The sequence below is a fragment of the Segatella sp. genome (genome assembly GCF_977051555.1).
Genome location: NZ_CDRSSE010000010.1, coordinates 1 through 57,671 on the forward strand (window position 1 = coordinate 1; position 57,671 = coordinate 57,671).

A 57,671-nucleotide genomic window follows, 5' to 3' on the forward strand; every position below is an offset into this window, starting at 1 on the left:
TCCATTAGCTTGTGCTGATGGAGGGCTAAATTGCGTATTCTTGTCTCAAAATTAGAAAAATGATGCCGCCGTGCAAAGGTACAACATTTTTTTGAGATATGCAATACGGCGTTGAGCGGATACTTACATTGTATAAACAGTAGCTAAAGATGCAATATTATAAGTACCAAAAGAAGACAATACCCCTAAGACTTTCAAGCGATCATCTATCACGTTCTTTGAAGCTTTTGATAGGGACAAAGATTCTGCATAGATAGCAGATAAAACTACAGGCAAAGATATTCTGAGAGCTGGCGAAGTCGTAAATCTAACTTCCAACTCTTCCACAACATCCTTAGCAGAGCTTGCTGCCAAATTATAATTATTTTTAAAAAAAACAGGTTTCTTTAATGCCAGTTGCCTTAAGCAAGCAAGAAGTATAGCATCCTCATAATCCACGAAACTATTGCTATGCATATTACTGATTTTCAGTATATCTGCAACATGCTTCAAATAGACATAATAATCTATATTCTTACCATCCACCGATAAAGCTTTTATTATTTCTGCCTTACCGACTTTTCTTTCCATTCGCTTCCATTCTCCATCAGTCAAATCGATAGAGATTCTCTTTTTGTCATCGATAAAAAGAACTTCCTTTAAAAGGTTCAACTGTTCAGAAGTACATGCGTCGAGGAAATCCCAGCCTTTATTACTTTTTTGCTTTTTCATAATCATTCTTTTTTTTGTTCTAAATTGCACATTACCTAAAAGATAAAGCTAAACTCAAAGTTTATTCCACCTTAGAATGCACTTTCGAGTGCAAAGATATGACTATTTTCCATAATGAACAAACATTTTTTCTATTATACTAGTGCCGCACTAATAAACTTACTATTTCGTCCATTTATGTTGAGTATCGCTGTCGCAAAGCCTCTATTCACTTTTTAACTTGCTCTCTCACATCAGAAGGAGAAACAACCTCTATGTCATCCCCATACAGCAACATACGACCATAAAATTCTTTATTTGGTACAATATCTATAGATAGCATTCCATATTCTTCGCCATCATGATTTCCAAAAGCTAAAACTTCATGTTGCGATTCATGAAAACGCTTGCTGACAAACAATCCATGCTTATAAAGAGAATGCGTTTTAAGCGTTATATGTACCACATCAGTCCATTCTTGATGAGAAACTCCTATTATTTGATTCCAATACTTATATTCACCTTCCTTTATTGGAACATAATCCACCCCATCAACTATACAATAACTATAGATTCTGTCTACGGAATACTTTCCATAATTACCATCTTCATTCACTCCCAAGATGAACCATCTACCATTATACTCTTTCAAGAGATGAGGATGGAATATCAACTCTGTTCTATCACCATAGCGTTCCGCATAAGAAATTTTTAAAACTTGCCTTTTCTTTATTGCTTCATATAAATTTGGTAAATATTCTAAATGTGTTAAAGAACGATCTAAACCTACACAAACCAGAGGTTTTCTTTTACGTTCCTTCAATTTTTGTAAGTTCAACGTATCTTTAAAAAAATAATCTAGCCAAGCTTCAGGGAAAAAACCACCTGAATCTTGACAAAACTCCCAATAACGCTTTACATCCTTTATCATTCGATAATTGGTGTTGCCTAGAGGATCAGGCCCTTCTCCTACATAATGAAAAACACGATTTCGAGTTCCTCCTTCCATAACAACACAATCATTTCCTTCTACCAACTTTAGCAAATCTATAACTACAATAAAAGCCTTCTTCAACACATTATAATCAGAGTAAGCAGAGACTGTACAATTTTTCTGCCTATCAGATAAAGCTTCAAGTGTTTCACTTTTAGCCAGCACTCTATCGTAATTCACTAATTCATGAGTCATTAACTCATTATAAACTAGCTTTTCATAATATGCTTGTTTGGATTCATTCATACTCATTCTAGATTAATTTGTCAGTTTCTCTGCATCATAGCGACTTCAAGCGAGGACTTTCACCTGCCCTGTCACTAATACAATGGCAAATTTAGTAAAAATCTGATGAACCACCAAACTTTTAACAAGAAATCTTATGGATTCCTCTTATATTTCACATTTCAGAGCCCCCACTCCCTCCTTCTTCCTGCATCCATACCTTATTAAATATAGAGTTATTGTCTATTCTGCGGCAAAAGTACAATCCGGTTGCGACAAAAACTGACATAGGAGAAGAAAAGATGAAGAAGGAAGATCAATCCCTTAAAAAAGACTAAAATATTCGCAAAAATAGCGAATACTTATAATTCAGTATTACCTTTGCATAAAATAAGCTGCACCTCAGCATAACAATCAAGCAAGCTTGTTGTTCTGCGTTCGGTTTGCATTATTTTTGCATAAGAAAAGCTGCACTCGGCAGTTTGAAAGCAAGCTTTCATTGCGCTCGTTTGCATTATTTTTGCAACCAACAAAACATATAGGATTATGAAAACGACATTGGATGGTTTTTACCCAACTCACCCTGGTGAGGTCTTGAAAGATGAATTAGAAGAGCGTGGCATTTCGCAGAGAAAATTTGCGGAAAGCATTGGTATGGGATATTCCGTACTTAACGAAATTCTGAATGGCAAACGTCCTGTTACCACAACTTCAGCTCTGATGTTTGAGGCTGCATTGGATATTCCTGCCGATTCTCTCCTGAAACTGCAGATGAAATACAATATGCATACTGCCCGGAAAGATAATGCTTTGGTTGAAAAGCTCAAACAGATTCGCAGAGTTGCAGCCATACTATAATATATATATTCAATATGGCTATTATAAAAACTGTAGAGGGAAAGACTCCCCGATGGGGAAAGAATTGTTTTATCGCTGAGAATGCCGTGCTGACCGGCGATTGTATTCTTGGCGATGACTGCAGCATCTGGTATAGTGCGGTTTTGCGCTCTGATGTGGATGCAATCAGATGTGGAAACAGAGTGAATGTGCAGGATTGCGCATGCATTCATCAAACAGGTACGATGCCTTGCATTCTGGAGGATGATGTATCGGTGGGACATGGTGCCATCGTTCACGGAGCCACAGTTAGAAAAGGCGCCCTCATCGGTATGAATGCCACCGTACTGGATAAGGCTGATATCGGCGAAGGGGCCATCATTGCTGCAGGTGCTGTAGTTACCCATGGTACCAAGGTTCCTGCACATGAGATTTGGGCGGGTATTCCTGCCAGGAAGGTGAAGGCTTGCGCCCCCGGACAAGCCGAGGAGTTTGCCAAGCATTATTCCGGATATATCAAGGACTGGTATCTGAAGGAAGATTGATAGTTATCACGAGCCTTACCAAACAGAAGAGGAACTGTTGGAACAGAAATAATTGTATAACGATATTAAAATACACTCTATGCCGACTGCGTAACAACCAACTGGACACCTTCCTCCTGACCATGGCAATGGCAGTTCTGGGAGCCGAGACTAGCTTTGACAAGTTAAAAAAAGCAGGCTTCAAACCTTTCCTTCTGGCAGCCATTTTTTATTGCAGACTCATCGGAGATGGATATTGTCTAGTGAAGTTTTCTATTCCTTATTTATAGGATAGCTGATTGATGAAAATATTATAAATTATAATTGCATAAAAAGGCATAAAGGGTTGCAATCCATCTTTCCGAGGATTGCAACCCTTTTTTCTGAAAACTTTAGAACAACCTATGCTTTCCCGTTAAAGCATTTACTATCCATGATTTTATAACTCCTTCACCCATTTCTGTCCTGCTTTGGTCTTCATCATCCACAGCAAAAACAAGGCTGCACAAACTGCGACACCGCCCAAAATTATAATTAATCCTTCCATATTATTTATGTTTTAAAATATAGTACCCAATAACAGCCAATAAAACTGTCGAAATAACACCAACACCTAACAAGATAGCATAAGGCAAAGCCTCCTCCATTCCTGTTATTAAGGCAACAGAGCCACCTATCACCATTGCGGTGAAAGTAGTTTTTGCCAAATCAAAGAAAAACTTACCAACAGTTTCTCTTATCGATTTTTCCCTTTCCCGATCGTCTCTAGCTGTCATAATCAAAAACTAATTTTTATGAATGCAAATGTAGTAAAAATCTAGCTCTTTTCCAAACTTTTTGCAGAAAATCATTCCGTTTACCAAAAAATTCTTCTGTTTTACGATAATTGAAAGAATAGACTTGGCTACTTGACTACCTTTATACGTCCAAAACGATGTCAGAAAAATCATCATGATAGTAACTTGAAATATGGTCTGATACTACTCAGCACTCCATAAGCATGAGTAGTTATGCTCCTAGAACCGGAATCCGAAGAACATTCTTACTCGCCATTTGTTTCTCTTCACCTGCAGGTGATCCTCATCTCCTGCTACAGAGAAATTATAAACCGCAGTGGCACCGGCAAACTTGTTGCGCCAAGAATAGACGGCTGCACCTCTACCGGTAATGATAGCAGACGGGTAATGATATTTCATGCTGTTACGAACGGTTGGAACCTCTGTATCACTACTCTCCTCCTCTACTTCTGCCCTCATCTTGGTATAGTCATGCGAATACACCGTAATGGTTGGCAAGGCCGACAGATGGAACAGCAGATGAGAGGATGGAACGAGGTTATATCCATAGCCTGCACCGAGTGCAAAATCGTTAAGGCGGATGGTCATACCCTTCACCTTCGTCTTGGAACCATCAAAACTGGCGCCTATCATCCAACTTCCGGCGCTTCGCTTCTGTATGTAGCTCTGGCTGAAGGCTGCCGGAAAAGAGAACTTGCGGTAGTTGAAGGCATAATAGAAATTGAGATTCAGAGCCTTCTGCGAGATTTCTCCCTTATGGACATCTATCTCGTTGGAACCCACTTTCTGATGACCATGGAATGTCTTGGACGAGAGATAGACCACATCAAAGCCATAGCGGTTGCTGTAGGAGTTGAGGTTGAACTCAAAGTCCTGGTTCTTGCCAGCCAGCTTGGCTGGGTTCACAGCCAAACCAAGCCCCAAGCCACGATAAGCCACAGCCACGGAGAGGGTTCCACGGCAGTCGGCCATCACCTTGGTATGGGTTTCCGTTCCATCCATCTTCGCCGTAGTTTCCAAATCGGCTCCCGAAAGATTACCTCTCAGTTTGATGGTCCATCGGGCATGAGGACGGGAGATGTAGGTGGTATCATACTTTATCTTGTAATAATTGGCAGCCAACAGGGAATCTCCTCTGAACAATTGGCGGTCGTATAGGCTCAATCGTCTTTGAATCTTAGCATAATGCTTCATGAACCTTTGCTTTTTCTTCTCACTCATCTTGCTTTTACCCAATTCTGCCATGAGAAGAGAGTCGCCCCATTGGAGCATACGTCCCCTATCGGCAGACTGTCGCAACTGGAGTCGGAGGCTATCTGCCATCATCAGCAGTTCCTTCAGCTTCTTTCGAGATTTCCTGTTCTGTCCGTTCTGGGCGATGGCAGGAGCATGCACTCCCATAGAAAATACCACCACAAGAAATGATGCTTTCAACATCACCATTGACCCAGTTTTCATTTTTCGTCTATTCATCTTATTTATCTTTCTTTCCTATTCCGATACAAAAGTACTGCAAAACTTCGAAACAGAAAAGGAAAAAGTAAAAAAAATAAGAAATGAGGAAAGAAAAGATCAAAAGAATTGATTTTTCTTAGAACTTTAAAAGAAGATAAAAATCAGCATCCGAAACCGCGGTTTCGGAAATACACAAAACATCAAAACAAATAAAAAAACTTAAATCAGCAAACAAACAAGCTGATATTCAAGCATTTTTATTATCTTTGCATTCGAAACCGCCATTTCCCGAAACAGCGGTTTCGAAATATTCACCCCAAAAAGAGGCTCCAAAAATATATCAATATGAAGTTCATTGGAAGACCAAAAAATCGCTACATAAAACAAAAAATGCAGACGCATTTCTGTATATAAACTTACCGCACAACAGGTGGATGACGAGCGCACAACAGCTGATGGACATTCGCACAACAGCTGATATGCAAGCGCACAACAGCTGTTGTGCGGTTCACGATAGTATATTTCCCAACGACAGATGTTATATCTTCCAACAACTTATCCTATATCTTCCAACAACTTATGCCGGTTCTTCCAGCACCCCTTCCCATATCTATCAACACCCCAATCCACTTTCGAGAACAAACGGAAGCACATCTATATAGAACAGCAAAGGCTTGAGAATGGAAAACATGTATATAGAAAGGATGAAGGCGCCTATATTTACCGGCACACAAAACGTACTGAAATAGTGCCCGCGAACATGAGCACGGATGACCATGAACATGGGTACGGATGACCATGAACATGGGTATGAATGACCAAAACGATGGGTACGGATAACCGAGAGCATGGGTACTTATGCCCAACTACCTTGGGCATAAGTACCCAAGGCGTTGGGCAAAGTTGGGCAAAACGTTGCGTTGACTTTTCCTGTGTGGTTTAACGATTTTAGTTGACCACTTTTAGTTTTATTTGTAAGACGAGTTGACTCAGTTAATACTTATTTATAATTCACGTTGACTTTCCTGAAACTTTTTATCTTTATGAACTGGAAAGGTAGACACACTCTGTTATTTTATGCTGAAAAACTAGACTTTTTTATCTCTTTTTGCTGATTTTCTCTCCTTTTTTATATTTTTCCTCCGATAATCTCTTACTTTTTCTCCAATAATCTCATGTTTTGCTTTAAAAATCCAGCGTTTTTCGCTGAAAAATCCCGGTTTTTAGCCCTAGCGTGGCAATAAGTGACAATAGGTGACAATAAAAAAAGCCCTTATTGTCAAACTTAAATCAATAGTTATCAGATGGTTATCTTGAAGTGTGGCAATAGTGACATTAAATCAGAGAAAAAAATGCCCCACACATTCTGTTAATCTTTACTATATTCCTGCGAGAAAACTTGCAGGATAAAGGGAATATGAGTAACTTTGCACACAGATTTCTGAAACTATTGTCTCACAAAGACATAATATGAGAGAGAAACTATTTTTTTAGGATAATATTGACATCAATAAGAACAAATGAAAAAAGGACTATTTGCACTCGCTTTGGGTACATTCACCCTTGGCATGACTGAGTTTATCATCGAGGGCATCATTACCGATGTTGCCCACAACATGAACGTATCCATTCCTGAGGCAGGACACCTCATTTCCATCTATGCGCTGGGCGTCTGCGCCGGAGCCTTCTCACTGATACTCATGCACAAGTATCGTCCCAAGAAGATATTGATGTTTCTGGCTTCCATCATCACCATAGGAGCCATCATCGCATCCGTAGCCCCAACTTACTGGCTGTTGCTCTGCGCCCGATTCATTCAGGGTTTGCCTCATGGTGCCTACTTCGGAACGGCTACCATCGTGGCTGTGAAGATGGCAAAGGAGGGAAAGGGAACCAAGGCGGTGGCAATGATGTGCGCAGGAATGCCGGTAGCCAATCTGGTGGGCGTACCTATCGGCACCTTCCTGAGTCATGCGTTCAGCTGGCGAGTACCTTTTGTCAGCTGCATATTGCTCGGTATCATGACGATGTATATGATTCACAGATGGGTTCCGGACGTGGCAGCGTTGCCGAATAAGGGAATGAAGGCACAGTTCCACTTTCTCCGCAACAAGGCTCCCTGGCTCATCATCGCAGCCACCTTCCTGGGCAATGGCGGCATTCTCTGCTGGTTCAGCTATATCTCTCCTCTGCTTCAGATGGAAGGCGGATTCAGCGCAGCCAGCATCTCCCTGCTGATGATTCTTGCAGGCGGCGGAATGGTAGTAGGCAACCAGGTGAGTGCCTTACTTGCCGACCGTTTCAAGCCGGGCCGCTTTACCTGTTATCTCCAATTTCTGGCGGCTGCATCGTTATTGCTCACCTTCTTCCTCGCTTCTTTCGGCTGGATATCAGTAGTGCTGATGTTCATCTGCTGCGTCTGTCTTTTCGGCATCGGTTCGCCAGAGCAGTTCCTCATCGTGAAGCACGCCAAGGGTGGCGAAATGCTGGGCGGATGCTGCATTCAGGGTGCCTTCAACCTGGGCAATGCCGTGGGTGCTTTCCTGGGTGGCATTCCTGTTGCGATGGGATTGGGATACAACTTTCCTGCCCTTATCGGTGTGCCGATGGCATTGGCAGGAGCCATCTGCTTGCTGGTTTTCCATAAGAAATATGAATAAAAATGCGATAATCCGAAATAAATGATTATCTTTGCAGAAGATTTCAAAACAAAACAAAGAAACATGATGAAACTTAACAAGACTTTCCTTACCCTGGGTCTGGCAGCAACACTCCTGCAGATGCCAGCCTCATCGTTCGCACAGACTGCGGGCGGTAACCGTCAGAATCCTCTTTTAACAAAGAGCAGTCTTCCATTCGGTGCTCCTGACTTCAGCAAGATTCAGGAGAGCGACTACCTGCCAGCCATCGAAGCGGCTATCAGGGAGCAGCGTGCCAACATCCAGAAGATAGTAAACAATAAGAAGAAGCCTAACTTCCAGAACACCATCCTCGCTTATGAGGAGAGCGGTGCGCTGCTCGAGAAAGTGACTAACATCTTCTTTGGTCTCACCAGCGCCCACAAGACTCCGGGCATCGCCGAAACCGAGAAGAAGGCTACCCCATTGCTGACCGAGCTCGATAATGAGATTTCGTTCAACAAGAAACTCTTCGAGCGCATCAAGTATGTTTACGATAATGAATATAAGAAACTCAAGGGCGAAGACAAGCGCCTTACTGAGGTTATCTATAAGAGTTTTGTACGTTCAGGTGCCCTCCTTTCTGCCGAGAAGATGGAGCGCATGAAGCAGATCAACTCCCGCATCTCAGAGTTGCAGCAGGAGTGGGGCAATCTTCTTCCTGCCGCTACCAACAACGCCGTAGTTTGGGTGAACAGCAAGGAAGAGCTCGCTGGATTGAGCGATGCAGACATTGCACAATGCAAGAAAGATGCAGAGAGCCGCGGAGGCAAGGCGCCTTACTGCATCGTCATCATCAACACCACCCAACAGCCTATCCTCACCAATCTCCAGAACCGCGAACTGCGCAAGAAGGTGTATATGGCAAGCATCCACCGTGCCGATGGAACCAACCCAGATTTCAACACCTTCCCTATCGTAACCGAGATTGCCAAGTTGCGTGCAGAGAAGGGCAAACTGATGGGATATGCCAGCTATGCCGACTATTCGCTCGAAAAGACGATGGCTAAGAACAGCAAGAATGTGGATGATTTCCTGAAGCAGCTCATCAAGGAATATGCTCCTAAGGCTGATGCTGAGACCAAGGCGATAGAAGCGTATGCCCAGAAGACTGAGGGCAAGGACTTCAAACTGCAGCCATACGACCGCTTCTATTATTCTGCGAAGATGAAGAAGGAGATGCTCAACATTACCGATGATGAGATTAAGCCATACTTCAACATCGACAGCGTACAGGTGAATGGTGTGTTCTATGCCGCTCATCGTGTTTACGGACTGAACTTCAAGCAGCGCAAGGATATTCCTACCTATCACCCAGACATGAAGGTATTCGAGGTGAGCGATAAGAACGGCAAGCCAATTGCCCTCTTCTACAGCGATTACTTCCGCCGTCCTACCAAGCGTGGCGGTGCATGGATGAGCGCCTTTGCCAAGCAGAGCAAGCAGCGCGGCCAGTTGCCTATTATATATAATGTATGCAACAACGCTAAGGCACCAGAGGGGCAGCCATCTCTCATCACATGGGATGAGGTTACTACCCTGTTCCATGAGTTCGGTCATGCGCTTCACGGAATTCTTTCCGACTGCAAGTACAATACTCTTTCAGGAACAGCCGTTGCCCGCGATTTCGTAGAGATGCCATCCCAGTTTAACGAATCGTTTGCATCTATTCCTGAGATATTCGACCATTACGCCCGTCATACCGAGACCGGTGCAGCGATGCCAGCCGATCTGAAAGAGCGCATGCTGAAGAGCATCAGTTTCCAGACCGCCTATTCACTGGGCGAGAATCTGGCTGCCACTTGTCTTGACCTTGCCTGGCACAAGATTAGCGAAGAAGAGGTGCCTTCACCTTATATGGCAGGTGCCTTCGAGAAGGAAGAGCTCCACAACATCGGTTTGCTCAACACCCAGATTCCTCCTCGCTACAGCACATCATACTTCAACCATGTATGGGGTGGCGGTTATGCAGCAGGCTATTACAGCTATCTCTGGACAGAGGTGCTGGCTGTGAACATCGCCGACTACTTTGCAAAGCATGGAGCCTTGGATCCTGCCGTCGGTCAGGCATTCCGCGATAAGATTCTGAGCCGTGGCAACACCAAGGACCAGATGGAAATGTTTACCGACTTTACAGGTATGGAGAAGCCTGATGCTTCCGGATTCCTGAAAGCAAGAGGTTTGTAATATATAAAATTACGATATGAAACAGAGCAACTTTCATTCTATGAAGTTGAAGATAAAGCGTACGGCACTACTGACAGTAGGCCTTACGCTTTTTCAGATTCTGGCATGGGCAGGACCTCGCAGTTTCCAACAGGCGCAAGTCATTGCCGAGCGCCAGGCTGCCCTGCAAGGCATCGTAATGGACCAGCAGCAGGTAAGCAAGGCAAGAAAGCAATATCAGCTGAATGGTAGCAGTTCTTCAGAGAGCGCTACCAGCTATTATGTTTTTGACAACGGAGCCGACAAGGGATTCACTATCGTTTCGGGTGATGATGAACTGCCGGAGATTGTGGGCTATTCGGCTCATGGCAACTCAGAGAATCTTATGAAGACTGAAGGATGTGCAGCATTTCTGAAAGCATATCAGAAGTTTGTTGCAGCCTTCACCCAGGGTGATACAAAAGCCAGAAAGATTCTGGCTGAGCAGAGAGCGCTGAAGGCTGATGGCCGTTATCAGCAATCAAAGATAGCGCCGCTCTTGGGAGATATTGCCTGGAACCAGCTGACACCTTATAATAAGATGTGTCCTAAATATAGAGGTTCTAAGGTGAGTGCTACAGGATGCGTAGCTACAGCTATGGCACAGGTGATGATGTATTATCAGTATCCTAAAGAACTGAAGGCTACCATTCCTGCTTATACCACCACAACCAATAAGCTCAAGGTAAAAGCCATCAGTAAGGGTGAGAAATATGATTGGGACAATATGCTCCCGACCTACACACAAGGGGAATATAATACCACTCAAGCCAATGCAGTAGCCAAACTGATGTTCCATTGCGGAGCGGCAGTACGGATGGATTACGGAGATTCTTCGGGTGCATGGGTACTCCCTGAAGATATGTCAACCTATTTCGGATATGATGCCGACCTCTTGCAGGAGGTTTACCGCTCATTCTATACGCTGGCAGAATGGAAGGAGATTCTCGACCGTGAGTTAGAGGCTAAGCGTCCTATCCTCTATGGCGGTGCTTCTTCTGATGATAGTGGCCACCAGTTTGTATGCGATGGTTCTGATGGAGAAGGTCTCTATCACATCAACTGGGGTTGGTCAGGCGACAGCGACGGTTATTTCGACATCACCCTCCTCGACCCTTCTGTCCGTGGAACAGGTGCCGGAGAATCGGCTAACGGATATAACCGCGACTGCTCTATCATCATCGGTATTGCGCCGGATAACGGAATCAAGGATGAGCCGCTGGTAAAAGATCATTCTCTTTACGCTGATGCCTATGAAGATTACAGAAAATGTAACATCACCAAGGGCGAGCGCAAGAATGCATCAGAGAAATTCTCGTTAACGGTTACACCCGTGTTTTCCAATCCTACCTATAATAAATTCGAAGGCTTAGCTGCTCTTGGTATCAGAAATGATGACGGATCGTATAAGCCAATCACGCAGAGCGAGAAAATAACCATGAATGCGATGGATCCAGAGGAAGGATATGAAGTCAACTATATTAATTTCAACCTCAACTATGCCTTCCCTGTCGGCACCACCGTTCTTTACGAAATCTACAGTACTGATAATGGTAAGAACTGGGATGTATGTGCCTATATGGAGAACGTTGTTCCGTTCGAACTGGAAGCTACTTCCACATCGCTTACGCTGAATGGCAACAAGCTTTCGGCAGACTTAAAGAGCAACGAGGCAATCCGGCTTAAAATGGACAATTCGTTTGATATTACCATCAGGAATGACAGCAAGCGCGAATATCTCGGTCTGATAAACGTTTACACCAGCAAAACCAGCACAAAGCCTACCTTTAAAGAAGGCTCAAGCAGCGCTGAGGAATATATGTGTGTACCGGCAGGTGAGTCTACAACCCGCACCATTACATTAAAGCAGACAGCAAATGAAATGTATGTTTGGGTAACCGACCGTGATGGTGAAATCTTATTGGACGGAGTGAAGTTTAAGGTTGGTCAGATTGGTGCCGGCGAGAGTACAGGCATCAGTCAGGTAACCGCCCAGAACAACATCCGCATCAGTACTGCTGCAGGTGTACTCACGATTGTTTCGTCAGAATCCAAGTTGATTCCTGTTTACAGTATCGGCGGCCAGTTTATCACCAAGGTATCCGTTTCAGCCAATATTCCTGCCCAGGTTAACCTGCGTCCAGGTATCTATATCGTAGACGGCAGAAAGGTAGCTGTCAAATAAATATTTCTACAAATAAGAAAGAGGGTGTGCCATAAGTTAATGACACACCTTTTTTTATCCTTTTACTGCCTGAGGAGTCCAGCTCTTCAGGAATCTGAGCACTTTTTCTTCATTATATCCCTTACCTTCTTCCAGGAAACTGGAATCCTGGATATGGAGAACCTTTCCTGTTTCATCGAGAACCACAAAGACCGGGAAGCCGAAACGCTGAGGATTGTTCAGGCGTTTCATCAGCTGCTCAGCCTTCTTTACAGCTGCATCACCGGCAGATTTTCTGCGGTTATAGTTCACATGAATATACTCGAAATGATCATTCACCATCTTGTTGACCGCAGCATTCTTCTCTACAAAATCAGCAAACTTCAAGCACCATGGGCACCAGTTACCGCCTACCTGACAGATAACAAACTTGCCATTCTTCTTGGCTTTAGCCAAAGCCTCATCAATCTGAGCCATCGGATCGATGCTTTCATTATACACCTTCTTGAGAGCAGTCTGCATCTGAGCAGGTTTCAATGCTCCAGCCTGGTCGAGCGATGTCTGTGCTCTACCGATGACAGCCGTCATCAGGAGCATAAAGAATAATACTTTCTTCATACAATTTTTCTGTTTTGTCTGTTACTTCATATATATATTAATCTATAAATTCACCAAACTTTCAGAGAAGCCCTGTCTTACCTCCTCGTTCGGGAAACTGAGTCGATAAAGACGACGGTGCTTGTCATACTCCTTGATGGTGAGATAACCGCTCTGATAGAGCACAGGTATCGGATCTGTTATTTTATCTGTAGGCGCATCAAACCGACTGTCCTTCACCCAAAGTTTGTTGAGGCGCAACATATCCACACCATTATTCTGCAACAACTCTATCAAGAATGTAGGTGTACCCGACGAGAACCAATAACTATTAAAGTCCTTGTCGTCCAATGCATTGATTATGCTATAAGGATTGAAGATATCGGGACTGTTAGGGCTGAAATGATAACCATCGTAATGTTCCTTGAGCTGTTCCACGGTTTCTTCGAAATTCAAGCCATTATGCTCAGCCATCTCCTCGATACCCTCCTTAAAATCAGTAAGCAACTGCTCTTTGGTGATTCCACAGATGTCGCTAAATTCATCCTTCATGCTAATAATTTTCAAGTTGTTCAACTCGCTAAAAATACTCAGTTGACTGAACTTAGAAACACCCGTAATAAGGACGAAACGCAAGTTGCTCTCCAGTTTTTTGAGCGGACTAAAGAAATCGCGCATAATATTGCGAATATTTTTTTGCAACTCATCGTTTCCCATAGAATCATGCATAGGGGCATCATATTCATCAATAAGAACAACTACTTGTTTACCTGTCTGACGAACTGCTTGTTCAATGATATGAGTCAACCTGTTACTATTCGATTCTTCCGTATTCGTTTTCAAACCATACAATTCCTCATAAGGAGCCAGCAAAGTATTCAATGCTCTTTTGAGCATACCGACATCAAAGTATTTGCTTTGGCTCATATCAAAATGAATCACAGGATATTCTATCCATTCCTTTTCCAAGTTTTCGATAGCGAGTCCTGTGAATAAGTCTTTTTTACCCTCAAAGTAAGCCTGGAGGGTAGATACAAATAAAGACTTTCCGAATCGTCGTGGACGACTCAGAAAATGGAACTTGGCATAGTGAGCCAACCGATAAACGATGTCTGTCTTATCAGCATAGAAATAGTTTCCCTTCACAATTTCAGAAAAAGTCTGTATTCCAAGTGGGTATCTTTTTGTTGCCATCAATCTTACCTTTTAATTGTCCTTACTCTTGACATCTTGCGATAATCACTGCAAATATAAGGATATTTTCAGAAAACGCCAAAGAAAAAGAAAGAAAACAAACGGAAACTCAAACTTTTAGCGTATTTATCAGATGAGCAGGACAGATTTTCCGAAAAACATCGTAATTATACACGTTGTTTTTAAAAGGAACAGCCGTCATCGCCTTCCCTTTCGAAACGATGACGGCAAATGTATTGAGAAGCCTTATCATCGGTTCTTTTCGGGATTTAAATGAACCCTCGAAACTAGAACTGATAATAGATGAATGGTTGCACACTCTCCTGGGAAACCTCCACCACCATCTGCAGACAGATGATGAAGAGCAGCAGTTTAGCCACCCAAGGCAGAAGGATGAACCGCGCCTGAAGACGGTGATACTGACGCTCGGTAAAGAGATAACTCAGCATGACACCGATGATGCAAAGCGTCCAGGCAGGACGGGCATGGAAGAAAGGCACCAGATAATCGATGCTGAAATCATTTGCCACCTTATCATACATCTTCCCCAGCACACCCAAATCCTTGGCACGGAAGAACGACCATGCAAAGCATATATATAAATAGGTGATGAGCCAGCTGAGGGAATTGCCCACCAGCGTACGGGGAATGCTAATGCCCAACTGACGGCTGAAGAACTTATGCACCACAAGTCCGAAACCATGAAGAGCACCCCAGATGACGAACATCCAGGAAGAGCCATGCCATAAGCCTGCCACCAGCATGGTGAGGAAGTTGTTGAAATACATGCGCACCTTTCCCTTCCGGTTTCCACCCAGCGGAATATACACATAATCGCGGAACCAGAAGGAAAGCGAGATGTGCCAGCGACGCCAGAACTCGGTAACCGAGAGCGAGCGGTAAGGGAAATAGAAGTTATCGGGCAGATAGAAGCCCAAGATGGCTGCCACACCGATACTCATATCGCTGTATCCCGAGAAATCGAGGAAGATCTGGACAGGATAGCCGACGAGCGCTGCCAGATTCTCGAAACCCGAGAAGGTTTGCGGTGCATCAAACACCCAGTTGTTGAACTGTGCTATATAATCGCTCAGCATATTCTTCTTGACCAGTCCCAGCATGATGAGGAAGAGTCCCGTCCACAGCATTCTGCTGGAAGCCTGCTCGTTTCGTTTCAGTCTGGGAATCAAGTTGGCGGCACGGGTGATAGGACCCGCCATCAGCAGCGGAAAGAAGGTAAGATAGAAGCAATACTCCAGGAGCGTTACCTCCATGTCAAACTTGCGCTTATAGGTATCTACCGCATAGCTGATAGCCTGGAAGGTATAGAACGAGATACCAACAGGCAGAGCGATAGACTGCAGTGAGAAGTTGGTGCTGAACATCTCGTTGACTACATCGCCAATGATGAAATTGGTATATTTGAAATAGCACAGCAGAGCCAGGTCTACAAGCACCACGAAGGTGAGCAGCGCCTTGCGTGCCTTTCCCTCATGCAATCTCATTTCCTGGGTTACGGCATAATTGATGCAAGCCGTAAGCGGCAGCATCCACATCACCATTCCGTTCACCTTATAGGCAAAGAAAAGGCTGAAGCAGATGACATACATCATCATGGCTGTGCGCGAATAGCTCTTGAGCAGGGTATAAATGGCAAGAAAGAAGATGAAGAGCAGCGCAAACGGAATGCTGCCCATCATCAGCGGAGAATCTGCCTGATAAACAAACAGCCGCTCTATCCAATGCCACAAGGCACTTATTTCGAATGTTGAATAATTCATTTGTCTTTTCTGAAGATATTATTTATAGAACTCTTCCTTATATGGAGTCTTTATGGTTTACATGTTTTACCGATGGAACTGTCTTGTCAGCAGCAGCCGGAGCCGCTTTTCCTGCAGTTTCAGGTTTCTTGGTTGCAGCAGGACTTTCTGTGGTCTCAGGCAAAGTTCCTTCAACAGGCAGAGAAAGAGAATCCTTCTTTACAGCCGTACTGTCAGCCCTGTGTTTTGTTCCAGGAGGCAAGATGGTTATCTGTCTGTATCTGCGGTCACGCTTATCCGGCATTTCCAATCGGAACGGATGCACACAATGTCCGCTATTCATCCACTCAACAATCTTATCCATCCACATGGCAGATGAAGCCATGGTTGGGTGGCGACCGTCTTTCTGGCGTTCGAAGGTGAGTTTATAGCTAGGATAATAGCCTCGTGGTCCCATAATCTCACGCAGAAGTTTGTTGTACCCCTTATCCTCACACCAGTTTGGCGGACCGATCCATATCGTCGGTATATTACCAATCTTGCTCAGGATGGCACGGATGCGTTTTTCACATCCCTTCATATCAGCCGTATACAGTTCGTTGCTGCCCAGACATACAAAGACATGGGTAGGTTTGATACGTTGGATATAATGCTGCAAGATATCGGTAGCAGCCCAGTTTCTGGTGCCCGAACTCACCCAGGTAATACAGGTGAGTTTGTGACCGTTCTTGTTGGCATAGTCAGCCAGTCGCAGACCAAGATATTCCGACATCGAGTCACCGAAGATCAGCACTCGCTGCGCCGCCGTATCCACGGGTTCCTTTATCATGCTGTCAGCCTTTTCCTCTTCAGCAAGCTCTGCCTCACTCTTACCGGTCAGCGCATCCATTGCAATCTGTTTCAGCGGAATGTTTTCAGCCACTTGCTCTGGAATGAAGGCATAAGCCAGCAGTCCTCCAATGGCTATCGCCAGCAGGGCTATCATTTTCCAGGTTTCTTTCATTTTATATCAATAATGAGTTTTGGTTATTCTTTCTCTTATACATTCGCCCGACATTACAGCTGAAAGGGAGTGAGCACATTGAGCAACTTTCCGAAATCGGCCTTCGAGATGCGCCTTCCTCTCAAACTGCGCACCTGCGGATAGTCTTCGAAATAGTTCTCCATCGTAGTATACCACTGATGGGAAACCACTTCCCTGACCGTCTTCAGCTGATTATCGATGCGACGGGCAAAACTCGGATTCACTCTCGAGAGATAATGTCTTCCATCATTCATCTTGATGGCAAGCATCAGATAGATCTGCGGTCCCTTCTTCTCTTTCCTGCTTTTTACGGTTTCGCTTACCTTCCAGCCCTTGGTGGATGTCGATACTCTGATATCCCAGCCATACTGGCTGTTGAGTTTATCCATCAGTCCCTTGAACACGACACCATGTGCCGAGGTATCTTTCAGTCCAGTATAACCGATGATATAATGTATCATCTCGTGGAGCAAGACACTCTTAGCCTGCTTGTCGGTCATATCATAATAAGTAGACATGGAGAGTTTGAAATCGTAGAGTTTGGTGCGTCCCCATCTGGAGGCCCGCTTATAGGCAAGTTGCCCCAAACGAGTCTTGGCATGAGTAAGTCCGAGTTCAGGAACAGGCAGCTTTCCCCCGAAATATTCCTGGTCGAACCGTCTGAACCACTCCTCCATCCATTCTATTGTAACATTCATGTATGTATATTTATTCAATAATTATTCAGTTCTGTATATCAGATACTACAAAACGTTTGCAAAGATACAACTTTTTCTTTGTTTCTTTCAATATTTATCGAAAAATGCGTAACTTTGCACGCAAATTTACAACAAAAATGAACAAGACAGCACAACATATCATAGATATCAAGAATGTGTCGAAAAGATTTGGCGAGAAAACGGCCCTCAACAACATCAATCTATATGTAAGAAAGGGCGAATTTATGACCATTCTGGGTCCTTCGGGATGCGGAAAAACGACATTATTGAGACTTTTGGCAGGTTTTGAAACCGCCAGCGAAGGCATCATCACCATCGCCGGCAACGATATTACTAACCTTCCTCCTTACAAGCGAAATGTGAACACGGTATTCCAGAAATACGCCCTGTTCCCTCATCTCAACGTTTACGACAATATCGCCTTCGGTCTGAAACTCAAGAACACACCGAAGGAAGAGATTTTGCCGAAGGTGAAACGTGCCCTGAAGATGGTGAACATGAGCGACTATGAATACCGTGATGTCAACTCGCTTTCGGGCGGTCAGCAGCAGCGTATCGCCATCGCCCGTGCCATCGTCAACGAACCGGAAGTTCTTCTCCTGGATGAACCGCTTGCAGCACTCGACCTCAAGATGCGTAAAGACATGCAGCTGGAGTTGAAGCAGATGCACGAGCGCCTGGGCATTACCTTCGTATACGTTACCCACGACCAGGAAGAAGCCCTCACCCTGAGCAATACCATCGTGGTGATGAGCGAGGGAGAGATACAGCAGATAGGTACACCTACTGATATCTACAACGAACCAGCCAATGCTTTCGTTGCTGACTTTATCGGTGAGAGTAATATCCTCTGCGGAACGATGGTCCACGACTGTCTGGTGAATGTGGCAGGTACCGAACTGCCTTGTGTAGACAAGGGCTTCGGCTGCAACCAGGAAGTGGATGTCGTGATACGTCCTGAAGATATCGAAATTTCCACCGATACCGACCATGCCCAGTTTGTAGGCAAGATAACCTCTTCCATCTTCAAGGGAGTACACTACGAGATGCTGGCAGAAACCGAGAAGGGCAACGAATTCCTCATCCAGAACTACAAGCATTTCGAGGTAGGTCAGACGATAGGAATGAGCGTGATACCCGACAATATCCACATCATGAAGAAGGAGCGCATCACCAACACCTTCGATGCAAAGGTAAACGGCGACGGAACGATAGAATTCCTGGGCTGTGAATACCAGATGGAGATTCCGGCAGAAATGAAGGACAAGATCCAGACCGATGAAAACGGAAACCAAACCATCCGGGTGAACGTGCCTTTCAACAAGATAGAACTCTTCGATAATGAGAGCGAAGGAACCTTTACAGGCGACATCAGCTTCATTCTCTACAAGGGCGACCACTATCATCTCACCATCGATACCGACTGGGGCGAGAAGCTCTATGTAGATACACAGGATGTATGGGATTTGGGCGACCATGTGGCTATCACCATTCCTCAGGAGAATATTTCGTTTGAATGAGTCGGAATAAGAAAAAACGGAAATTATTAATTATTAATTATCAATTATAAATTGAACATTATCAAGTTTATCTCTTCGCGACAAAGCTGGTCGATACCTTACGCCATCTTTGCAGCGATATTTGTGGTACTGCCATTGCTTCTCATCGTAGTATTCGCATTTACCGATGAGAACGGAGCCCTGACGCTCTACAACTTCCAGAAGTTCCTGGCACACCCCGAAGCCATCAACACCTTTGTGTATTCGATAGGCATCGCCTTTCTCAATACCCTGCTCTGCATTCTGCTGGGCTATCCGGCAGCCTATATTCTGACACAAACCAAGATGAAGTATGCCAACACCATCGTCATGCTCTTCATCCTGCCGATGTGGGTAAACATCCTGGTGCGCACACTTGCCACCGTGGCCCTCTTCGATTTTGCCGACCTTCCACTGGGCGAAGGCGCCCTCCTGTTCGGTATGGTCTACAACTTCATCCCATTCATGATTTACCCTATCTACAACACCCTGCAGAAGATGGACCGCAGCTATATCGAGGCAGCCGAAGACCTGGGAGCATCGCCTTGGCAGCAGTTCTTCAAGGTCATCCTGCCCCTCTCCATGCCGGGCGTAGCGAGTGGCATCCTGATGGTATTCATGCCAACCATCTCTACCTTCGCTATCTCCGAACTGCTGACGATGAACAACATCAAGCTCTTCGGTACCACCATCCAGGAGAACATCAACAATTCGATGTGGAACTACGGTGCAGCCCTCTCGCTCATCATGCTCTTCCTCATCGGTGCATCTACCCTCATCGCAGGTGATGGAAGCAAACAGGAAGGAGGTATCAGATGATGCAGTCATTATTCAGTAAGGATATGATGAAGAAAGTATTCTGTCAGGGCTATCTCTGGTTGCTCCTGCTGCTACTCTACTCCCCAATCTTCATCATCGTCATCTTCTCGTTTACCGAAGCGAAGGTGATGGGCAACTGGACGGGGTTCTCGCTGCAGCTCTACAAGAATCTCTTTGCAGAAGGAACCCACCATTCGCTCACTGCGGCACTGATCAATACCGTAACCATCGCCCTGATTACCGCAACCGTATCCACGCTCTTCGGAACCCTGACAGCCATCGGCATCTACAACCTGCGCAACCGCTATGCACGTAATGCCATCCAGTTTGTCAACAACATTCCGATACTCAACGGCGACATCATCATCGGTATCTCGCTCTTCCTGCTCTTCATCACGCTGGGCATTCCGCAGGGCTATACTACCGTGGTACTCTCGCATATCACCTTCTGTCTGCCATACGTTATCCTGAGTGTGATGCCAAGACTGAAGCAGATGAATCCGAACCTCTATGAGGCGGCACTCGACCTGGGTGCCTCTCCGATGCAGGCACTCCGCAAGGTCATCATCCCAGAGATATTGCCGGGTATGATTTCCGGTTTCATGCTTGCCATTACGATGAGTATCGATGACTTTGCCGTCACCATCTTCACGATAGGTAACGAAGGTCTGGAAACCCTCTCCACATTCATCTATGCCGATGCCAGAAAGGGAGGACTGACCCCAGAACTTCGTCCGCTGAGTACCATCATCTTCGTACTGGTACTGGTGATGCTGATTATCATCAACAAACGTTCTGAGAAAAATAAGAAGAAATGAGAATGAAGAACAAGATATTATTAGGAGTTAAAGGAGTTAAGACAATAGCTTTTCTTTTCCTGACCCTGCTGATGCTTCTGCCGCTCTCTTCCTGTTACAACAAAGAGAACCGCGAGGAGATTCTGAAGGTTTACAACTGGGCTGATTACATAGATGAAGACGTTCTTGCCAACTTCCCGAAATGGTATGAACAGCAGACCGGCAAGAAGATTCGCGTCATCTACCAGACCTTCGACATCAATGAGGTGATGCTTACCAAGATAGAGCGAGGTCATGAAGATTACGATGTGGTATGCCCATCAGAGTATATCATAGAGCGTATGCTCCGCAAAGACCTTCTCCTGCCTATAGACACCGTCTTCGGTAAGACGCCCAACTATATCAGCAACGTATCACCATACATTGTTGAGCAGATAGATGCCACCTCCAACAACGGTCGCATCGCCCACCATTATGCCGTGCCTTACATGTGGGGAACCTGTGGCATCTTATATAATAAGGTACACGTACCTATAAGAGATGCAGAGACATGGGGAACATTATGGAACAGAAAATATCAGGGCAAACTCCTGATGAAGGATTCCTACCGCGACTCCTATGGCACCGCCCTCATCTGGGCACATCGCAAAGACCTGGAAACAGGCAGGGTGACCGTACCACAGCTGATGAACGACTATTCACCCGCAGCAGTAGCCACTGTAGAGAAAGAGTTGAAGGCACTGAAGCCAAACATTGAAGGATGGGAAGCCGACTTCGGCAAGGAGACTATGACCAAGGGCAAAGCCTATCTCAATATGACCTGGAGCGGTGATGCCGTCTGGGCTATTGAAGAAGCCGGAAAAGTGGGTGTAGAACTGGGATATGAGGTACCGAAAGAAGGAAGCAATGTATGGTTCGACGGTTGGGTAATCCCTAAATATTCTCGCAATCCGAAGGCTGCCGCCTATTTCATCAACTATCTCTGTCAGGAAGACGTGGCACTCGCCAATATGGAGACTACGGGATATGTGAGCAGCGTGGCAGGCAAGAAGGTACTTGAGGTCATGAGTGATACTGAGGCTTATCCCAAGCCTGTAAATCTTGCCTACTTCTTTGGCGAGGAAGGCAGAAATGCCTATCTCAACCCTATCATGTATCCAGACAGCAGCGTAGTAGCCAGATGTGCCATGATTCATGATGCCGGCGATCATACTCCCGAGGTATTGGATATGTGGTCGAAGGTGAAGGGCGATAATCTGGGCGGCGGCATCGTTATCTTCCTGCTGGCCGTAGTCCTTGCCCTCACGGTATTCGTTGCCATCAAGAAGTATGAGCATTACAAGCACAGAAGACTTTCGAGGAAACATCGCAGAAGACATGTGGTAAAGGTAAAAGGGTAAAAGGGTAAAAAAGTAAAAAGGTAAAAGAGAGGGGGAAAACCTATTTTATAGGGGAAAATGAACATTTTTTGAAGGAAAAGAGAAAAAAGTGCCGAAAAAATTTGGTAATATCAAATAAAAGCATTACCTTTGCACTCGCTTTTGAGACATAAAGCTTTTGGGTAGTTACCAGAGTGGCCAAATGGGGCAGACTGTAAATCTGCTGGCTATGCCTTCGGTGGTTCGAATCCATCACTACCCACTTTTCCCAAAAATAACTCAAAAATTTAAGAGTCCGACTTTCGAAAGAGAGCCGGACTTTTTCTTTTTAATATATCCACATAATTTCAGTAATAAGAGGGCACTAGGCACCTTACAGCCTAAAGACTGTAAGGTGATCATCATATACAGCTAGCACATTTCTCCGATGTCATCCATCAAGGCTTCATCTGGATGCTTAAGCAATGCTGCCCACAAAGCTACGAAATGTTTTTGAAACAACCAAGGATTTTTGAAGATTATTTGTATTACGGTAATTACAATTTCAGTTATTACAGTTTTTTCCTGAGGGGGGTATAAGGGTTTGAAGGTAGTAACAATCTGTTACTACAAATATTTATATATAAATATATATATTATATATTTATATATACTTTTCTATACTTACATTTTAAAAGCGTGATATTGGGTCAAAATAAAACTGTAATAACTGAAATTGTAATTTGTAATCGATTTTTTAGCGGTATCGAGATGCCTACATTCATTGCCCCTAAAACTATGACTATCTCATCACAAAGCTATGAGTTATGACCCGCAAAACGATGAGTTGTTTTCTTTAACACAATATAGCAGAAATGTTAATGGAATTTCACATAACTCTGCAAGGTGATTTTTGGTGGTGTAGGAAAAATGTAGTACCTTTGCACCTGTAATCAAGAACATTATTAACCACTAAAAAACTAGAAAATTATGAAGAAAGAAACTTGGAAACAGCTTCTTTCAGATTCCACCTCGCAATGGACACCCTTGCTATTGGCTATACAATTCCCGCTATTAGGGCCTGTTAGGGACTTGCACCCATTAGAATAAGCTCATGCCGAGCATACCAACAAAGAGGGTGTGTCACAGACTTATGACACACCCTCTTTTCTTATCATCTGACAGGAAGACCTATCTTGTTACACACATAACAAAGCGAGGAAAATGATATATATAAATTATTGCCACAAAAACAGCATATCCGATAGCAAAATGTCATTTTCAAGGCTAAAAACAAGTGGTTGACCCATATCAAGAAAAACATATTGCAATGCTATTTCTCGGCAAAAGACGCCGTTATTCGATAAAAAAGTGTTAACTTTGCACTCGTATTTAAGGAATAACAAATAATAAATTTTAAAAAGGTTAATAATTATGATGACTATTTTTACAATGGCTTTCGCCGCAGTTATGTTTTCAGGTATGGTTCTTTGCATGGGCATGTTCTTGAAACACGTAGTAAACTCAATTCCAGAAATGACTAACATGAGCCATTCTGTTAGCTTGAGCAAGTAAGAATAGAACACTACGATATACAATATATATATGAATCACTTTAGAAATAGAGAGAGATTTATATAAAGATGAGGGTGCGTCACAGACTTATGACACACCCTCTTTTTGTTATCTTCATCCTTCTATTTGCGTCTTTGGCCAATTCACCAGATACAGCATTTCTGTGGCTCGTGTAAAGGCAGTATAGAGCCAGTGAATATAATCGGGAGTAAGCATCTCATCCGTCATATAGCCCTGGTCTACATAGACATGCGACCACTGTCCACCCTGCGCTTTATGACAGGTAACGGCATAGGCAAACTTCACTTGCAGAGCATTGAAATACGGGTCTTGCCGGATTGCCTTCATACGGTCTGCCTTCAGTGGTATGTCCTGATAATCTTCCTCTATCTTATGGAAAAGCTGCTCCTGCTGATCATGAGTCAAAGCAGGAGCCTCACTCATCAAAGTGTCCAATAATACCGTAGCCTCCAGTTCATAATTGTCATAATCGGGGAATTTCAACAGAAGGGTGGCAAAATGAAAACCATAGAGGTCGATGCGACGGCTCACCTTCATCACCTTCGCCCTATCACCATTCGCCAAGAAAGCAGGAATCTCGTTACTTTGAACTTTTCGTTCTTCACTTTCCTTTATCTTCTTTCTTTCTTCCTCCATCCAATAATAATTGTTCTTCACTATCATCAGCATGTCGCCACTCTCCAGTTCCTCTTCCCTATCAAGCACCATGTTGCGGATGCCCTGGTTGAAGATATTGGCGCGCTTGTTGCTACGAGTCACCACAATGGTATCGTCCAGTCCTACATGATGATAACTGTCGCCAAGTGCCTCGATGAGTTCTGCACCCGGCATCTCTCTGATATCCGAGAAACCGGAGAAACGGATTTTAGGCAGTTGGGTAATATCATCGTGGGTAATCATCTGACGGATGCGGGTAGCATTAAAGAGAATGCCCGACTGCTGACTCTGACGGACCACTTCGTTCAAATCGCACTCATAAACCGACAGTCCACATCCCTGAAGCATCGCAGCAGAAAGGGCTGGTGATTCTTCCTCACCAACAGGAGGCAACTGTGCCTTATCGCCTATCAGCAAAAGTCGGTCGTTATGTCCCTGATACACAAAATGAACCAGATCATCCAGCAGACAGCCACTGCCAAAGGTAGTTCCGCCCAATCCCAGATTGGCAATCATCGAAGCCTCATCCACCATAAAAAGCGTATCAGTATAGAGATTATCATTGAGATTGAACTGGCCATCCACTCCGGCAAACGCCTTTTCGCGATAAATGCGGCGATGAATGGTATAGGCAGGCATCCCGCTGTTCAGAGAGAAGACCTTAGCCGCCCTACCCGTAGGGGCAAGGAGCATCACCTTCTGACGAACGGCACGGAGCGTACGGACAATTGCACCCGAAAGCGATGTCTTACCAGTACCCGCACTACCTCGTAGAATCATGACAGCATGAGGATTGCTATCCGTCATAAACTGCACGAAAACATCGAGCGCTTGAGCCTGTTCTGGGGTTGGCGGAAAGCCAAATTGCTGTAATATCTGATATTTTAACTCTTCAATGTTCATATTTCGAAAACTTTTAGTATCTTTGCAGAAAATTTACTGCACCTATTTGCAGTGCAAAAGTAATAATACTTTTTGAAATGAGAAAAAGAATAAAGAATAATTATATTTTGGGAGCATGCGTCATCATCATGATGCTACTCTGTATTCTGAGTGTGAGCCAGCCCATCCGCTTCCAGAAAGCCATGGCTAGCAGAGAAGCAGAGGTGAAGGAGAAACTGATGCAGATACGTCAGGCTGAAGAGAAATACAAGGCGAAACACGGCGTATATACAGGCGATTTCCCGACACTGGTAAAAGGCAAGTACTTACCGGAAGATGCCCAATACATTCCTTATGCCGACGGTAAGAAGTTTACACTCGCTGCCACGGTTATCGTAGGAAAAAGCGGCAAGCAGATTCCGGTGATGGAATGCGGGGCAGAATATGAATCCTATCTTGACGGACTCGATGAAGGATCCATCCAGCAGAAGATAGAGGAGGCTAACTATGCCGGCAACTATCCCGGACTCAAGATAGGCGATTTAACGACAGATAATAACAACGCAGGTAATTGGTAACAGATATGCAAATAAAAGGTAACAACATTCAGCAAGCACGACTCACCATCCGCGTGAGCAGAAACACCCTCAGCTTTTCGGTAGTTGACCGTGAAGCTGAGCATCAGCTCATCTATGAACCTTATACGGTAAAGAGTGGTGTTTCGATGGCAGCCAACTTGCGTCAGGCTTTTAAGGAGAGTACTCTCCTGCAACGGGGATACCAGAAGGTACGCGTATATCTAGATTCGCCTATCCTGCTGGTTCCTATCGAAGAATTTCATGAAGAGGATATCGATGTGCTCTATCAGCATGCCTTCAACAGTCATAATAGCGATGCCATTCTCTACAGAGTGCAGCCGGAACTGAATGCGGTAGCGATATTCCCTATCAACAAGGATTTGAAGATGGTGGTAGAAGACAACTTCAAGGATGTCCGCTTCACACCTATCATGCAACCGATGTGGCACTATCTGCATCATCGCAGTTTCACCGGCATTCACCGCAAGCTCTATGTTTATTTCCACGACAAGAAACTGGATGTTTTCGGTTTCGAGAAGAACCGTTTCAAATTCTTCAACTCGTTCAATGCCGAGCATGCCAAGGATGCCCTCTATTTCATTCTCTATGTATGGAAGCAGTTAGGATTCAACCAGATGCAGGATGAGTTGCATGTATCAGGCAATGTGCCGGATAAAGACTGGTTCCTCTACAACACGAAACTCTATATCAAGAAGACCTTCATTCTGAATCCTGCCGCCGAATTCAACCGTGCGCCCATCACAGAGATTAAAGGTCTGCCATTCGATTTGATGGCGCTGTACCTAAGTAAGTAAGACAAGAGTTAAAAGTTGATAGTTAAAAGTTGATAGTTAAGAATTCAACTGAATAGCTAATCATAAAGTTCAACATTCAACATTAAAACAAATGAGAATCATAACAGGACAATATAAGGGACGCCATTTCGACATTCCACGTTCGTTTAAGGCGCGCCCGACAACAGATTTTGCAAAGGAGAACATCTTTAATGTTCTTCAGGGATATATTGATTTCGAAGATACCTCTGCCCTCGACCTCTTTGCCGGTACGGGCAGCATTTCGCTCGAACTGGTATCACGAGGCTGCAGCCGTGTAATCAGCGTAGAAGCAGACCGCGACCATGCCAACTTCATCCGCCAATGTTTTCAGAAGTTAGGCGAAGACAAGGATATTCTGATTCGTGGTGATGTATTCCGTTTTCTGAAGACCTGCAAGCAGAAGTTTGACTTTATCTTTGCTGATCCTCCATACGCTCTGAAGGAGTTGCCGCAGATTCCAGACCTCGTTCTGAATGGCGACTATCTTAACGAAGGAGGTATTTTCGTCTTTGAGCATGGCAAAGACTATGATTTCTCCGAGCATCCACGATTCCTGGAACACAGAAGTTACGGAAGCGTGAACTTCTCGATATTCAGATAATAGTAGGGAAGTTAAGGGAAGTTAGAGGGGAGTTAAGAGGAAGTTAAGGGACAAATGCTCTACGTTTTACACCAGAAAACTGTTGTCCTTTAACTTCCCCTTCACTTCCCTTCACTTCTCTTCACTCCCCCTCCTTTACAGTAGCGGCGAGAGTAATCTTACCGTACTCTCGAAAAGGCGCTGCAGGAACGGACGTTTTACGAAATAAGATACATCATCTACCAGGATGCTCTTCGCCTCATCCCGCAGATAGACAGCCTTCACGCGCTGCGCCATCCCCTCATCAAAGAAGAACGCATTCGCTTCGAAATTATTCTCAAAACTTCGGAAATCGATATTCGTACTGCCTATCGTACAGAGATTATCATCACTCACCAGCAATTTACTATGATTAAAGCCTGCCGTATAGAGATAAACCTTTACGCCAGCCTCTATCGCCTCCATCACATACGAACGTGATGCCCACTCTACCAGTTTAGCATCGGCATGACGAGGCAACATCAGACGGATATCCACACCCGCCAAAGCTGCTGTTCGCATGGCAAACAATACAGGTTCGGTTGGCAGGAAATAAGGCGTTTCCATATACACATACTTCCGTGCCTGAAGCAGGATGCGGACATAACCCTGCATGATGTCAGGCCAAGGACTGATAGGACTGCTCGTAACAATCTGTACGAGACAATTGTTGCGGATATGCGCACTGACTGGCGGATAATACTGGCGATTAGTAACCAACGTACGGTCTACAAAATACCAGTCTACCAGAAAGGCTCGCTGGATGGCGTAAACGCCACCGCCCTCAATACGGAGATGCGTATCGCGCCAAGCCTGTTTCTTATCACCCTTCACATAGCGCAGAGCGATATTCATGCCGCCAATAAAGCCTACCTTACCATCTATGACACAGAGTTTGCGGTGGTTACGATAGTTTACCTTACTCGTAAAAGCCGGAAAGCGGACTGGCATGAACGAATGTACATCTATGCCTGCATCACGCATACGTTCGAAGAATTCATCCTTCACCTTCCAGCAGCCAACATCATCATAAATCAGTCGCACCTCTACTCCCTGCTCCGCCTTATCTATCAAAGCATCGGCTATCAGATACCCCAAAGCATCGGCTTCGAAAATATAGGTATCGAGATGAATATGATGCTTTGCCTGTCCTATATTATATAATAAGGTAAGGAAGAAATCATAGCCATCGGTATAAATATCCACCTGATTGTCTTTAAAAGGCAGCGCCCAACTCTGGTTGGCAAAGAGATTCATCAGAGGTTTATTGCTGTCGGGCAGGTGAAGATTCTCCTGCTCTACGAATTCGAGCATGGATCGCTTGGTGAGCTGGTCCATGCTACGGTCGCTGATAAGCCGCTCCTTGCGGGTGTTCTGTCCGAAGAAAAAATAGAAGATAATGCCTATAAAAGGGATGAAGAAGAACACCAATATCCATGCCATCGTCTTGGCGGGCTGACGGTTGTCCATCAAGACGGTGATGATAGCCGGAACGGTTATCACGACATAAAGCAACAGATATATCCAGTGAAAATAAATCATATAGCGTTTCTCCTTTTTTATCTCTAATACTTCTTTACAGAGTTTCTCCCCACAGGACAGGAGCTCCGGTTAATTGAAGATATTGTTTGCCTGACTCGCCAGAAGCGTGTTCATCTGCTTGAGTTTCATAAACTCCTGCAGCAGTTCACGATTGGTCGGATTCTTGGCAAACTCCTGCTGTACCTCTATAATACGCTGAGCAATATAATGAGTGCGGAAGCTCAAGATGTCCTTAAAGACAAACTGGCGGAGTTTATCGGCACTCATCTTCATCTGCAGACTGGCCGTAGATACCTCCTGGGCACCTGTAGGCAAACCTGCCAACCTACTGATTTCCGGATTCGGATGATTGGCAAAATAAGTTTCTGCCACAAAATCATCTTCTTTTTCAAGATGCTCCACAGCCTCCTGCATAATCTGATTATATAAATCATTATGAAACTTAAAGCCATCTCCGCCCAAATCAAGACTGATATACTGGGCAACAGCTACCTCCACATCATTGCCGTCTACATCCTGTACCGTGATAGGCTGGTCGCCATGATGAATAATCAACTGTACCAGAAGTCCTTCTACCTCCAGGAGTTTATCCAGTGGGGTAACCGCTCTCATAGCCGATTGCGCCTGCTGCGCTGCCGCTACAGGCGAATCTTTCAATCCCGCAGCACGTCGCTCCGCTTTTACCTGTTCACTCATACCGTTGCGCACAAAATTGTTCAAGGCATTCACGATAATTGCCTCGTTCACGCCCAAACGGTGAGAACAGTCGGTAATATAAGAAGCGCGCGTTATCTGATTCTTGATTTTCGAGATGCTCTCTACTATCGAATTGATAGCCTGACTTCGCTTTACAGGATCTGTCACACCACGTAGCAGAATATCGGTCTTAAACTGTATGAAGTCGGTCTGATTCTCCTGAATATATCTTCTGAATTCCTCTGCCGAATGACTGCGGGCGAAACTGTCAGGGTCATTGCCGCCAGGAAGAAAGAGCACCTTTACGTTCATCTCTTCTTCTAGCAGCATATCGGTACCACGCAGCGCAGCATGAATACCCGCTTTATCGCCATCATAGAGGAGAACAATGTTACTGGTAAAGCGGTGCAGCAGTCTGATCTGATGCACGCTCAGCGCCGTACCCGAGTTGGCCACTACATTTTCGATACCGCACTGGTGCATCGAAATCACATCGGTGTATCCTTCCACCATAAAGACACAATCCTCCTTGGCTATCGCCTTCTTGGCCTGATAGAGTCCATAGAGTTCGCGTTCCTTATGATAGATAACGCTATCAGGCGAGTTGACATATTTCTGGCTGATGCCCTTGGTTCTGCTGTCGAGCACTCGTCCGCCAAAAGCCACCACCTTGCCACTCACGCTGAACCAAGGGAAGATGGCTCTGCCCGAGAAACGGTCAAGAATCTTATCCTCCCCCGACTTATTGCCAGCTTCGTCCTTATCCACCTTGAAGCAGAGTCCTGTATCAACCAGATATTTCGGATTATAGCCAGCCGCCTTAGCCGCTTCAGCAAGAGCAGTACGCTTAGGGAGCGCAAAACCCAACTGGAATTTCCGGATGATATCATCTCTGAAACCTCTTCCTCGGAAATAGGCCATACCGATAGCGATGCCATCCACATCATGCAGGAGAATTTCCTGGAAATATTTCGCCGCCCAATCGTTGACGATAAACATGGATTCTCTTTCGCTCTCGCGCTGTTTCTCTTCGTTGGTCAGTTCACGCTCCTGGATTTCTATTTTATATTTTTTGGCGAGCCAGCGAAGGGCATCGGGATAGGTCATCTGTTCCAGCTCCATCAGAAAGTTGATTGCATTGCCTCCCTTTCCGCAAGTAAAGCAATGACAGATACCTCTTGTTGGAGATACGGAGAAAGATGGATTGGAATCGTTATGAAAAGGACACAAGCCGACATAATTGATGCCACGCTTCTTGAGCGTAACAAACTCAGATACCACCTCTTCTATCTTGGTGGCATCCATAATTTTTGCTATCGTCGGTCTGTCTATCATTATATATATTCTTATTTTTCTGTTTTTACTATGCAAAATTACTATTTTTCTTTGAAAACACAAAGAGAAACGGACAGAAAAGTAAAAATGAAACAAATTAAAAACTAAAGGTTACAGAAAATAAAGTATATTCGGATAGTTTTAGCTACCTTTGCAACCGGCAAGAACACATTGCTGACAATCGGATAAAATAACAACAAGATAATTAAACATGAAACTAAACAACATCAAGCGAACATTCCTGGCAAGCGCTGCCCTGCTCTCAACAATCAACATGAGCGCAGCCGACAGATTTGTAGATTTCAAGCAAGGAGACTTGCTGCTGAATGCCAACAACCGTGTAGAAATCTACATGGATGCCAACGACTGCAAGGGAGTGAGCTATGCTGCTCATGCCCTGCTGAAAGATATCAAAAACGTGAGTGGAACCACAGCCACCCTCACCTCAGATGCCGGTTTTCTGAAAAAAGCCGACACTGCCCGACCAACTATCTTAGTAGGTACCATAGGCCATTCTACAGCCATCGACCAACTGGTTAAACAGAAACGCATCAACGGAAATCTGCTGAAGGGAAAACGGGAAAAGTTTATCATCACGCTCATAGATGGTCAGCTCGTCATCGCAGGCAGCGACCGCCGAGGCACCATCTATGGCATCTACGAACTCTCGCAGCAGATGGGCGTATCGCCTTGGTATGACTGGGCAGACGTACCTGTAGAGCACCACGATTCCATCTTCGTAAACAAGGGAATCTATACAGATGGCGAACCAGCCGTACGTTATCGCGGCATCTTCCTCAACGACGAGGCGCCTTGCCTAACCTCGTGGGTAAAGAACACCTACGGCACCGAGTATGGCGACCACCGTTTCTACCAGCGCGTCTTCGAACTGGTATTACGACTGAGAGGTAATATGATGTGGCCTGCCATGTGGGGCTGGGCTTTCTATGCCGATGACCCTGAAAACGAGAAGACGGCAGATGAGATGGGCGTAGTGATGAGCACCTCCCATCATGAGCCGATGGCACGCAACCATCAGGAATACGCCCGCAACCGAAAAGGATGGGGACCTTGGAACTACCAGAAAAACAAGGCTAACCTGCAGAAGTTCTTCCATGAGGGAATAGAGCGCATGAAGGGAACTGAACAGATTGTAACCATCGGAATGCGTGGCGACGGCGATGAGGCGATGAGCGCAGAGGCTGATACAAAGCTGATGACCAACATCATCAACGACCAGCGTAAGATAATCGCTGACGTAACCGGCAGAAAGGCTAGCGAAACCCCACAGGTTTGGGCACTATATAAAGAGGTATTGGATTACTACGACAAGCGCATGAAGGTGCCTGATGACGTAACCCTCCTGCTCTGCGATGACAACTGGGGTAACGTGCGCCGTGTGCCGAATGCCAAGGAACGCAAGCACAAAGGCGGTTGGGGCTTATACTATCACGTAGATTACGTAGGTGCTCCAAGAAACTCAAAGATGCTCAACGTTACTCCTGTGCAGAATCCTTGGGAGCAGTTGACGCTTGCTTACGAGAATGGCATTGACCGTCTCTGGATTCTCAATGTTGGCGACCTCAAGCCGATGGAATATCCTATCAGCCAGTTTATGGACATGGCTTGGAATCCACGTAAATACGATGTAAACAACATCACCCGTCATACCCGCGACTGGTGCGCACAGCAGTTTGGTGAATCGCAGGCCGATGAAGCAGCCCGCATTCTTAACCTCATCTGCAAGTACAACGGCCGCTGCACCCCTGAGATGCTCGACAAGAACACCTACAGTCTGGAAAACGGAGAATGGCAGGAGGTAGTAAATCAGTATCTGCAGCTCGAAGCCGATGCGCTGCGCCAGTACAACTGTCTGCCGGCATCCTATCACGACGCCTATCGTCAGATTATCCTCTTCCCTATCGAGATGATGAGCAATCTGCACCAGATGTACTTTGCCCAGGCACAGAACAACGCCCTCTACAAGCAGGGCAATCCGAAAGCGAATGTATGGGCTGATGAATGCGAGCGTCTCTTCAAGCGCGATTCCCTCATCTGCGACTATTACAATCATAAGATGGCTGGCGGCAAGTGGAACGGAATGATGACCCAGAAGCATATCGGCTATAAGAGTTGGAATGATGATTTCGAGAAGGATACCTGTCCGGAGCTCTTCCGGATAACCTCCAAGGATGGAGTGATTATCTGCGAAAACAACGGCGTGGTAGAAATCGAAGCTCCTTACTATAGCAGCAAGACGGATGCTGCCGAGGCAAAATGGACAGAGATTCCATTCATGGGCAAAAGCGTATCGGCAATGACTCTGATGCCGTATACCAAGAGTGTAAAGGGAGCCAGCATCACTTACAAGTTTAAGATGCAAGTTAGCAAAACTTCGGATGGCAAGGCATTTAATGGCAAGCAGAAGATTCGCATTCATGTGATTACCAAATCAACCTTGGATTATCTCAACAAGGGCGGCTTAACCTATGGTGTAAGTTTAGATGGCGCTTCTCCTGTAGAGGTTAACTTCAACAAAGATTTGAACGAGAAGCCGGAGAACATCTACAATATCTATTATCCAACGATAGCCACTCGCATCGTGGACAAGGTGATAGAGCTAGAGCTGCCAGCCTCATCCGATAGCATCCACACCCTCACCCTCACTCCTAACGACCCAGCCATCGTCTTCGAGAAAATCGTGATTGATGGAAGAGGAGGAAAAAAGAGTATCAAGGTGATTTAAAGGTAGCAATATAATAAAAGGTATAGGCACGCACCCACGAAAGGATGCGTGCCTATTCTTTTTACGCAAACTATCACTATCTTCTTATGTTCCATACTTCGTAGCATTCATTTTTACATAAACAATCACAATAGTAACAAATAAATGAAAAAAAAGAGTATTTTTTAAATCTTTTTTGAGAAATATACGTTTATATGAGTAAAGTTAGAAACATAAAAACAAGAAACGAATGAATATAGACAACCCAAAACTCATAAAACAACTGGAGAGTCTTGTCGACAATCGGCAAGACTGGCTATTTCGTTTTGCCTATATTCGAATCGGGCAACGTGAGGATGCAGAAGATATTGTGCAAGAGGTGCTGCTTGCAGCTTTCAAGAAACTGAAAGAAGGGCAACAAGTGGAAGAGTTGGACCGCTACATCATTCGCTCTGTTAGCAACGCATGCCGAGACTACTTGCGCAAAAAACGTCCGCAAATCATTGCTATCAATGAAGCGGCAAGCATACCTAACAGCAATGGTGACAAACAAATACACGAGGAATTTCTCAGAATATCAAAACTGCTGGAAGATATTCCACAGGAGCAAGCGGAAATCGTAAGAATGAAATGTTACGACAACTTGACGTTCCGGGAGATAGCCGAACTGGAGGAGATACCAGAAGCTACCGTGAAATCTCGCTATCGCTATGCCATCCAACATATCCAACAACGACTCAGAAAGGAAAAAAGTATATGAAAGATCAAATGAACACCCATAATGACAAAGGATTTGAGGATATAGAGCAACTGCTCCAACCTCAATGTGATTTCCATGCCTCCTCTCAAACCAAGCAACAAGTAATGGAGAAGGCAAGGAAGAGCTTGGTCAGCCATCGCACCTTGCGTATCTTTCCATGGATTTGCGCAGCATGCGTGGCTGGCATCATCGCTATCATCCTGCAACCACCCAAGGATACCACTTCTGCGTCGGGCAATGCGATAATGGCTGTGAGAAAGGCTACACAGCCGATGCAAAAAGCGATGACACAAGAAAAGAATTTGACGACAGAAAAGGAAAAAGCAGCAGAAATGGCTGTCGCAGCAGAGGGCAAGACTTACAAGAAGAAAAAGACTTTCGCCAAGCTCAATGCTCCCAAAAGGGAGGCTAAGCCTAAAGCTGAGTTTGGAGATGACATGCCAGACACCGAAGAAAAAGGTCCGGTACTCTTCCCTATGTCAACCTTGCCCAAAGAGCATCTTTTCAAAATGCAGACAGCAGAGGTTCAAGCCACTACATGCAATGCCGTGCAAAGTGAGGATGACCGCCAACAAATACGGCGAATCACCGTAAAACTCTAAAGAAAGTATATATAATAAGGTATAAACATTAAAGAACAAAGAACATGAAAAAGTATGTCATATATTTATTACTCATGATGTTCTCATCAATGGGAGCACAGGCACAAAAGTCTTATTTCAAAGAGGCTTTGGAGAAATTGGTAAGCAACAAGGCGTTCACCATGAATCAATCAGGAGCAAAAAATGAGGTTGGTGACACAGCACAATGGAGTTGGAAAAAATATCGCTTTAAAACTCTCAAGAAAGACAAGTTTCTCAAGGAACTGGACAGAATCAACAAGGCTTTTCAAAAAGATTGCAATCAGCCTGTAACTGACTTTTACTATATGGTAGATGGAAACAACAACCCACTTAAAACATGGATGAACTTTGACATATCTGTAGGCAACGACCTTATTATGGTTGGAAATTTCTCGGCATATAGCGTCCTTATCAATCGCCAACAAATGGGTCACTCTGGCATGCGCAGAGTCTGTGCCATAGAATGGGGCCATATCATAGAGAATGGTTGGGTTAACGAAAAAGGCTATGAAGGAAACATCTGCATCGTAGAAGGAAAAGCTCCTTTAAACAAGCACCACGTAGCAAATGAAATAAACCAGCAAACGTATAAAGCCACACAATATACAGGCGATTTAATAATCCCAAAAGACACCATAAACGAAAAGGCAGCTCCTAAAGAAGAGACTAAAGAAGAAAAAGAAGTGCCTAATGAGCAGTTGACCAAGATGCTTAAAGATGCTCAGACCAACCTGAAAGGCAACTTTGAGATTATTGGCAAGCGTGACCCTGAACTTTGGGACCGTGGCTATTTTATCTGTTATAAAGACGAAACAGATATGTATGTAGAACCCATCCTTGTGGCTACCAACGGCACTAACTTCTCATACAAGCACGACCTGAAGGACATTACCTTTGGAAGAGTGAGAGCACTGATGAAAGATGGAACCATCTGCTCGGCATGGATAGACATTCCTTTTGTACCAGGAGAGATAGCAGAGCTAAGCGTACACAATGGTTACTACAGCCTCACAGGATCAAGTTTCTATAAGCAGTGGGTGGAAGAGGAAAGCAAGAACCGTGATGGATGGGACGAGCGCAAGTATACGGCTTACGCACTCAGCAATATCCATTCTCCTGGCATCATCTGCTATCTGTTCTATCAGCATTTGATAAAAGGTTCTTCGAATCAAAAGAAAATATTCAAAGCCCTCCCAACAACTCTACAAGAGAATCATGTGGGTCGCTTTATCAAAAAGTATATGAACAATAAATTATAAAAATCTCAACTTTCAGTCACATTCATTTAATACATATGTGATGTAAGAAAGGAGATACTGCATAGAACCTAATGCCACCTCTATCAGTTTTGATGGAGATGGCATTTTTGCTTCAAATTAGCGCATCCCCAATAGAGGTAAATTTCAATGCCGACATGAATGAGAAGCCAGAGAACATCTACAGCATTTACAATCCTACGATAACTACTCGATGAGTAATTTCTATCATTTTTACTCATTCAGAATGAGTAAAAATGAGCAAAACCACTCATTCTAAATGAGAGTTTCTTGAAAAACGCCTTTTATTCACCTTCTACCTTGCATCCACTGAACCCCATTTCCTGCGCCTTCTCAGGTCCGAAGGTGTAATAGATAGTCTCAGCCTCATCACATACCTCCCCCTGCGAATTGCCAAGGGTGAGATGGATAGCAACAATGTTGTGACTTATATGATGCAAGGAAGCAATTATAAAGATGCAAGAAAGCAATTATAACGATTGCGTGACATTTGTCATGTGATTATACGACACTTATCATAAAATGCCGTATAATCACATGACATATACCAATGTTTAAATAAACCTAATAGTTTACACCAAAAGATACAAGTTATCACATTATTATATATATTTGCATCATCTTTCATAGAAGACAAAGAATATAGAAAACAACGAACCATCAAACAACAAGAAATATGGAACTGAAATACGACATTTACATGCTCAACAATGCCCAGGGCACAGGAGAAAAGCGCCAATACGTTCGTATCGTGCAGCATGAACCTATGACCGAGAAGCAACTGCAAGAGAAAATCCAGAGCCGCTGCTCACTCACCAAGGGAGATGTGGCTGCGGTGTTGGCAGAGCTTCATGACCTTTTGGTAGAAGAATTCTCCATGGGACGCCGCTTTTATATCCCAGAGATAGGCTACTTCTCCATGTCGGCTAGCCTAGAGATGCCAGAGGAGAATCCAGACAAGAAGATTACGGGCAAGGAAATACGCATCACCGGCATCAACTTCCGACCAGAAGGTAAGCTAATGGAGGAAGTACAGCGCAACGTCCACTTTGTACGCTCTCGTTATTCCAACCAATCTACAAAATACTCTGAGGAAAAGCTATTGGCGAAAATCAAGGAGTATCTCCAAGAGAACCGCTATATCACCACTCGCATCCTGCGCATCCTCTTTGGCTTGACTCCTTACATGGCACAGAAGTGGCTCAACCATTTCTGCGAAAAGGGTATCATGGTGAAGGAAGGCACTCCCCATGCGCCTATCTATTTTCTAAAGTAACAAAAACAGTAACAGAGCTGGTAACAGAGCTAGTAACAGAGCAATAGTAACTATGTCGGTAACCATGTTGGTAACTATGTCACAAAAAATATAATATACAATGAGCAACTTAACATTATCAATAACAACCATCGGTGATTTACTTCTTCGCCAGAAGATAACGAATGGTGATAAGCCCATAGAAGATGTTAGCCTCAACATCCCTATCTATCAGCGACCATATAAATGGACAGCACGCAATGCCATCCAATTGCTTGATGACATCATCGAAGCGATGAATAGCAACAAAGAAAAGTATAGAGTAGGCACTCTCATCTTGCACCAGCAAAAAGGAGACCGTTATGACATTGTAGATGGGCAGCAACGTACCATCACATTCTCTCTATTATTAACTGCATTAGGCGATAAGAATATCAGTTTCTTACAGCAGTCAGTTTACAACAATGAGCATAACTGTCGTAATATTCCAAACAATTATCAGGCTTTGTGTCGCCGCATAGGTAAGAAGTCTGAAGATAAAAATGATGAGCACGAGAAGGAAAAAGAAAGATTGAAAGGGTATATTGAAAATAATTGCGAACTGATTGTTGTAATTACAAAAGATATATCAGAAGCTTTCCAATTCTTCGATTCTCAAAATGCTCGTGGCAAGGCTCTCTACCCTCACGACTTGTTGAAGGCATATCATCTACGAGAGATGGCAGGTGTAAGCGAAGAAGAAACAGAAAAAATTGTCAAAGGATGGGAACAAGTCTCCCAAAGCAACTTGGCTAATATTTTTGGCAACTATCTCTATCGCATCAAGGAATGGGTAAATGGTAACAAAGCTAATGTACTCAATGAACATAACATTCAAATGTTCAAGGGCATTACTCGTTATGCCAAAACTCCTTATGCCCAGTTCTTCAAGGCAGCATATTGCTATGCCGACATGGTAAATTCATCTGCAATGCCATTTGTATCAGGCATACGTAACATCAACGCTTTCCAATTGAATACACCAATCATTGCAGGTAAGCCTTTTTTCGAATATACCAAACATTACTATAACATCTTGAAAGATATTCAAGACAATAGTAAGTACGAAGGTTTTTACATCAACGACAATGAGATTGTAAAGACTCTCGATAAATATTTCAAGCGAGGAACGGGGAATGGCATAGCACGTTTGCTGTTTGACACATCAGTCTTGCTTTACGTAGATCGGTTCTGCCCTGAAACTTACCCATCCAAGGAAGATCTGGCACAATTTGAGCAATTCGTAGTCTATGCCTTCATTTGGGCTTACTCTCTGAGAGCACAATATAGAAATTTGGGCTGGTTGTCTGCGCAGAATTACATTATGGGCGAAAGCAACAAATTTGGTATCATCAATGGCTTTAACATGTACCAATTAATTGCTCGACAAGATTCCCCAACATCCCTTCTCAGTGCCCTTGCCGACAAATTATGTTCTCTATCAATCGGAGACATATATGACGGTAGAGTACTTGAAAGCAGCAGTACTAGCAAAAATATAGATGCCAAAGATGAGAATGAAATTTCTTGCAATTACCTCTATTTCTTCAAGGAAAATGGATTTTATAAATAATGACAAGCATGAAAGATTTATCACATATTCTGAAAGAATGTTCTGTAAAAGACATCTATTATGTCAATAGTGGAACAGTTACCTACTACAAAATTCCCATCTATCAGCGTAATTACGCCTGGGAACGAGATGAGATTTCTGCATTAATAAAGGATATCTATGACTCCATGGTCATAGACAAGCCTATATACTATATCGGAACACTTGTAACCTTTAAACGTGACGAGAATGTATTCGAGGTTATAGACGGACAACAACGTCTTACTACAATATACATTATCCTCACTGCTATGGGCGAGAAGGTTACCAACAAACTTGCATATTCCTCACGCAAAGCTTCTACTCAAACCATAGAAGTCATGTCTAAGTTTGAGAAAAATAAGGAAGTAAAAGATTCTGATTTTGGGGAGGAATATGACCTTGGCATAAAGAATGGCTATAACTTTGCCAAAGAAGCACTAAAGGAAATAGTAGGTGAAAATCAAGTTGATATGGACAAATTCAAGGAGTATTTTTTGAACCATGTGCATATCATACATTATCGTGTGCCTAAGGATGTTGAGTTGAATCATTATTTTGAAGTAATGAACTCTCGTGGCGAGCAACTTGAAAAGCATGAAATTGTAAAAGCCAAATTGAGTGATCAACTGAAGAATGACAATAAAGCGATGGAAAAGTTCTGCAAAATTTGGGAGGCTTGTAGCGATATGAGTTTCTATATCCAACAAAAGTTACCTAACATGACTGAGATATTCGGTAAAGATATGAGCAACTTCAAGTTGGAGAGATTTGACGATTTTCCTATTGCGCCACAACAATTAGACAACTCCTTTGGGATGAAGACAATAGAAAAACTACTCGATATTCCTGTAAAAAAGGAAAAGGAGGTGAGCGAAATTGACTATAACGATTCGTTCCAACCAATCATTGATTTTCCAAATTTTCTGTTGATTGTTCTCAAAATTACAAGAATGCAAGAGAAAGATTTTAATCCATCAGACTTCACACTCGATGACAAGGAACTTATCAATGAGTTTGACAAAGTCAAGCTCACTCCAGAATTTGTCAAGCAGTTTGCCTATAACCTGCTATTGGCAAAATATTATCTCGACAACTACATGGTGCACCACATAAATGGTGAAGATAAAGCCATTGAGAATCCTTGGAAACTACAATATTACTGCAAGAAGGGCAAGTCTGCCTACATGGCAGATTTGATTGACAATGACAAGTCTAAACAAAGAGAGTTGGTTCATCTTTTATCTATGTTTGAGGTGGCATTTACAGCCAAGCAACGCAAGAACTATCTCTTCTACTGCTTGTTGCACCTATTCCAGGACTGGAATGAAGATAACTATTTGAAGTTCGTGAGAAATTTAGCAGACAAGTACTTCTTCGATGTATATTTGGATGCAAACAAACTGAATGAAAGAAACCAGCCAAAGCCAAATAGTTTCGATGAAACCATCATTCGAAATGGCAAACAGAGTGTTGAATTGGAAAATGTGGATCGTCCCTTCGATGATGTCTATCCCAAAGGTTCAAGCAATATACCTCTCTTTGTATTCAACTATACCGACTATAGATTGTGGAAGAAATACGCAGAAGAATTGCGAGGAAACAGAGCCAAGAAAGGTTCAAAAGCTAGAATTGAATTCTTTACCGCCTTGGGATGCAGCGACTTTGGCCTTGATACATTTGACAATTTCTATTTCTCTCGAACTCGCAAAAGCCTTGAGCATTACTATCCTCAGGCAAAAGCTGGAGAAGATAAGCCTATCACATCAGAAGAGATAAACTGCTTTGGCAATTTTGCCATGATTGGTTCCGATGCCAATAGTTCTGGCTCCAACTGGAATCCTATAGATAAGAAGAATCGTTATCTTGATTCCAAATCAAATCAAGTAAGCGTGGCTTCCTTGAAATTTAGAATCATGCTACAGATGTGTCAAGACAATTATGATGAAGGCATTAAAAATGGTATCAAGCGTGAATTTGGATACGAGTGGAATGCTGAAGATATGCAAAAGCATCAGGAAAAGATGCTATGCATCATCATGCAACCAACGCACTAGAATTACGCAATTTAAATAGGAAGGAAATATGAAACATTCATTAAACAGAGAAGAGCTTATTGAGCAGCTAAAGGAACTAGCTGCTCAAAAGCTGCCAACGTATCTGGCAAATCACATGGGAGCCATGTGCTATGAACCTTCGATGATAGATAGTTTTTCCACAATATGCCAACATTGCCATCGTCCATTGACCTATCAAGCTTTCCACAGTGATGAAGAAATGTTCAACTCCATCATCAAAGAGATAAAAGATTTGGGATATGATGCGTCTCTTGAAGTAATATGTGGTTCATGCGCCCTAGAAGCGAAGGAAGAAGCAGAGTTTTTCGATTTACCATTTACTTCCGAAGATGATATCTGTGAGGAAAATGCGTACCATCTTTTCTGCTTCAAGGCAAAAAGCGATAAAGACTATCATCAAGCTATAACTGATATGGAATCACTTTATGACTATCAAGCCGTATTGGCATTCTTAAAAGGAGAGTCTTATTTTGAAGATAGTTATGACCGCTACCATAGCATCATGGATGAGCAAGATACTATCAAGAGAATGACAGGAATAGGAATAAAAGAAAATGATAGCAATGAAGAATAGCATACCCATTCTTCCAAAATCTGTTGCTTTGGAATTGACATATAAATGCAATCACCATTGCTTGTTTTGCTCATGCCCTTGGTATGCGCCTAACTCTTCATATCCATTAGGAAAGGAACTATCCACCACTCAATGGAAATGGGTAATAGAAAAACTATACGACTATGGAGTAAAGACATTTTCTTTGTCTGGCGGAGAAGCATTGCTAAGAGAAGACCTTCATGAAATCATAAGGCACATCAGAACAATTGGTAATCAGAGGAAAATAGATTATCCCATCATACTCATCTCCAATGGAAGACTCATGAATGAAGAACATCTCAAATTCTTCAAGGAAATGAATGTTCATCTTAGCATGAGCCTTCCTGGCTACCAATCATTTGAAGAGCATACAGGAGTTGCTAATGCAGATTATGTGTTAGAATGCTTTTCGAAAGCTAAAGAAATCGGCTTAGAATGCACAGCAAACATTACTGTTACGAGAAAGAACTATTATGAATTGTTCGAGACCATATCGCTTGCCATCATCAATGGTGCATCCGATATTCTTCTCAACCGTTTTCTGCCTGGTGGACGTGGTTTGAAATATATGAATGAACTTTGCCTTTCCACAGAGCAAATCAACGGAATGCTTGATACTGCAGAAGAAGTACTAACACTAGCTAATCGCTATGGAAATGTGGGTACAGAAATACCAAAGTGCATCATAGCTTCTGCTAATTCATACAAAAGAATACATGTAGGGTATTTATGCGCTGCGGCAAAAGGATTCTTCGTTATTGATCCAGCAGGACAAATAAGAACCTGCAATCATTCTCCTCACATCGTAGGAAATGTATGCGAAGAACCTTGGATTAAGGATACAGATTATTGGAACAAATTTACATCCCGCTCTTATCAACCTACCTTCTGCAATGATTGTTCAACTAACCAGCATTGTGATTGTGGATGTAGAGAAGTAACCGATATTTTAGGACTTGGTATCAATGGAATTGAACCCAACTTAACTCTCAAGAAACAATAGTTTCTCTATAAAAGTGCCGATAGTGGTGCCAAAAGTCGTTTTTTAAAGCACTTTTGGCACCACTATCAGCACTTTTTCCATTAATTTCATCCAATCAATTGGACGGTTTTATGCTTATTTTATCCAATCAATTGGACAAAAAGAGAGTCAACCTCTCTGATACTGACAATGGAATCATGAAATAAAAGGGGAAAGTGCCAAATCACTTTCCCTCTTTCTCCTCCATCCATTCTTCCAACACCTTGCAATATTCATCGTTTTGCTCGGCAAATGGCATGTGTCGGGCTCCTACGAAGAGATGCCACTTGGAATCTTGGATACCATCATAAAGTGTCTTTGCTACCAATGGAGTACAGAGGTCGTTGGTGCCACTCATCACCAAGCAAGGCACTTGGATTTCGCCCAGTCTGTCGGTGTAATCATAATCACGGAGCGTACCAGTAGGAGTGTATTCATTTGGTCCCCAACCATGGAGATAAGCCTCAGCACCAGCACGCTTCTTCCGGCGAAGACACTCTGGACTATCCTCCGTCACCTCACCGGCACAATGCAGGAGCATGAAGTGTTCATTCGCCTTGGCATACGCCTCGCTCGAAAAGTCATCCTTCGCCTCAGCCTCAGCGATGGCACGCTGGTCTTCCTCCGACATAAACTTAATCATGCGATGTTGCTCACTTGCCCAAAGCTTGCTGCTCGAAAGAGTGCTGCTGAGGATGGCTGACTTCACGCCCTTTGCTTGCTTCTCTATCAGATAGATGATGGCGAGCATGCCACCCCACGACTGTCCCAAGAGATGAAAATGGTCGATGTGGAGATAGTCGATGAGCACACAGAGTTCGTTGAGCCAAGTCTCAGGAGTCCAGAGTTCGGGATGTCCCTCCACAAATGAGTTGCCACAGCCCAACTGGTCGTACATGATGACAGCTCTACCTGATTCCGCTACCCTATCCAATAGCTCGAAATAGTTGTGGGTACTGCCTGGTCCACCATGCAAGAGGATGATAGGGCTCTTACCCTCCTCTGTTTTACCTACGATACGATAATATGTTTGATAGCCCATGAAGGGCATATATCCTTCCTTGATTTCCATTGTCTTCAAATGTTTTTATTGTTACCTAAACTGTGTTATCTAATTTTGCTGCTCCTATACCTTATTATATAGTCCCTCATTTTCCTTACGCAAGAACTCTGTCATTCGTTCCTTTGAAGGCACATTGAGTTGATACTTGGAGATAAACACACTCTCATCCAAATCAAGCAAAGAATACTCTGCCATTTCCTGTCCTACTTCCGAGCAAAGGAGAATACCGATTGGTGGGTTATCATCTGGCAGCATGATATTCTTTCGATAGTAAGCAAGATACAGGTGGAGTTGGGCGGCATCGGCATAGTTCAAACGATTCGCTTTCAATTCGATGATGACATGGCGTTTCAATATCCTATGATAGAAGACAAGGTCTGCCTTGAAATAGCGGTCGTCAATCAACATTTTCTTCTGACGCTCCTCAAAACAGAAGCCCATACCAAGCTCCAAGATAAAGTCTTGAAGATGGGTGATGAGGGCTGTCTCCAAGTCAGACTCTTCCACTACATCCTTGGCTTGTAAACCCAAAAATTCAAAGGTAAATGGAGACTTGATGTCAAGGGCGAGCGTATCTGTCTCAGCCTTGCCTTCCACCAACTTCGCCAACGCTTCAGGCTTTTGACTCCATCCACTGCGGAAATAATAGTTGGAATCAATCTGGCGTTGCAATTCTCTAACACTCCAAGTGCCACGAATTGCCATCGTCTCGTAGAAAGCACGCTCCAGAGGGTCAGTAATAGAAAGCAATAGCGACAGATGCGAAAAGGACATTTTATTGAATAACAATTCAGGCTTTGTCTGTATTTCTTTATCAACCAACGTCGCTATTGGCAATTTGGCAGACACCGTCTGCATTTTTCCTACATTCTGACTAACAGACAGTTGGAATTGTGCAGACACTGTCTGCACAATTGACGGCAAAGACAAAACAAAATGCTTAATTTGGTCATTCAACGCAGGATAGGTCAAATAAAACTTTCGATAAATATTTAGGCTTCTATAGCTGAAAGTCTTCTTGTCTTTCAACTTCTCTGCCAACTTCTTCAAAAGTTGCTCACCATACTTAGCTCTATCAGCTCCCTTCTGCTCATACTCCACAATATAATAGCCCGTCAACCAAGCCTTGGCTGTGACGTGGCGATTAATCACTAAGCGAGCATTGTTCTGCAATACATCTTGCGTTTGCTGAATATGGGCTACAAGACCATCGAAGTCATTGTTTTGCGACATTTGGGTTTCATTATTCTTCATATTCGGTGGAGTTTTGGAAAGACATGTATATCACATTTATCATGTGCATATATTATAATGTGCAAAAATATAAAAAATATGGCAATTAAACAAATATATCTTGCTTATTTTATCAAAAGAACTTAAATAATTTGGCTGTTTCTAGCTAATGCAATATCTTTGCATTCTAAATAATAATGAAACCAAATAAAAATAGAATATATGTTTAGCGGAATCGTAGAAGAAATGGCCACCGTAGTGGCGATTAAGCAGGATAAGGAGAACATCGACTTTACGTTGAAGTGCTCTTTCGTAGATGAACTCGGCATCGACCAGAGTGTGGCGCACAACGGCGTCTGCCTCACCGTGGTGGAAATCAAGGACGGTACCTATACCGTTACCGCCATGAAGGAAACCCTGGACCGCAGCAATCTGGGACTGCTCAAGGTGGGCGACAAGGTGAACGTAGAACGTTCTATGGTGATGAACGGCCGTCTGGATGGTCATATCGTACAGGGACACGTGGACGAGACTGCCAAATGTATCGCAATGAAAGACGCAGATGGCTCTACTTATTTTACTTTCGAATATGAGCTCAACAAGGAAATGGCTAGAAAAGGCTATTTCACGGTCGACAAGGGCAGCGTTACCGTTAACGGCGTTTCGCTCACCGTCTGTGATCCTACAGACAACACATTTACCGTTGCCATCATTCCTTATACCAGAGAGAATACCAACTTCTGCGATGTCGAAGTGGGAACGGTAGTGAATATCGAATTCGACATTCTGGGCAAATATATCGCTCGACTCAAGAGTTTTGAATAAGTCAGCAAAGTTAAGTACGGACGTTCTAAAAAACTTGCACATTTCTTGCGTTTTGCGCACAAAGCAAGACCAAATGTGCATTTTTTTTATAAAATATTTGCGTAAGCCATAAAAAAGTGTTACTTTTGCCACGTGTTTTGTCCCAAATTGAACATTGGACAGTAACTTATTAGACGATAGCAAGTCTGACAATCGCACTAGACGACGTACAACTTGAGTACTGAGCACTAACAAACTTAGGAAATTATAACAATAACCATTTTTAAAAATATGAGTTTAAAAATCGTAGTACTTGCCAAGCAAGTACCTGACACAAGAAATGTGGGTAAGGATGCGATGACCGCCGAAGGCACAGTAAATCGCGCTGCCCTTCCTGCAATCTTCAATCCTGAAGATTTGAACGCATTGGAGCAGGCTCTCCGTTTGAAAGAGCAGAATCCAGGTTCTACAGTTGGTATTTTGACTATGGGTCCTCCACGTGCTGGCGAAATCATCCGCCAGGGTCTTTATCGTGGTGCTGATACGGGTTGGTTGCTTACCGACCGTCTCTTTGCCGGTGCTGATACACTGGCTACTTCTTATGCCCTTGCTACTGGTATCCAGAAGATTGGTGACGTTGACATCGTGATTGGTGGTCGCCAGGCTATCGATGGTGATACAGCTCAGGTAGGTCCACAGGTGGCTCAGAAGTTGGGATTGAACCAGGTAACCTACGCTGAGGAAATCCTCAAGGTAGAGGATGGCAAGGCTACTATCCGCCGTCTCATTGATGGTGGTGTGGAGACTGTTGAGGCTCCATTGCCATTGGTTATCACTGTAAACGGAAGTGCAGCTCCATGTCGCCCATGCAACGTGAAGCTCGTGATGAAATATAAATACGCTACCTGCCCTATGGAGCGCAAGGGTGATGAGCCTTGGGCTAATCTCTATGAGGAGCGCCCTTACCTCACTCTGAACCAGTGGAGCGTTGCCGATGTTGACGGCGACCCTGCACAGTGCGGTTTGAGCGGTTCACCTACCAAGGTGAAGGCTGTGAAGAACATCGTGTTCCAGGCAAAGGAGAGCAAGACCTTGACCAGCAGCGATGAGGACATCGACGGACTGATGAAGGAATTGTTGGACGAAAGTATTATCGGATAAATTTGAAAAGACAATGAACAACGTATTTGTATATTGCGAGGTAGAAGGCACAACCGTTGCCGAAGTATCTCAGGAATTGCTCACCAAGGGTCGTAAGCTCGCTAACCAGCAGGGCGTGGAGCTCCATGCCATCGTGGCAGGTACTGGCATCAAGGGCCAGGTAGAGGATCAGATTCTCCCTTATGGTGTAGATAAATTATTTGTTTTCGATGCTGAGGGATTGTTCCCATACACTTCAGCTCCTCATACCGACATTCTCGTCAACCTCTTCAAGGAGGAGAAGCCTCAGATTGCACTGATGGGTGCCACCGTTATCGGTCGCGACCTCGGTCCTCGTGTTTCTTCTTCCCTCACCAGCGGTTTGACTGCAGACTGTACTGAGCTCGAAATCGGTGATTACGATGACAAGAAGAGTGGCAAGCACTATGAGGGTCTGCTCTATCAGATTCGTCCTGCTTTCGGTGGTAACATCGTGGCTACCATCGTCAACCCAGACCACCGTCCACAGATGGCTACTGTCCGCTCTGGCGTAATGCAGAAGAGCATCTACGAGGATGAGTGCAAGAAGGAAGTTGTTTATCCAGAGGTAAGCAAGTATGTTCCTGCCGAGGACTTCGTAGTAAAGGTACTCGACCACCACGTTGAGGCTGCCAAGCACAACCTGAAGGGTTCTGCCATCGTCGTAGCCGGTGGTTATGGCGTAGGAAGCAAGGAAGGTTTCGACCAGCTCTTCGAGTTGGCTCATCTCCTCCATGGTGAGGTAGGTGCTTCACGTGCTGCCGTAGATGCAGGTTGGGTAGATCACGACCGTCAGATTGGTCAGACGGGTGTTACCGTTCATCCTAAGGTTTATATCGCCTGCGGAATCTCTGGTCAGATTCAGCACATCGCCGGTATGCAGGATTCAGGCATCATCATCTCTGTGAACAACGACCCTGATGCCCCAATCAACAAGATTGCCGACTACGTTATCAACGGCAATGTTGAGGATGTGGTTCCTAAGCTCATCAAGTACTACAAGCAGAATTCTAAGTAATCTGCATTACACATTATTTAAATAAGAAAAGTAAAATGGCTAATTACTATAGTGATCACCCTGAGATTGAATTTCATCTCAATCACCCATTGATGAAGCGTGTTGTTGACTTGAAGGAGCGCAACTACGCTGAGAAAGACCAGTTTGAAGATGCTCCAGTAAACTACGAGGATGCCATCGAGAACTACAAGCGATTGCTGGATATTACCGGCGATGTAGCTGCTAACATCATCGAACCAAACTCTGAGGATGTTGACCTCGAAGGTCCACACTTGGAGAACGGCCGCATGATTTATGCCAGCAAGACATTCGAGAACCTCGATGCTACCCGCAAGGCTGGCCTCTGGGGCTTGTCTATGCCTCGTCGTTACGGCGGTTTGAACCTGCCTAACGCCATCTTCTCTATGGCTTCAGAGATCATCGCTGCTGCTGATGCTGGTTTCCAGAACATCTGGTCTCTCCAGAGCTGTATCGATACTCTTTATGAGTTCGGTTCTGAGGAGCAGCGCCAGAAGTACATTCCTCGCATCTGCGCAGGCGAAACCATGAGTATGGACTTGACTGAGCCTGATGCAGGTTCAGACTTGCAGCGCGTGATGTTAAAGGCTACACAGGACGAGGACGGCACATGGCGTCTGAATGGTGTGAAGCGTTTCATCACCAATGGTGACTCAGACATCCACTTGGTTCTGGCTCGTTCAGAGGAAGGCACCAAGGACGGTCGTGGTCTTTCCATGTTCATCTACGACAAGCGCGATGGTGGCGTAACCGTTCGTCACATCGAGCACAAGTTGGGTATCCACGGTTCTCCTACCTGCGAGTTGGTTTACAAGAATGCCAAGGCAGAGCTTTGCGGTAATACCCGTCTCGGTTTGATCAAGTACGTGATGGCTCTGATGAACGGTGCCCGTCTGGGTATCGCAGCTCAGAGTGTAGGTGTTGAGCAGGAGGCTTATAACGAGGGCTTGGCTTATGCCAAGGAGCGTGCTCAGTTTGGTGAGAAGATCATCAACTTCCCAGCCGTATACGACATGCTTTCAAGAATGAAGGCTAAGTTGGATGCAGGCCGTTCACTCCTTTACTGCTGCGCTCGCTACGTAGATATCTACAAGGCTTTGGAAGACATCGCCCGCGACACTAAGCTCACTCCAGAGGAGCGTCAGGAGATGAAGAAATACACCCGTCTTGCTGATGCGTTCACTCCATTGGCAAAGGGTATGAACTCAGAGTATGCTAACCAGAATGCATACGATGCTATCAGCATCCACGGTGGTTCAGGTTTCATCATGGAGTACAAGTGCCAGCGCCTGTTCCGTGATGCCCGCATCTTCTCTATCTACGAGGGTACCACTCAGCTTCAGGTAGTAGCAGCTATCCGCTACATCACCAACGGTACTTATCTCAGCATCATCAAGGAGATGTTGGAGAGCGAGGTATCAGATGATCTGAAGGCATTGAAGGAGCGTGTAGCTAAGCTCGTAGATCTTTACGAGGCTGCCATCAACAAGGTGAAGGAAGCCAACGATCAGGCAGTTCACGACTTCTTGGCTCGCCGTCTCTACAACATGACAGGCGACATCGTAATGTCTCTCCTCATCCTCGACGATGCAACCAAGGCTCCAGAGATGTTTGCCAAGAGTGCCAATGTTTATGTTCGCATGGCAGAGGAGGAAGTTCTCGGCCATTCAGCATACATCCAGAACTTCAAGGCAGAAGATTTGGAAAGCTTCAAGGCGTAAGACATTTATAAGAATAAGATAATTTTAAAAAGTCCGTGGACAAATGAATGCTCACGGACTTTTTGTATTTTATATCAATATAGTTTAGCAATCTCTAGAATACAAAATTACGGGGGAATAGAACATTTTTACTTAAAAAAAAATCGGGGGAACAGAACATTTTTACTTAAAAAAAATCGGGGGAACGGAATATTTTTGCTTAAAAAATTTCTGGGAATTGAACTTTTTTCATATATCCATCTCATTTTCAGTTATTTTTCGTATCTTTGCAGCAAAATAAAAGAAAGGAATATGGAACAAAGAATATTTAAACGCAAAATATATGATAAGATTCTCAAATGGAAAGAAGAGAATCATGGTAAGACTGCCCTTTTGATAGAAGGTGCTCGTCGTGTGGGGAAATCGACGATCGTAGAAGAATTTGCCCACAAGGAATACCAGTCATGCATCATCATCGACTTCAATAAAGCAAGAAAAGAAGTGAAAGAGCTTTTTGAAGACTTGATGGACCTAGACTTACTCTTCCTCAAATTACAGCAAATGTATCACGTAGAATTGATTGACAGAAAATCTGTCATCGTTTTCGACGAGGTACAGCAATGTCCCTTTGCTCGCCAAGCCATCAAATATCTTGTGCAAGATGGTCGCTACGACTATATTGAAACAGGATCGCTAATTAGCGTAAAAAAGAATACACAAGGCATTACCATTCCAAGTGAAGAAGACAGAATAGAAATGTATCCCCTGGATTACGAGGAATTCAGATGGGCTGTCGGCGACCCTACATCCATGAGTATTCTTGCTAAGTTTTGGGAGAAAAAGACACCTTTGGGTGCAGCACATCGGGAAGCTATCAGAAACTTGCGTCTCTATATGCTAGTAGGTGGTATGCCACAAGCCATCAACATCTATCTTGACACCAATAACTTGAGCAAGGTCGATGAGAAGAAACGTAAAATTATCAAACTCTACGAGGATGATTTGCTAAAGATAGACCCATCTGGGCGAGCATCCAAAATGTTTCTATCCATACCAGCTGCGCTCTCTCGCAACGCTTCACGTTATGTTCCTTCTTCTGTAATCGGCAAAACAAACGAAGGAAAAATGATAGAACTGCTCAAGACATTGGAAGACAGTAAGATTATAAACATGGCGTACCACGTAGACGATCCAAATGTTGGGATGCCGTTGAGCACAAACTTTGATAAGTTCAAAATGTTTGTAGCTGATACTGGTTTGTTTGTAACTCTTGCATTCTGGGACAAGTCATTTACAGAGAACATCATCTACACCAAACTTCTAAACGACAAGTTGGCAGCCAACTTAGGGTACGTATATGAGAATCTTGCCGCTCAAATGCTTGCTGCTTCTGGAAACAGGCTCTTTTACCATACATGGAAAATGGACGAAAAGCATTACTTTGAGATAGATTTCCTCATTTCACATGGCAATAAGCTATGTCCAATCGAAGTAAAGTCCTCTGGTTACAAGACTCATGCCTCGCTCGATAATTTCTGCGAGAAATATTCGAAGGTCATAGCACAACGCTATTTGGTCTACAATAAGGATTTACAAAAAGATGGAAACACATTGTTGACACCTTTTTATATGGTACCATTCATCTAAGGAAAGTCCGTGAACAATTTTTTGTCACGGACTTTTTATATTCATTTTACAAGCAAAGTTCAAACAACCGTTAAAAAACAAGCCTAAAAGAAAAATTTCTTTGCAAAAATGATGCTATTAGCAAAGAAATGACTATATTTGCAATGTCTTGCTCGGCTGAAAGCCCTTGATGGGCAAAGGTTGGGCAGACATACATATCGATAAAAGGCGTTTTTGTACGCTTTGGTTTTGATGGTGTGAGAATCTCGCAAGTTCATCGACAAGTCAAGAACAAAGCAACGGGAACGCCCCAAGGGATGTATTATATACAGCCCTCATTGTCTTCGGGTGCTAAAAGTATTCGTTGGTAGGGAGGGTATATTATATACTTACATCGGCGTAGGGGCTTTCAGCGTTGTTCGTTTCAGACTTGTCGGGCAATGCGAGAGCCTTCACATCATGATGCGAGCAACAGAATGGCTCTACGCTTTTTTCGTATGTATCAACCTAAGATAGCAACTACTAAATGACGCAACGGAGCCATTGTCGTCTACGTTACAGATTATGGATCAAAATGTCACCTTCACTCCTGTGCATACAGCTACTTTTCCATGTGAAGAGCAAGTTTTGTTTACATTGCGTCCCTCCGTTTTAGGCTATTGGCCTCTTGTGCTAGCAATTCCAGCAACTGGATTCTTTTCTCTTTGTGCACTAGGACTGGTTGGTGCTATGTATAATGAATGGTATTCTAAGCCTCAATGGGCTAGGGATATTGCATGGCAATTTGCATCGGAAGCTAAGAGGTCAGAGATGAGGCAAGAAATGTTCTTAGGCGTATTTTTGTTATTGTTCTTTTTAGTTCTTGCTTATTTCCCAATTAAATATATCGTTAAGTCTGTCAGACAATTAACAGGAAAGAGAATCATAATAACAAACTCTCAAATATACTATATTAATAAAGGTAAGACCAAGGCATATTCTATAGAGCAAGTTGTTTCCTATGCTGGAGATAAAAGTGGTTATTTCAAGGAGATTAACTATGCTCTAAATACCAATGAAATAATTTCTGTAGATAATGTCAAGTCATCAGACATTGTAGCTGCAAATAATTATATAAGTAATTTTTTTAATAACATAAAACAAGAACAAAATGACAAAAAATAGTTATTCTTGGAACAAATTAAATGAAGCTCTATCTATAGCAACGAGTCAAGCTAATAGTGATGCACATTTTATAACATCTTCGTCATGGCAAAGTATCTATCCAAAGACAAAGGAGCAGTGTAGTAAGATGCAGAGTCTGCTAGAAGACAGTAAAGGTCATATAGAAGATATGAGCGACACCGCTCTACTTCAATGTATTTCTAAGTTGGAAAGTAATTTGAAATATGCAGGTACTAGACACCGTACATGGGAATGGCTAATGGTCGGTGGAGTGATTCTTGCTATTTGTATTTGTTTGTTATGTAACTATACGAACTTGCACCAACAGCATGTAAGTATGCAAGATATTGAAAAAGCAAAGATTTTTAAGATTGTTGCTTGTGCTCTTGTTGGACTCCTTGTTCTTTATATAGTAACTGGTTATCCTATGGGATATACAATCAAAAGGTTTGAAGGCATGAAGGGAGTTTTAAATACCCTAAAATATTGGGGTATAAGAATTGCTGCTGCCACTTTTGGAACAGGTGTTGTTTTTTCAGTAGTTAGCAGAGAATACTATAAATGGGAAAAGGACGTAAATGGTGATTGGGTTAATCGGAAAAATCAAGATACAAGTTTTGTTCGCTTCTTCATAAAAATAGGCCTTATTGTTATCGGTATTATCCTATTTGCTATGATTTCCGTATTAATTACTCTCGTAGAGACAGTGCAAGGTCTAATCTTCAATTTTGACTGGAAACAAAAGAAAAACAAGACATTGAAATGAAATATATTATATTAATGATGATTTATATGTTGTCTTACGGCTATTCTCTTGCTCAATCTAAAGTCTACGGTGATTTTGATGGTGATGGCAAGAAGGAGTATGCTTATTTGGTTTATCCTAAGACTTACATTAATAAGGATGGAGACTTTGTTTATAAAGGAATGCCAAAGCCTGCATATACTTATATCAAGTTTTCCAAAAAGTCAATACCTCTCATTAAGATAAAAGATTGTTTGGGTGGAAAACTCCAAAACTTGGGTGACTTGAATGGTGACAAGCGGGATGACATAGGGCTATGGTACGACTGGCTTTCTTCAGATTGGCATCCTTATGGTGCTTGGATGCTAAGAGGAAATACTTGGCGCATGGTAGCCAAACCGTTAGAAATTCATGGTATGATGTGGGATAAGAAAGGGAACAATTTCAAGCCTATACAAAAGGCTGGATTGGGCAAGATTAAGATATACTATAATAGTTGGAGTAAAGATTACGAGCAAATTCTCATCAAACTAAAGGTTGTTAGTATCTACCCTTAACATGATTTTCTGCTATTACTTCTCGCCATCGAAGGGGCAGCAACATACTTTTGAAGAGGATGATTTGTCATCTTCGGTATCCAATAGAAGAGCTTGTTTACTAATCTCAATGGTGAGCTCATAAACCAACCAAACGCCTCAACAACGTCATTTCAAAATTCCCCTTGGATTGCCTTTGGCAGCCCAAGGGGGATTGATATTATTTTTTCTTGCTATTACTTCTCGCCATAGAAGAATTTGCCACATATTTTTGCAGTGGATGTTTATCATCTCCGGAATCCAATAGAAAAGCTTATATAAATACAAGTATTAGCTTCTGCACTTTTTACTTACCATTTTTTGGGGTATATTTAGCTTCTATTTTTTACTACTTCCATCTTTTTATGCAAAAAATGCCATTTTGTTTTGTCGATTTAACAAAATAATCGTATTTTTGCAAAACAAATTAAACAATATCGGAAATATGATACAAAAAGAAGTTATCAGAGAAATACTAATATAGAAGTAGATTTTTATATACCAGATGCAGCAATGGCTATACAAGTAAGCTACAATCCCAAAAAATCTACAGAAACTTGGGAAAGAGAATCTACAGCCCTTATCAAACTTTCCAAGGTATTGGATTGCAAGCGTCTCATAATCCTAACTTACGAGTTGGAAGAAGAAATTGTTGTAAAAGACAAGAAAATAGAAGTGATACCTGTATGGAAATGGTTACTTGATTTATAGCTATCATCCAGAACATCAAGGCATAAAGATTACCGGTAAAAGCGTTCATGCTGAGGTGGTATCTTTTCGCCTAATATACCATGCTGAGGTGGTATCCTTTTGCTCTGAGGTGGTATCTTTTCGTCCTGAGGTCGTAACCTTTCTCCTAAGGATACCACCTTGGAGGTTCTTATATAATATACGCCCCCTTCCCTTTCTTCTCTAGGAATCCTATATCCCAGAGTTTATGAATCTCCAAGCGTGCACGAGCATGAGTTATCGAAGAATCCAGCTGGCGATAAGTAGCATTATCTATCGCCCCCACTTCTCTCACGAAGACTAGAGCCAGCTTCTGTTCATTCACCAAGCCAAACTCAGCATATTGAGCCAACCACTCCATATTCTCCTTGCTGAAGAAATGATGGAGCAGAAGTCTTGCCGTAAACTTATTCGCTTCATGGTTCGATTTAAAAGTTGGTGTGTAGTCATACGACCAAAAGATGTATAGTTGTACAACTAAAAGGGGTATAGTCGTACAACCAAAAGATGTATAGTCGTACAACCAAAAGATGTATAGTCGTACAACCAAAAGGTATATAGTCGTACAACTAAAGGGTATATAGTCGTACAACTAAAGGGTATATAGTCGTACAACTAAAGGGTGTATAGTCGTACAACTAAAGAGTGTATTGTCGTACAACTAAAGGGTATTGCCACTAGGCTCGGCAGACCTTCCGACTGCAGTCAGCAGACCTGCTGACTAGGCTCAGCAGAGCTGCTGACTGCAGTCGGAATCTTCTAGGAACAGGCTTCTTATACTTAATATATCAGTTCTTTGAACCTGATTAAACGCCTTTTATTACTTACCCATTCGGCTCGGTGCGTTTATTCAGCCATATTAGGCTTTAGCTGTAAATAACAATCTCTTTTTATAAATACAGCCATTCCCGAAAAGCGAAACAAATGACAAAAATCAGGAATAGGGATTTTCCCTTCTACTTTAGGGAATCCTCCTCTTTTTATTTCAAAAGAAAGCTGTACTTTTGCAACCATAAAACAATATAATAACTTATAAAAACAGTATCGCTTATGAAAAGAAATGATTGGATGGCACTCATCGCCACAACCATATTGATGTTTGCCGTATGCCTCTCGGTTTCGGCTAAAGGAAAAAGAAACGTGGAGCGGGGAATGACCAAGCAGGAAGTAATAGCCATTCTTGGAGAACCTAAGCTCACCAGTTTCGACATGTATGGGGACAAATGGGAATATGACAAATCTAATTATCTGTTTGGAGATTCCAAGTACATCACGGTCTTCTTCGACAGAAACGGAAAGGTTGTGCAGTACAATACAAGAATCATAGAACCCAACAGCCAGACGTCGAATGTACAGCAGCCACAACACCCTATTCCACCCATCTACGATGGAAGATGTTATCCAGATGGCAGAATGGATTACGGCTATTGTCTCGATGATGCTTCCTTCTCCAAACTATATAATAAGGTGAAGAAGGCAAGCTTTGATGACAACAAGTTCGATCTGATAGAAGTGGCTAGCCTCGGCTGTTACTATTCTTGTGCCCAAGCCGTCAGCATGATGAATATATTCACTTTTGGTGACAGCAAGATGAAAGCCCTCAGACTGATGGCTCCTCATATCATAGATTTGCAGAATGCCAGTATCATCTATCAGCAATTCAGTTTTGAAAGCGAAAAGCAAAAGGTAGGAGAAATATTAAGAAGCAGCAGAATATCTCCTCAAAACTTGCATATTCAATGAAAAAGCATTAATTTTGCATTCAAAAATTGCAAAATAAATGAATACAAAGATATTATCAAAAGACAAAGACCCGATGGGTGCCGCTATCCTTGATTATCAGAAATCGGGAAGAGCAGAAAGATTACGTGTGCTATCTTCTATGTTCGAAGAGGACGAAATGCCGGTGAAACATCTCTTCAGAAAAGTTGAGGAAATGCCGATGTTAGAACAGAAGGCACTAAAGCTTGCCAAAGGAAAGGTGCTGGATATCGGAGCCGGAAGCGGCTGCCATACGCTCGCCTTGCAGGAGAAGGGCTTGGAGGTGAAAGCTATAGATATTTCTCCTCTGAGCTGCGAGGCAATGAAACTGAGAGGAGTAAAGGATGCGGAATGCATCAATCTTTTCGATGAACATCTGGAAACAGGGTTTGATACCATCCTCCTCTTGATGAACGGCACGGGTATCGCAGGGAAAATAGAAAACCTCCCTACTCTCTTCAACCGCCTTAAGGCTTTGCTCAACAAGGACGGACAGATTCTCATCGACTCCTCCGACCTCAAGTATATTTATGAGAATGAAGACGGAAGTTTCGACATCAATCTGAATGGTGCCTACTATGGAGAAGTGGATTATCAGATGATTTACAAGGATGTAAAGGGTGACTGTTTCGACTGGCTCTACGTAGATTTCCCATTACTGAAATCCATCGCCGAAAGCTGCGGCTTTCACGGTGAACTGGTGGCAGAAGGCGAACACTACGACTATCTGGCGAGGATTTTCTAAGCATATAAAGATAAAAAGGAGTTAAGATGATGGTCTTAACTCCTTTTTATTTTTTTCTATTTAATCGTCGAAATCGTGACGTCCGAGAAATCATTCATATAATCCAGAATCTCCAGCGTATGGAAACCCCGTTTGGCTTTTATTTCGATGCTTGCTTCCACAAATTCTTCCTTAGAAAATCTTCGCTCTTTCAGTTCGTAAGAATGAACTTCCATGCCTTTCTGCTTGATT

General features: G+C 43.4%; 49 protein-coding genes, 1 tRNA gene and 2 pseudogenes (1 of these 52 running past the window's edge). 34 read left to right on the forward strand and 18 right to left on the reverse strand.

The genetic code is table 11. The features are described from left to right. Positions 1-123: 123 nt before the first annotated feature. Together ACWJAO_RS03935 and ACWJAO_RS03940 are read right to left on the reverse strand one after the other, a co-directional pair. Positions 124-711, reverse strand: a complete 588-nt coding sequence (locus ACWJAO_RS03935; protein ID WP_449139323.1) for a hypothetical protein — start codon at positions 709-711, stop codon at positions 124-126. A 208-nt stretch (positions 712-919) separates the two neighbouring features. Continuing rightward, complete coding sequence (locus tag ACWJAO_RS03940; RefSeq protein WP_449139324.1) at positions 920-1,930, reverse strand: helix-turn-helix transcriptional regulator; 1,011 nt, start codon at positions 1,928-1,930, stop codon at positions 920-922. 525 nt (positions 1,931-2,455) lie between these two features. Between ACWJAO_RS03940 and ACWJAO_RS03945 the strand changes: the two genes are divergently transcribed. The 3 genes and pseudogenes from ACWJAO_RS03945 to ACWJAO_RS03955 all read left to right on the forward strand — a co-directional run. After that, positions 2,456-2,767: a HigA family addiction module antitoxin gene (locus tag ACWJAO_RS03945; protein ID WP_449139325.1), complete on the forward strand. Its 312-nt coding sequence runs from the start codon at positions 2,456-2,458 to the stop codon at positions 2,765-2,767. 14 nt (positions 2,768-2,781) lie between these two features. Beyond that, entirely contained in the window at positions 2,782-3,291 is a 510-nt protein-coding gene (locus tag ACWJAO_RS03950) for a gamma carbonic anhydrase family protein (protein WP_089544874.1), read from the forward strand. 95 nt (positions 3,292-3,386) lie between these two features. Continuing rightward, a pseudogene (locus tag ACWJAO_RS03955) lies at positions 3,387-3,560 on the forward strand (putative sulfate exporter family transporter); the annotation flags it as partial. Between the two features lie 258 nt (positions 3,561-3,818). Here the strand turns inward: ACWJAO_RS03955 and ACWJAO_RS03960 are convergent. Both ACWJAO_RS03960 and ACWJAO_RS03965 read right to left on the reverse strand, forming a co-directional pair. Then, the gene (locus tag ACWJAO_RS03960) at positions 3,819-4,046 is read right to left on the reverse strand and encodes a hypothetical protein (RefSeq protein WP_449139326.1); all 228 of its coding nucleotides are present in this window, start codon (positions 4,044-4,046) and stop codon (positions 3,819-3,821) included. 240 nt (positions 4,047-4,286) lie between these two features. Beyond that, on the reverse strand, positions 4,287-5,525 hold the full coding sequence (locus ACWJAO_RS03965) for a DUF4421 family protein (protein WP_449139327.1): 1,239 nt from the start codon (positions 5,523-5,525) through the stop codon (positions 4,287-4,289). Positions 5,526-7,042: 1,517 nt separating this feature from the next. Between ACWJAO_RS03965 and ACWJAO_RS03970 the strand changes: the two genes are divergently transcribed. The 3 genes from ACWJAO_RS03970 (at position 7,043) to ACWJAO_RS03980 (ending at position 12,590) form a co-directional block, all read left to right on the forward strand. Next, positions 7,043-8,182, forward strand: a complete 1,140-nt coding sequence (locus tag ACWJAO_RS03970; protein ID WP_449139328.1) for an MFS transporter — start codon at positions 7,043-7,045, stop codon at positions 8,180-8,182. Positions 8,183-8,245: 63 nt separating this feature from the next. Next, complete coding sequence (locus ACWJAO_RS03975; protein ID WP_449139329.1) at positions 8,246-10,387, forward strand: M3 family metallopeptidase; 2,142 nt, start codon at positions 8,246-8,248, stop codon at positions 10,385-10,387. Between the two features lie 16 nt (positions 10,388-10,403). Further along, positions 10,404-12,590: a C10 family peptidase gene (locus ACWJAO_RS03980; RefSeq protein ID WP_449139330.1), complete on the forward strand. Its 2,187-nt coding sequence runs from the start codon at positions 10,404-10,406 to the stop codon at positions 12,588-12,590. 54 nt (positions 12,591-12,644) lie between these two features. Here ACWJAO_RS03980 and ACWJAO_RS03985 read toward each other — a convergent pair whose 3' ends face one another. The 5 genes and pseudogenes from ACWJAO_RS03985 to ACWJAO_RS04005 form a co-directional block, all read right to left on the reverse strand. Further along, positions 12,645-13,187, reverse strand: a complete 543-nt coding sequence (locus ACWJAO_RS03985) for a DUF255 domain-containing protein (RefSeq protein ID WP_449139331.1) — start codon at positions 13,185-13,187, stop codon at positions 12,645-12,647. A 42-nt stretch (positions 13,188-13,229) separates the two neighbouring features. Beyond that, the gene (locus ACWJAO_RS03990; RefSeq protein WP_449139332.1) at positions 13,230-14,360 is read right to left on the reverse strand and encodes an ATP-binding protein; all 1,131 of its coding nucleotides are present in this window, start codon (positions 14,358-14,360) and stop codon (positions 13,230-13,232) included. A gap of 644 nt (positions 14,361-15,004) precedes the next feature. Further along, a pseudogene (locus ACWJAO_RS03995) lies at positions 15,005-16,141 on the reverse strand (MBOAT family O-acyltransferase); the annotation flags it as partial. Positions 16,142-16,178: 37 nt separating this feature from the next. After that, complete coding sequence (locus ACWJAO_RS04000) at positions 16,179-17,123, reverse strand: hypothetical protein (RefSeq protein ID WP_449139333.1); 945 nt, start codon at positions 17,121-17,123, stop codon at positions 16,179-16,181. 53 nt (positions 17,124-17,176) lie between these two features. Further along, complete coding sequence (locus tag ACWJAO_RS04005; protein ID WP_449139334.1) at positions 17,177-17,842, reverse strand: SprT-like domain-containing protein; 666 nt, start codon at positions 17,840-17,842, stop codon at positions 17,177-17,179. 137 nt (positions 17,843-17,979) lie between these two features. On the opposite strand from ACWJAO_RS04005, the gene potA reads away from it, so the two are divergent. The 5 genes from potA (at position 17,980) to ACWJAO_RS04030 (ending at position 22,658) form a co-directional block, all read left to right on the forward strand. Then, positions 17,980-19,383: a polyamine ABC transporter ATP-binding protein gene (gene potA, locus ACWJAO_RS04010; RefSeq protein ID WP_449139335.1), complete on the forward strand. Its 1,404-nt coding sequence runs from the start codon at positions 17,980-17,982 to the stop codon at positions 19,381-19,383. 51 nt (positions 19,384-19,434) lie between these two features. Beyond that, complete coding sequence (locus ACWJAO_RS04015; RefSeq protein ID WP_256624553.1) at positions 19,435-20,220, forward strand: ABC transporter permease; 786 nt, start codon at positions 19,435-19,437, stop codon at positions 20,218-20,220. A 23-nt stretch (positions 20,221-20,243) separates the two neighbouring features. Beyond that, positions 20,244-21,038, forward strand: a complete 795-nt coding sequence (locus ACWJAO_RS04020) for an ABC transporter permease (protein ID WP_449139336.1) — start codon at positions 20,244-20,246, stop codon at positions 21,036-21,038. Positions 21,039-21,109: 71 nt separating this feature from the next. Next, positions 21,110-22,417: an ABC transporter substrate-binding protein gene (locus ACWJAO_RS04025; RefSeq protein ID WP_449139378.1), complete on the forward strand. Its 1,308-nt coding sequence runs from the start codon at positions 21,110-21,112 to the stop codon at positions 22,415-22,417. A gap of 159 nt (positions 22,418-22,576) precedes the next feature. Beyond that, positions 22,577-22,658: transfer RNA gene (locus ACWJAO_RS04030), tRNA-Tyr, on the forward strand. A gap of 1,406 nt (positions 22,659-24,064) precedes the next feature. Here the strand turns inward: ACWJAO_RS04030 and ACWJAO_RS04035 are convergent. Further along, positions 24,065-25,531 carry an ATP-dependent DNA helicase gene (locus tag ACWJAO_RS04035; RefSeq protein ID WP_449139337.1) on the reverse strand — a complete coding sequence of 489 codons (1,467 nt, stop codon included), beginning with the start codon at positions 25,529-25,531 and terminating at the stop codon, positions 24,065-24,067. A gap of 77 nt (positions 25,532-25,608) precedes the next feature. On the opposite strand from ACWJAO_RS04035, the gene ACWJAO_RS04040 reads away from it, so the two are divergent. Genes ACWJAO_RS04040 through rsmD form a run of 3 tightly spaced genes read left to right on the forward strand, consistent with a single transcriptional unit; the run spans position 25,609 to position 27,525 of the window. Beyond that, positions 25,609-26,088 (forward strand): hypothetical protein, encoded by a 480-nt coding sequence (locus ACWJAO_RS04040; RefSeq protein ID WP_449139338.1) that lies wholly within the window; start codon positions 25,609-25,611, stop codon positions 26,086-26,088. A 5-nt stretch (positions 26,089-26,093) separates the two neighbouring features. Further along, on the forward strand, positions 26,094-26,903 hold the full coding sequence (locus ACWJAO_RS04045) for a DUF3822 family protein (protein WP_449139339.1): 810 nt from the start codon (positions 26,094-26,096) through the stop codon (positions 26,901-26,903). Between the two features lie 52 nt (positions 26,904-26,955). Beyond that, positions 26,956-27,525 (forward strand): 16S rRNA (guanine(966)-N(2))-methyltransferase RsmD, encoded by a 570-nt coding sequence (gene rsmD, locus ACWJAO_RS04050; protein ID WP_449139379.1) that lies wholly within the window; start codon positions 26,956-26,958, stop codon positions 27,523-27,525. A 135-nt stretch (positions 27,526-27,660) separates the two neighbouring features. On the opposite strand, the gene cls is transcribed toward rsmD, so the two are convergent. Beyond that, positions 27,661-29,085, reverse strand: coding sequence for a cardiolipin synthase (cls, locus tag ACWJAO_RS04055; protein ID WP_449139340.1), 1,425 nt, complete (start codon positions 29,083-29,085; stop codon positions 27,661-27,663). Positions 29,086-29,154: 69 nt separating this feature from the next. Next, positions 29,155-31,116, reverse strand: a complete 1,962-nt coding sequence (gene dnaG / locus ACWJAO_RS04060; protein WP_449139341.1) for a DNA primase — start codon at positions 31,114-31,116, stop codon at positions 29,155-29,157. A 211-nt stretch (positions 31,117-31,327) separates the two neighbouring features. Here dnaG and ACWJAO_RS04065 point away from each other — a divergent pair, with 211 nt between their 5' ends. The 4 genes from ACWJAO_RS04065 (at position 31,328) to ACWJAO_RS04080 (ending at position 36,483) form a co-directional block, all read left to right on the forward strand. Further along, positions 31,328-33,862: a glycosyl hydrolase 115 family protein gene (locus ACWJAO_RS04065; protein ID WP_449139342.1), complete on the forward strand. Its 2,535-nt coding sequence runs from the start codon at positions 31,328-31,330 to the stop codon at positions 33,860-33,862. A gap of 229 nt (positions 33,863-34,091) precedes the next feature. Then, positions 34,092-34,601, forward strand: a complete 510-nt coding sequence (locus ACWJAO_RS04070; RefSeq protein WP_233400923.1) for an RNA polymerase sigma factor — start codon at positions 34,092-34,094, stop codon at positions 34,599-34,601. Further along, positions 34,598-35,203 carry a hypothetical protein gene (locus ACWJAO_RS04075; protein WP_449139343.1) on the forward strand — a complete coding sequence of 202 codons (606 nt, stop codon included), beginning with the start codon at positions 34,598-34,600 and terminating at the stop codon, positions 35,201-35,203. Before ACWJAO_RS04070 ends, ACWJAO_RS04075 begins: the two co-directional genes overlap by 4 nt. A gap of 44 nt (positions 35,204-35,247) precedes the next feature. After that, entirely contained in the window at positions 35,248-36,483 is a 1,236-nt protein-coding gene (locus ACWJAO_RS04080) for a hypothetical protein (RefSeq protein ID WP_449139344.1), read from the forward strand. Positions 36,484-36,785: 302 nt separating this feature from the next. On the opposite strand, the gene ACWJAO_RS04085 is transcribed toward ACWJAO_RS04080, so the two are convergent. Then, entirely contained in the window at positions 36,786-36,941 is a 156-nt protein-coding gene (locus ACWJAO_RS04085) for a hypothetical protein (protein WP_234563487.1), read from the reverse strand. Between the two features lie 236 nt (positions 36,942-37,177). Between ACWJAO_RS04085 and ACWJAO_RS04090 the strand changes: the two genes are divergently transcribed. The 5 genes from ACWJAO_RS04090 (at position 37,178) to ACWJAO_RS04110 (ending at position 43,062) form a co-directional block, all read left to right on the forward strand. After that, positions 37,178-37,777, forward strand: a complete 600-nt coding sequence (locus ACWJAO_RS04090; protein WP_449139345.1) for an HU family DNA-binding protein — start codon at positions 37,178-37,180, stop codon at positions 37,775-37,777. A gap of 100 nt (positions 37,778-37,877) precedes the next feature. Beyond that, positions 37,878-39,368 carry a DUF262 domain-containing protein gene (locus ACWJAO_RS04095; RefSeq protein WP_449139346.1) on the forward strand — a complete coding sequence of 497 codons (1,491 nt, stop codon included), beginning with the start codon at positions 37,878-37,880 and terminating at the stop codon, positions 39,366-39,368. A gap of 8 nt (positions 39,369-39,376) precedes the next feature. Continuing rightward, positions 39,377-41,443, forward strand: coding sequence for a GmrSD restriction endonuclease domain-containing protein (locus tag ACWJAO_RS04100; RefSeq protein ID WP_050758599.1), 2,067 nt, complete (start codon positions 39,377-39,379; stop codon positions 41,441-41,443). A gap of 28 nt (positions 41,444-41,471) precedes the next feature. Next, complete coding sequence (locus tag ACWJAO_RS04105; RefSeq protein WP_449139347.1) at positions 41,472-42,038, forward strand: hypothetical protein; 567 nt, start codon at positions 41,472-41,474, stop codon at positions 42,036-42,038. Continuing rightward, positions 42,019-43,062 (forward strand): radical SAM/SPASM domain-containing protein, encoded by a 1,044-nt coding sequence (locus ACWJAO_RS04110; protein WP_449139348.1) that lies wholly within the window; start codon positions 42,019-42,021, stop codon positions 43,060-43,062. Before ACWJAO_RS04105 ends, ACWJAO_RS04110 begins: the two co-directional genes overlap by 20 nt. 202 nt (positions 43,063-43,264) lie before the next feature. On the opposite strand, the gene pepI is transcribed toward ACWJAO_RS04110, so the two are convergent. Together pepI and ACWJAO_RS04120 are read right to left on the reverse strand one after the other, a co-directional pair. Next, complete coding sequence (gene pepI / locus ACWJAO_RS04115; RefSeq protein ID WP_218417589.1) at positions 43,265-44,152, reverse strand: proline iminopeptidase; 888 nt, start codon at positions 44,150-44,152, stop codon at positions 43,265-43,267. A gap of 54 nt (positions 44,153-44,206) precedes the next feature. Continuing rightward, positions 44,207-45,397, reverse strand: a complete 1,191-nt coding sequence (locus tag ACWJAO_RS04120; protein WP_293630136.1) for a PDDEXK nuclease domain-containing protein — start codon at positions 45,395-45,397, stop codon at positions 44,207-44,209. Positions 45,398-45,598: 201 nt separating this feature from the next. Between ACWJAO_RS04120 and ACWJAO_RS04125 the strand changes: the two genes are divergently transcribed. The 9 genes from ACWJAO_RS04125 (at position 45,599) to ACWJAO_RS04165 (ending at position 54,916) form a co-directional block, all read left to right on the forward strand. Then, positions 45,599-46,201 (forward strand): riboflavin synthase, encoded by a 603-nt coding sequence (locus ACWJAO_RS04125; protein WP_449139349.1) that lies wholly within the window; start codon positions 45,599-45,601, stop codon positions 46,199-46,201. A gap of 270 nt (positions 46,202-46,471) precedes the next feature. Beyond that, a complete protein-coding gene (locus ACWJAO_RS04130) occupies positions 46,472-47,341 on the forward strand; it encodes an electron transfer flavoprotein subunit beta/FixA family protein (RefSeq protein WP_117663769.1) in 870 nt (289 codons plus the stop codon). A gap of 13 nt (positions 47,342-47,354) precedes the next feature. Further along, positions 47,355-48,377 (forward strand): electron transfer flavoprotein subunit alpha/FixB family protein, encoded by a 1,023-nt coding sequence (locus ACWJAO_RS04135; protein WP_449139350.1) that lies wholly within the window; start codon positions 47,355-47,357, stop codon positions 48,375-48,377. A gap of 35 nt (positions 48,378-48,412) precedes the next feature. After that, positions 48,413-50,116: an acyl-CoA dehydrogenase family protein gene (locus ACWJAO_RS04140; protein WP_449139351.1), complete on the forward strand. Its 1,704-nt coding sequence runs from the start codon at positions 48,413-48,415 to the stop codon at positions 50,114-50,116. Between the two features lie 291 nt (positions 50,117-50,407). Continuing rightward, entirely contained in the window at positions 50,408-51,742 is a 1,335-nt protein-coding gene (locus ACWJAO_RS04145) for an ATP-binding protein (protein WP_449139352.1), read from the forward strand. 543 nt (positions 51,743-52,285) lie between these two features. Further along, positions 52,286-52,885: a hypothetical protein gene (locus ACWJAO_RS04150; RefSeq protein ID WP_449139353.1), complete on the forward strand. Its 600-nt coding sequence runs from the start codon at positions 52,286-52,288 to the stop codon at positions 52,883-52,885. Further along, the gene (locus ACWJAO_RS04155) at positions 52,872-53,651 is read left to right on the forward strand and encodes a hypothetical protein (RefSeq protein WP_449139354.1); all 780 of its coding nucleotides are present in this window, start codon (positions 52,872-52,874) and stop codon (positions 53,649-53,651) included. The genes ACWJAO_RS04150 and ACWJAO_RS04155 overlap by 14 nt, the downstream gene beginning before the upstream one ends. Then, entirely contained in the window at positions 53,648-54,187 is a 540-nt protein-coding gene (locus tag ACWJAO_RS04160) for a hypothetical protein (protein WP_449139355.1), read from the forward strand. Before ACWJAO_RS04155 ends, ACWJAO_RS04160 begins: the two co-directional genes overlap by 4 nt. 531 nt (positions 54,188-54,718) lie before the next feature. After that, entirely contained in the window at positions 54,719-54,916 is a 198-nt protein-coding gene (locus ACWJAO_RS04165) for a hypothetical protein (protein ID WP_006847054.1), read from the forward strand. 169 nt (positions 54,917-55,085) lie between these two features. Here the strand turns inward: ACWJAO_RS04165 and ACWJAO_RS04170 are convergent, their stop codons facing one another. Next, a complete protein-coding gene (locus tag ACWJAO_RS04170) occupies positions 55,086-55,295 on the reverse strand; it encodes a hypothetical protein (protein WP_449139356.1) in 210 nt (69 codons plus the stop codon). A 485-nt stretch (positions 55,296-55,780) separates the two neighbouring features. Then, a complete protein-coding gene (locus ACWJAO_RS04175; RefSeq protein WP_449139357.1) occupies positions 55,781-55,948 on the reverse strand; it encodes a hypothetical protein in 168 nt (55 codons plus the stop codon). Positions 55,949-55,984: 36 nt separating this feature from the next. Here ACWJAO_RS04175 and ACWJAO_RS04180 point away from each other — a divergent pair, with 36 nt between their 5' ends. Then, the gene (locus tag ACWJAO_RS04180; protein WP_449139358.1) at positions 55,985-56,677 is read left to right on the forward strand and encodes a DUF4476 domain-containing protein; all 693 of its coding nucleotides are present in this window, start codon (positions 55,985-55,987) and stop codon (positions 56,675-56,677) included. Between the two features lie 37 nt (positions 56,678-56,714). Next, entirely contained in the window at positions 56,715-57,440 is a 726-nt protein-coding gene (locus ACWJAO_RS04185; protein WP_449139359.1) for a class I SAM-dependent methyltransferase, read from the forward strand. Positions 57,441-57,496: 56 nt separating this feature from the next. Here ACWJAO_RS04185 and ACWJAO_RS04190 read toward each other — a convergent pair whose 3' ends face one another. Further along, positions 57,497-57,671 carry the final stretch of an MgtC/SapB family protein gene (locus ACWJAO_RS04190; RefSeq protein ID WP_449139360.1) on the reverse strand. The gene runs 479 nt beyond the window's last position, so only the last 175 of its 654 coding nucleotides appear in the window; the start codon falls outside the window, past its right edge; the stop codon is at positions 57,497-57,499.

Bases quoted from the DNA above. Each gene is read 5' to 3' on its own strand.
- ACWJAO_RS03935 (WP_449139323.1), bottom strand. From the start codon at position 711: ATGAAAAAGCAAAAAAGTAATAAAGGCTGGGATTTCCTCGACGCATGT.
- ACWJAO_RS03940 (WP_449139324.1), bottom strand. From the start codon at position 1,930: ATGAATGAATCCAAACAAGCATATTATGAAAAGCTAGTTTATAATGAG.
- ACWJAO_RS03945 (WP_449139325.1), top strand. From the start codon at position 2,456: ATGAAAACGACATTGGATGGTTTTTACCCAACTCACCCTGGTGAGGTC.
- ACWJAO_RS03950 (WP_089544874.1), top strand. From the start codon at position 2,782: ATGGCTATTATAAAAACTGTAGAGGGAAAGACTCCCCGATGGGGAAAG.
- ACWJAO_RS03960 (WP_449139326.1), bottom strand. From the start codon at position 4,046: ATGACAGCTAGAGACGATCGGGAAAGGGAAAAATCGATAAGAGAAACT.
- ACWJAO_RS03965 (WP_449139327.1), bottom strand. From the start codon at position 5,525: ATGAAAACTGGGTCAATGGTGATGTTGAAAGCATCATTTCTTGTGGTG.
- ACWJAO_RS03970 (WP_449139328.1), top strand. From the start codon at position 7,043: ATGAAAAAAGGACTATTTGCACTCGCTTTGGGTACATTCACCCTTGGC.
- ACWJAO_RS03975 (WP_449139329.1), top strand. From the start codon at position 8,246: ATGATGAAACTTAACAAGACTTTCCTTACCCTGGGTCTGGCAGCAACA.
- ACWJAO_RS03980 (WP_449139330.1), top strand. From the start codon at position 10,404: ATGAAACAGAGCAACTTTCATTCTATGAAGTTGAAGATAAAGCGTACG.
- ACWJAO_RS03985 (WP_449139331.1), bottom strand. From the start codon at position 13,187: ATGAAGAAAGTATTATTCTTTATGCTCCTGATGACGGCTGTCATCGGT.
- ACWJAO_RS03990 (WP_449139332.1), bottom strand. From the start codon at position 14,360: ATGGCAACAAAAAGATACCCACTTGGAATACAGACTTTTTCTGAAATT.
- ACWJAO_RS04000 (WP_449139333.1), bottom strand. From the start codon at position 17,123: ATGAAAGAAACCTGGAAAATGATAGCCCTGCTGGCGATAGCCATTGGA.
- ACWJAO_RS04005 (WP_449139334.1), bottom strand. From the start codon at position 17,842: ATGAATGTTACAATAGAATGGATGGAGGAGTGGTTCAGACGGTTCGAC.
- potA (WP_449139335.1), top strand. From the start codon at position 17,980: ATGAACAAGACAGCACAACATATCATAGATATCAAGAATGTGTCGAAA.
- ACWJAO_RS04020 (WP_449139336.1), top strand. From the start codon at position 20,244: ATGATGAAGAAAGTATTCTGTCAGGGCTATCTCTGGTTGCTCCTGCTG.
- ACWJAO_RS04025 (WP_449139378.1), top strand. From the start codon at position 21,110: ATGCTTCTGCCGCTCTCTTCCTGTTACAACAAAGAGAACCGCGAGGAG.
- ACWJAO_RS04035 (WP_449139337.1), bottom strand. From the start codon at position 25,531: ATGAACATTGAAGAGTTAAAATATCAGATATTACAGCAATTTGGCTTT.
- ACWJAO_RS04040 (WP_449139338.1), top strand. From the start codon at position 25,609: ATGAGAAAAAGAATAAAGAATAATTATATTTTGGGAGCATGCGTCATC.
- ACWJAO_RS04045 (WP_449139339.1), top strand. From the start codon at position 26,094: ATGCAAATAAAAGGTAACAACATTCAGCAAGCACGACTCACCATCCGC.
- cls (WP_449139340.1), bottom strand. From the start codon at position 29,085: ATGATTTATTTTCACTGGATATATCTGTTGCTTTATGTCGTGATAACC.
- dnaG (WP_449139341.1), bottom strand. From the start codon at position 31,116: ATGATAGACAGACCGACGATAGCAAAAATTATGGATGCCACCAAGATA.
- ACWJAO_RS04065 (WP_449139342.1), top strand. From the start codon at position 31,328: ATGAAACTAAACAACATCAAGCGAACATTCCTGGCAAGCGCTGCCCTG.
- ACWJAO_RS04070 (WP_233400923.1), top strand. From the start codon at position 34,092: ATGAATATAGACAACCCAAAACTCATAAAACAACTGGAGAGTCTTGTC.
- ACWJAO_RS04075 (WP_449139343.1), top strand. From the start codon at position 34,598: ATGAAAGATCAAATGAACACCCATAATGACAAAGGATTTGAGGATATA.
- ACWJAO_RS04080 (WP_449139344.1), top strand. From the start codon at position 35,248: ATGAAAAAGTATGTCATATATTTATTACTCATGATGTTCTCATCAATG.
- ACWJAO_RS04090 (WP_449139345.1), top strand. From the start codon at position 37,178: ATGGAACTGAAATACGACATTTACATGCTCAACAATGCCCAGGGCACA.
- ACWJAO_RS04095 (WP_449139346.1), top strand. From the start codon at position 37,878: ATGAGCAACTTAACATTATCAATAACAACCATCGGTGATTTACTTCTT.
- ACWJAO_RS04100 (WP_050758599.1), top strand. From the start codon at position 39,377: ATGAAAGATTTATCACATATTCTGAAAGAATGTTCTGTAAAAGACATC.
- ACWJAO_RS04105 (WP_449139347.1), top strand. From the start codon at position 41,472: ATGAAACATTCATTAAACAGAGAAGAGCTTATTGAGCAGCTAAAGGAA.
- ACWJAO_RS04110 (WP_449139348.1), top strand. From the start codon at position 42,019: ATGATAGCAATGAAGAATAGCATACCCATTCTTCCAAAATCTGTTGCT.
- pepI (WP_218417589.1), bottom strand. From the start codon at position 44,152: ATGGAAATCAAGGAAGGATATATGCCCTTCATGGGCTATCAAACATAT.
- ACWJAO_RS04120 (WP_293630136.1), bottom strand. From the start codon at position 45,397: ATGAAGAATAATGAAACCCAAATGTCGCAAAACAATGACTTCGATGGT.
- ACWJAO_RS04125 (WP_449139349.1), top strand. From the start codon at position 45,599: ATGTTTAGCGGAATCGTAGAAGAAATGGCCACCGTAGTGGCGATTAAG.
- ACWJAO_RS04130 (WP_117663769.1), top strand. From the start codon at position 46,472: ATGAGTTTAAAAATCGTAGTACTTGCCAAGCAAGTACCTGACACAAGA.
- ACWJAO_RS04135 (WP_449139350.1), top strand. From the start codon at position 47,355: ATGAACAACGTATTTGTATATTGCGAGGTAGAAGGCACAACCGTTGCC.
- ACWJAO_RS04140 (WP_449139351.1), top strand. From the start codon at position 48,413: ATGGCTAATTACTATAGTGATCACCCTGAGATTGAATTTCATCTCAAT.
- ACWJAO_RS04145 (WP_449139352.1), top strand. From the start codon at position 50,408: ATGGAACAAAGAATATTTAAACGCAAAATATATGATAAGATTCTCAAA.
- ACWJAO_RS04150 (WP_449139353.1), top strand. From the start codon at position 52,286: ATGGATCAAAATGTCACCTTCACTCCTGTGCATACAGCTACTTTTCCA.
- ACWJAO_RS04155 (WP_449139354.1), top strand. From the start codon at position 52,872: ATGACAAAAAATAGTTATTCTTGGAACAAATTAAATGAAGCTCTATCT.
- ACWJAO_RS04160 (WP_449139355.1), top strand. From the start codon at position 53,648: ATGAAATATATTATATTAATGATGATTTATATGTTGTCTTACGGCTAT.
- ACWJAO_RS04165 (WP_006847054.1), top strand. From the start codon at position 54,719: ATGGCTATACAAGTAAGCTACAATCCCAAAAAATCTACAGAAACTTGG.
- ACWJAO_RS04170 (WP_449139356.1), bottom strand. From the start codon at position 55,295: ATGGAGTGGTTGGCTCAATATGCTGAGTTTGGCTTGGTGAATGAACAG.
- ACWJAO_RS04175 (WP_449139357.1), bottom strand. From the start codon at position 55,948: ATGGTTGCAAAAGTACAGCTTTCTTTTGAAATAAAAAGAGGAGGATTC.
- ACWJAO_RS04180 (WP_449139358.1), top strand. From the start codon at position 55,985: ATGAAAAGAAATGATTGGATGGCACTCATCGCCACAACCATATTGATG.
- ACWJAO_RS04185 (WP_449139359.1), top strand. From the start codon at position 56,715: ATGAATACAAAGATATTATCAAAAGACAAAGACCCGATGGGTGCCGCT.